Genomic DNA, 47668 nt, shown 5'->3' on the forward strand with positions numbered 1-47668 from the left:
GCGCTCACGACGCCCGAGACGCGGACCGGCGCGGAAGCCGCGGGGGAAAGCGCACGGTCGCGCGTCTAGATGCCCTGGCCGACGCGCTCCAGCACGCGGAGCGAGCCGTGCACCGCCACCTCGGCGAACGCGCCCGACGCCAGCGCCCGCCGGTAGACCCGGTAGGGGCCCTGCCCGCCGTCGGCCGGGTCGGGATGGATGTCATGGAAGGCCAGCGCGCCGCCCTCCATCACGTGCGGCGCCCAGCCCTCGTAGTCGAGGGTCACCGGCTCGTCGGAGTGGCCGCCGTCGATGAACGCCATGCCGAGCGGGGTGTTCCAGAGCCCGGCGACCCGCTCCGACCTCCCGACCACCGCGATCACCTCGTCCTCCAGGCCCGCCGCCGCGATCGTGGCCCTGAACGTCGGCAGGGAGTCCATCTTGCCGAACCGGAGGTCGACCAGAGTGGGGTCGTGGTGGGCCCAGCCCGGCTGGATCTCCTCGGAGCCCCGGTGGTGGTCGACGGTGACGACCACGGACCTCGCCTGCCTGGCCGCCGCGCCGAGGTAGATCGCCGACTTGCCGCAGTAGGTGCCGATCTCGCAGATGGGGCCGAGCGGGCCGTAGCGGAGGGCCGTCTCGAAGAGGGCGATCCCCTCTTCCGGCGGCATGAATCCCTTGGCGTGCTCGGCCGCGCGGAGCAGCTCTTGCGGCATGGTCATGGGTATGCACCCTAGCCGAACCGAATAACATTCCGTCGGGCTCTTGCCCGGTCCTTCTGCAACCTGTTCTACTTGCAACGTGAATCAGCGCGCTCGCATCGCGATGTCCGACGACGACGTCACCGCCTTCCTGGAGGCCGCAAGCAAGCTGCAGCTGGCCACCATCAACAGGGACGGCACGCCGCACCTGGTGACCATGTTCTACGGGCTCTCCGAGGGACGGATCGCCTTCTGGACCTACGCCAAATCGCAGAAGGCCCGCAACCTCGCCCGCGATCCCCGGGTGACCTGCCTCGTCGAGACCGGCGACGCCTACGACGAGCTGCGCGGCGTCCTGGTCTACGGCAGAGCCGAACGCCTCGACGACCGCGACCGCGTCATGGACGTCGGCATGACGGTCGCCCGCAGGACGACACCCGGCGTGCCGGACGAGCTTCTGCGCCCGTACGTCGAGAAGACCGGGCTCAAACGGGTCGCGTACGTCGTCGAGCGCACCAAAGTGGTCTCATGGGATCACAGGAGGCTCACATGAGAATCACCGTCGATGAGCTGGTCTGCGAGGCCAACGCCGTGTGCATGGGCCTCGCGCCCGAGGTGTTCGAGGTGGACGACGACGACCGGCTGCACATCCTGTTGCCCGCACCACCGCCCGAGATGCAGGACCGCGTCCGCCACGCGGTGCGGTCCTGCCCCAAGGCCGCCCTTTCGCTGGAGGAATAGCCCGATGGGGGTTCACCGCCCCCAGCACCCCGCACACGTCCCACCGAGGAGGACTCCACATGCGCGCCGCGATCCTGCACGCCGTAGGCAACGACAAGCTCGACATCCGCGACGACGTCACCCTGGCCCCCGTCGGGCCGTCGGACGTACGCGTGCGCGTCAGGGCCACGGGCGTCTGCCACTCGGACCTGTCGGCCATGAGCGGCGTGCTCCCGCAGCCCGTGCCGCTCGTCCCCGGCCACGAGGGTGCGGGCGAGGTCGTCGAGGTGGGCGAGCACGTCACCTCCGTCAAGCCGGGCGACCACGTCGTCATCAGCTGGCGCCCGGCCTGCCAGGAGTGCGACCTGTGCGTGGGCGGCCAGCCGTACCTGTGCATGAAGTACGTGATCGAGTCCTTCAGCAAGGGCAACTTCCGGCTCGGCGGCGACGAGGCGACGGTGTTCGGGATGGCGGGGTGCGGCACCTGGGCCGAGGAGATCATCGTGCCGTGGCAGGGCGCCATCAAGATCGACGACGACGTGTCGTGGGAGGCGGCGGCCCTGATCGGCTGCGGCATCACGACCGGCGTGGGCGCCGCGATCAACACCGCCAAGGTCCGCCCCGGCTCCACGGTCGCGGTGATCGGCTGCGGCGGCGTCGGCCTGTCCGTCATCCAGGGCGCCCGGCTCTCCGGCGCGCGCACGATCCTCGCGGTCGACCCGCTGGAGTCCAAGCACGAGCTGGCCAGGAAGGTCGGGGCCACGCACGCGGTGACGCCCGAGCAGGTCCCCGAGGCGGTTGGCGAGCTCACCGGCGGCGCGGGCTTCGACTACGGGTTCGAGGTCGTCGGCAAGTCGGCCACCATCCAGAGCGCCTGGCAGGTCACGCGGGCGGGCGGCGACGTCGTCGTGGTCGGCGCGGGCGCGACGGACGACATGGTGTCGATCTCGGCGTTCAGCCTGCTGTTCGAGGGCAAGAACCTGCTGTCCAGCCTGTACGGCGAGGCGGACGTCCGCCACGACTTCCCCTATTTCGCCAAGCTCCACAAGGCCGGCAAGCTCGACCTGGAATCCATGATCAGCTCGCGCATCCGCCTGGCCGACCTGAACGACGCGGTCGCGGCCCTGCGCGGCGGCGAGGTCCTGCGCCAGATCGTCATCATGGACTGACGACCCCATCCGGCCCTGTTGGCGACCAGGGCACTTTCACGCAGCTTCTGGCCGTGGAAGGATAATCCGTATCCTTCCACGTCGGGGTCATTGGACCGACTGTCCGGCACCACCGCTGGAGGGTTCCTGGCTCGGAAGGCGCCGGGAGATGATGGACTCGGCGTCCTCCAGCCACCGGGACTTCCCGTCCGCGAGAGCCGCGAATTGATCGCGGTGCTCTCGCAGGCCGCGTTCCTGCAACTCGCGTTCCACCCCTGACCAGACCGCGACCAGGCTTGAGCGCTTCTTGCACCGTACGTCGGCACCGGCGGTGCGGATCTCGTCGCCGGTCGGAGCGGGAGTCCGCCACCGGGGGTCACCCACCGCCTCGGCCGGATCGGAGTAGGAGAATCCCTGCTCGCGCATGCACGCGCTCCACTTCCGAAACGCGGAGAGCACATCCGGATGCTTCGCGGAGGCGTCGTAGGACTCCTGGTCGAGCCTTCTCAGCGCGCGGCTTTCTCCTTCGGCGGCTCCTTGGTTGACCCGGACGTAACCGTCCCTCATGCAACCGCTCTTGCCGTCCTCGCCGTAGGCGGCGACGTGCTCCTCCGAGGTGAGCCTGTCGTCGCGCGCCTGCCAGGCCTGCTCTTTCCGCAGTTCCCCCGGGTCACGCACGGGATGGTAGCCGAATCGCTTCGCCGCCTCCTCCTCGATGACCCCGTACCGTCTGCGGTGGAGAGCGTCATCGACGTGGAACCGGGGCAACCTGGTCCAGGGCACGCCCTTGCCGCGCATGCAGGTCTCGACCAGCGTGTCCGCGGCATGGTCGAGCATGGCGGACTCATCAGCGCTCACCCTGTACGCGTCCAGCGGCAGGCGCAGCGCCCTGGCCTCGGGACCGGCGGGCAGAGCGGCCACCGCCTCACCCTCGCGGCTCTGGTCACCGCACCCGGCGAGGAACAGCGCACAACAGACAACCGTCACCGAACGCCAACGCATCCGTAGCTCCTTGATGGCGCCGGAGCGGGCCCGTCCGATGGGGAAGGAACGGGCCCGCTTTCACGCACTGGTCCACACGGCCTAGCCGATCTCCAACGATTCGGCGTTGTTGTCGAACGACGGGTTGCCGGAGTTCTTCGTCAGGTCGGCGTCAGAGGAGTACGGCTTCGCCCGGTAGGACGTGCCCGAGTGAAACCGGCCGCTCCACAGGTGGACGTTGTATCCGGTGTTGTTCTTCATAGAACTGGCACCGTTGTAGACGGACCGGTAGGTACCGCCCCATCGGTTGTTCGCCAGGTTACTGTCGCTCTTGCTGAAACAGGCCCGGCCGCCCTTGTAGTTGTCATGCTCGTAAAGACAGATGGACCCCGCAGCCGACGACGACCGGGAATCGGCGTGCACCGCCGCGACCCCAGGCGCCCCCACCACGGCGACCACAGCCAGCAAAGAGCCGGCCACAACCTTCTTCATGAACACCCTTTCCGCTTATTGGCCGTACCTCGTCCGGCCAGTGAAGCGATATTCCTCATCCGTAATTGCGGAAGACGACCTTGCTGGCCTTGTTGTCGAACGACTTCTGTCCGGAGTTCTTCGTCAGGTCCGCGTCCACGGAATACGGCCTGGCGATGTAGTCCGACAGGTTATCGCTCCTGCTGTCGTTCAGGTGAACGTAGTATCTGGTCTGGTTCTTCATCGAGCTCGCACCGTTGTTGACCGACCGACTGGTGCCGTACCATCGATTGTTCCTCAGGTCTCCGTCACCTGTTTTGAAACAGGCCGCGCCGCCCTTGTAGTTGTCATGCTCGTATAGACAGAAGGACCCCGCAGCCGACGACGACCGGGAATCGGCGTGCACCGCCGCCACCCCAGGCGCCCCCACCACGGCAACCGCCGCAAGCAAAGAACCGACTACAACCTTCTTCATGAACGTCCTTTCCACTGTGTACACATGCCAGAGCCCGACTCGAACCTTGACGGACGCCGATACCTATTCTATTCAGAATCGGGTGAAGCGCAGCGAGCTAGTGAGGTTGTCGAATGAGGAATTACCAGAGTTCTTCGTCAGATCAGCGTCATGAGAATACGGCTTGGCGGTATACTCCAAGCTTCTGCCGTCCGGCAAGTCCCCCAAGTGAACCCAGTACCTGGTCTCGTTCTTCATCGAACTCGCACCGTTGTTAACCGACCGGGAAGTACCGATCCATCGGTTGTTCCGCAGGTCAAGGTCACCCGTCCTGAAACGGGCCCAGCCGCCCTTGTAATTGTCATGCTCATAAAGGTAGAACGACCCCGCAGCCGACGACGACCGGGAATCGGCCTGCACTGCCGCAACCCCAGGCACGCCCACCACAGCGACCACAGCCAGCAAAGAACCGACCACAACCTTCCTCATGAACGCCCTTTCCGTTGTGCGCGTATGCCAGAGCCCGACCGAACCACGGCGGACGCCGAGGCTCATTCTCACCACGTGTTGAACACCAGCGCACTGGCCTTGTTGTCGAACGACGGGTTTCCGCCGGAGTTCTTCGTCAGATCGGTGTCCGAGGAGTACGGCCGGGCGCCGTACCACCCGCCTTTCAGGCCCGGCAAACTATACAAGTAGACGAAGTACCTGGTCTCGTTCTTCATCGAGCTCGCACCGTTGTCGGCCGACCGACCGGTGCCACTCCAGCGGTTGTTTCTCAAGTCACGGTCACCCGTCTTGAAACAGGCCCGGCCGCCCTTGTAGTTATCATGCTCGTAAAGACAGAAGGACCCCGCAGCCGACGACGACCGGGAATCGGCGTGCACCGCCGCCACCCCAGGCGCCCCCACCACGGCAACCACAGCCAGCAAAGAGCCGACCACGACCTTCCTCATGAACACCCTTTCCGTTGTGCGCGCACGCCGAAAGGTCGGCCTGGGCATCACCCAGGCGTTTCGTTCGGGAATCGCGGAAAACTCCGCCGGCCTTGATCCCGCTATGCCGACACGGAGATCGCGCCGTCCAGACAAGTGCCATGACCAGCGCGTGACAAGGACCTTACCGATGACCACGGGCCGCTACGGCAGAATGCGAGGCCAGAAATCCCTCAATTTAGGACAGAGCAGGTGTCCCAGCGGGCCTCTTCCGGCCTGGGGTCTCCGGCGCGCCCGTACGGCGTCAGGCCGCCGATGCGGGCTTCCGATCGGGTGAGCGGCACCAGACTGATCGGGGAGACTCGCGGGAGGAGTCAGGCGGCGCAGCGCGTGTTCCATGGCCCGGTGAACAGGTGGACATGTTCCGGGGAAGGCGGGACGGGCTCCGCGTCCAAAGGCAAGCGCGGCGCGCCGGCCGAGACCGGTGGCGCGCCGCGCGGAGGGGCTACTCGGTGGAGAAGGCGGCGTCGAAGGCCGTGGCCGGCGGGGTGATGGAGTTGAGCGTGCGGATGTAGCTCAGCGCCTCCCGGGCCCCGTCCAGCCGGTCCATGCCGGCGTCCTCCCACTCGATCGAGATCGGGCCGTCGTACCCGATGGAGTTCAGTGCTCGGAAGCAGTCCTCCCACGGCACGTCGCCCCGGCCCGTGGAGACGAAGTCCCAGCCGCGCCGCATGTCGGCCCACGGCAGGTGCGAGGACATGCGGCCCTTGCGCCCGTCGCCGACGCGCATGCGGGTGTCCTTGCAGTCGACGTGGTAGATGCGGTCCTTGAAGTCGAGGATGAACGCCACCGGGTCGAGGTCCTGCCAGACCATGTGCGACGGGTCCCAGTTGAGCCCGAACGCCGGCCGGTGGCCGATGGCCTCCAGCGTGCGCTGGGTGGTGTAGTAGTCGTAGGCGATCTCGCTCGGGTGGATCTCGTGCGCGAAACGCACGCCGGCCTCGTCGAAGACGTCGAGGATCGGGTTCCAGCGGTCGGCGAAGTCCTGGTAGCCGGCCTCCACCATCGAGGCCGGCGTCGGCGGGAACATGGCGACGGTGTGCCAGATCGACGAGCCGGTGAAGCCGACCACCGTGTCGACGCCCAGCAGCGCGGCGGCCCGCGCGGTGTCCTTCATCTCCTCGGCGGCGGCCTGGCGCACCGACTCGGGGTCGCCCTCACCCCAGATGCGGGCGGGCAGGATGGCCTTGTGACGCTCGTCGATGAGGTCGCAGACGGCCTGGCCGACGAGGTGGTTGGAGATGGTCCACACCTTGAGGCCGTGCTTGTCCAGCTGGGCGCGCTTCTGCTCGACGTACGACGGGTCGGCCACGGCCTGGGCGACGTCGAAGTGGTCACCGGAGCAGGCGATCTCTAGGCCGTCGTAGCCCCACTCCGCCGCCAGCCGGCACACCTCCTCGAACGGCAGGTCGGCCCACTGTCCGGTGAACAGCGTGACGGGTCGCATGTGTCAGTCCTCCACGTTCGTGTAGCGGCTGCCCTCAGCCGCGCTCTGCTCGACCGCGGCCAGCACCCGCTGCACCCGCAGCCCGTCGGCGAACGACGGCGTGGGATCGGCTCCGGTGGCGATCGCCTCCAGGAAGTCCTTGACCTCGTGGGTGAAGGTGTGCTCGTAGCCGAGCCCGTGCCCTGGCGGCCACCAGGCGCCCACGTAGGGATGGTCGGGCTCGGTGACGAGGATGCGCTCGAAACCGCCTCCGCCCGCGCTGAACCACAGCTCGTTCATGGCCTCGAAGTCGAACGCGAGGCTGCCGAGCGAGCCGTTGATCTCGATGCGCATGGCGTTCTTGCGTCCGGTGGCGAAGCGGGTCGCCTCGAACGAGGCCACCGCCCCGCCCGAGAGCCGGCCGATGAACAGCGCGGCGTCGTCGACGGTGACCTGGCCCGTGGCGGAGGTGCCGGTCGCGCCGAGCCCGGCCGACTCGGCCGCCAGCGGGCGCTCCTTGATGAACGTCTCCGTCAGCGCGGACACGCCCACCACGTTCTGTCCGGTGATGAACTGGGCGGCGTCGACGATGTGGGAGCCGATGTCGCCGAGCGCGCCGGCCCCAGCCTTGTCCTTCTGCAGCCGCCAGACCAGCGGGAACTCCGGGTCGACGATCCAGTCCTGCAGGTACTGCGCCCGCACGTGCCTGATCTCGCCGAGCCTGCCCTCCTCGACGTACCGGCGGGCGAGCGCGACCGCGGGCACCCGCCGGTAGTTGAAGGCCACCATGCTCTTTCCTGGGCTCTTGCCCGGCGCGGCCGCGGCGGCCCGCACCATGGCCTCGGCCTCGGTGACGGTGTTGGCCAGCGGCTTCTCGCAGAGAACGTGCTTGCCGGCCTCCAGCGCGGCCACGGCGATCTCGGCGTGCGAGTCGCCCGGCGTGCAGATGTCGACGATCTGCACGTCGTCGCGCCTGACCAGCTCTCTCCAGTCCGTCTCGACGGCGTCCCAGCCGAGCTGCGCGGCCGCCGCTTCTGTGCGCTCCTTCGACCTGCCCGCGAGCACCGCCATGCGCGGTGCCAGCGGGAGGTCGAAGAAGGCCCCCACGCTCCGCCAGGCCTGCGAGTGGACGCGGCCCATGAAGGCGTAGCCGACCATGCCCACGCCGATGGTGGTTCTGTCTGACATGCAACCCCCGATCAGGATTCGAAGCCGAGCGACAGGTACTTCTCGACGTTCTCCTTGGTGATGGTCTCGGACGCGAGTGTGATGGACTGCGGAACCTGGTTCTCCACCAGGTCACTCATGCCCTTACCCTGTGCTATCAGACGCGCGAGTTTGATCGCCGAGGAGGCCATCGTCGGGCTGTAGGTGACGGTGGCCTGCAACACCGAGGTGCCCGACTGGATCTCCTTCATCGCGTTCAGCGAGCCGGCCCCGCCGACCATGATGAACTCGTTCCTGTTGGCCTCCTTGATGGCGGCCAGCACGCCGACGCCCTGGTCGTCGTCGTGGTTCCACATCGCGTCGATCTTCTTGTGCGCCTGCAGCAACGACGTGGCCACCTCGTTGCCGGTCTCCACCGTGAACTGCGCGTCCTGCTTGGCGGTGACGCTGAACCCGTACGTCTTGAGCGCGTCGGCGAAGCCCTTGGTGCGGTCCTGGGTCAGCGGCAGCGTGGCGATGCCCTGGATCTCGACGATCACCGGGTTCGACACGCCCTTGTCCTTGAGCTGCTTGCCGATGAAGTGCCCGGCCGCCACGCCCATGCCGTAGTTGTCGCCGCCGACCCACGTCCGGTAGGCCAGCTTGTCGGGGAAGACGCGGTCGAGGTTGACGACGGGGATGCCCGCCTCGGTGGCCTGCAGCGCGACCTGGTTGAGCTGCTGGCCGTCGTTCGGCAGGATCACCAGCACGTTCACCTTGGCCGCGATGAGCGACTCGACCGCGGAAATCTGCTGGTTGATGTCGTTCGTCGGCTCGACCGGCTTGAACTCGACGTCGGAATACTGCTTCGCGGTGGCCTCGGCGTTCTTGGCGATGGCCGCGATCCACCCGTGGTCGGCCGCCGGCGCCGAGAAGCCGATCACCACCTTCTGACCCGGCTCGTCGTTGCCGCTGGCCGCGGGGGCGGGCACGGCGGCCGCGCTGGTCGGCGCCGCCTCGGGCTCGTTGCTGGTGCAGCCCGCCGCTAAAAGTACGGCTCCGCCGACGAGGAATCCCCTGCGCGCGACGTTCTCACTCATCGTGGCTCTCCTTCGTGGATACTTCCGGCTTCAGCTGAGGGAGGAAACGGAGCTCCTGCGGAGCAGGGCGGGGACAGGCGATTGGCCGTCAGGGCGGATCGCCGTCCATCAGCGTCTGTCCAGCACGTTCTGCTAACACGGGAGCTGGCAAAATGTGAGGCATGACGCAGCAGGTTAAGCGGGCGTTCAAGTACCGCTTCTACCCCACCGACGAGCAGGCGGCAGAGCTGTCGCGCACGTTCGGCTGCGTCCGTCTGGTGTACAACAAGGCGCTGCAGGAGCGCACCCGCGCGTGGTACGGCGAGCAGCGCCGCGTCTCCTACGTGCAAGCATCGGCCGCGTTGACGGAATGGAAGAAGACCGGGGAACTGGCGTTCCTGGCCGAGGTGTCCAGCGTTCCGCTTCAGCAGGCTCTGCGCCATCTGCAGACCGCGTTCGGCAACTTCTTCGCCAAGCGGGCCCGCTACCCGCGCTTCAAGTCGAAGAAGAAGTCCCGCGCCTGCGCCGAGTACACCCGTTCCGGCTTCACCTGGCGCGACGGAAGGCTTTTCCTCGCCAAGATGACCGAGCCGCTGGATATCCGCTGGTCGCGTCCGCTGCCCGAAGGTGTCGTGCCGACCACGGTGACCGTGTCCCGCGACAGCGCGGGGCGCTGGTTCGTGTCCATGTTGTGCGAGGACCACATGGTTGCGGCCCCAGCCACCACGAACGTCGTCGGCATCGATGCGGGCATCACCTCGCTGGTGACCCTGTCGACCGGCGAGAAGGTGACCAACCCCCAGCACGAGCGCCGTGACCGCGCCAAGCTGGCCAAGGCGCAGCGGGAGCTGTCGCGTAAGGCCAAAGGCTCCAACAACCGGGACAAGGCCCGGCGGAAGGTGGCCCGCGTGCATGCGCGGATCACCGACCGGCGCCGCGACTTCCTGCACAAGCTGTCGACCCGGCTCGTCCGTGAGAACCAAACGGTCGTTGTCGAGGACCTTACCGTCCGCAACATGGTCAAGAGCCGCACGCTCGCCCGCGCCATCTCGGACGCGTCGTGGCGTGAGCTGCGGATGATGCTGGAGTACAAATGCGCCTGGTACGGGCGCGAACTGGTCACGGTCGACCGCTGGTTCCCCTCCAGCAAGCTGTGCGGGGCGTGCGGCACCATCGCGGCGAAACTGCCGCTGAACGTCCGTGAGTGGACGTGCGACTGCGGCACCGTGCACGACCGCGATGTGAACGCGGCCCGCAACATCCTGGCGGCCGGGCTGGCCGTGTCTGCCTGTGGAGCCGGTGTAAGACCTCAACGGGAGTCCTCCCGGACGGGGCGGTCGGCGACGAAGCAGGAATCCCTACAGCGCGAGCCGTAGGAATCCCCCTTGTTTTACGAGGGGGGAGAAGTCAAGGTGCTCTCTCCTTCAGGTTCCGCCGCTGGAGAAGGACGGCGGCGACGATGATCAGGCCCTTCGCGATCAGCTGGTCGCTGGTGTTGAGCCCGTTGAGAATGAACAGGTTCGTGATGAGCGTGAAGATCAGCAGGCCCAGGATCGAGCCCATGATCGTGCCCCGGCCCCCGGTGAGCAGCGTGCCGCCGATGATGACGGCGGCGATGGCGTCGAGTTCGTACAGGTCTCCGTGGGTGGACGAGCCCGTCGTCGTACGGGCCATGATGAGGATGGCGGCGATGCCGCAGCACATCCCCGACAGGGCGTAGAGCAGCATCGTGTGCCTGCGCACGTCGATCCCGGCGAGCCTGGCCGCCTCGGGGTTGCCTCCGACCGCGTACGTCCGCCGCCCGAACGTCGTGCGGTTGAGCACCACCCAGCCGAGCACCACGACCAGCGCGAAGATGTAGACCAGCAGCGGGATGCCCAGCACGCGGGTGGTCGACAGCTCCACGAGGGCGGCGTTGTCGGCGTCGATGAGCTGGGTCTTGCGGTCGGACATGCGCTGGGCCAGGCCGCGGGCGGCGACGAGCATGGCGAGCGTGGCGATGAACGGCACGAGCCGCCCGTAGGCGATGAGCAGCCCGTTGACCAGTCCCGCCCCGGTGCCGACGAGGATCGCGCAGATCGCCATCACCACCGGCCCGTACGACTGCGTGGCCACCGTCGTCGCCCAGACCGACGCCAGAGCCATGACGGCGCCCACCGACAGGTCGATGCCGCCACCGATGATCACGAACGTGGCCCCGACCGTGATCACGCCGATCGTGGCGGCCAGGGACAGGATGCTGACCAGGTTGGAGGCGGTGGCGAAGTTGTCCGGCCGGGTGACCAGGCCGACGACGACCAGCAGCGCCAGCGCGCCGAGCAGGCCGAGATGCCGCATCTCGCCGAGGCCGCCCAGCGATCCCAGCCCGGGTATGCCTCCGCGCGACGGCCCGCCGCCTCCCGCGGCCGACGGCGCCTGCGCTTTCGTGGGCTCGCTCATCACGCCGCCCTCCCATTCATGATCATGTCGAGTACGCGGTGCTCGTCCAGCCCGGCGGCGTCGCCCTCGTGGATGACGCTCCCCTCGCGCAGCACCAGCACGCGGTCGGCCATGCCGAGCACCTCGGGCACCTCGCTGGAGACCAGCAGCACGCCGATGCCCTGCTCGGCCAGGTCGCGGATCACCGCGTACAGCTCGGCCCTGGCGCCCACGTCCACGCCTCTGGTGGGCTCGTCCAGCAGGAGGAGTTTGCGGCTGCCGAGCAGCCAGCGGGCGAGCACGGCCTTCTGCTGGTTGCCGCCCGACAGGGTCCTGATCGGGCGTTCTGGGTCGGGCGGCCGGATGTCCAGCATCTCCGCCAACCGCTTGGCCTCCTCCCGCTCGCGTTTACGGTCGAGCCAGCCGAACCGGGCGAATCCCGGCAGGCTGCCCAGCGTGATGTTCGCGGTGACGCTCTGGTCGAGGAGCAGCGCCTGGGCCTTGCGCTCCTCGGGCGCCAGGCCCATGCCGCGGCGCACCGTGCCGACGACGCTGCGGCGTACCGGCCGGCCGGCGAGCAGCACGCGGCCGGTGGCCGGGCGCGCGCCGTACACCGCTTCGAGGATCTCCGAGCGCCCGGAGCCGACGAGGCCGGCCAGCCCGACGATCTCGCCCGCGCGCACGGAGAACGAGACGTCGGAGAAGACGCCCGGCGAGCTCAGCCCTTCGACCTCCAGCACCTCCTCGCCCGGCGACCTGCCCGCCTTGGCGGGGAAGACGTATTCGACGTTCCTGCCGGTCATGAGGGAGACGATCTGCGTGGTGGGGGTGTCGCGGGCGGACAGGCCGACGGCGACCGTGCGGCCGTCCTTCAGCACGGTGACCCGGTCGCCGATCTCGCGGATCTCCTCCAGGCGGTGCGAGATGTAGACCACGGCCACGCCCTGGGCGGTGAGCTCGCGGATGATGCGGAAGAGGTTGGCGACCTCGTCGTGGGCGAGCGCCGCCGACGGCTCGTCCATGATGATCAGGCGGGCGTCGTGGGAGAGCACGCGGGCCATCGAGACGACCTGCTTGGCCGCCGGCGACAGCCGGCCGACCTCGGCCGACGGGCGGATCTCGCCGTGACCGAGCCGTTCGAGCACCTCGCGGGCGGCGCGCCGGGCGGCCGGCCTGTTCACGAAGCCGAAGCGGGCGTGCTCGTGGCCGAGGAAGATGTTCTCGGCCACGCTGAGCCCGTCGACCAGGTCGAGCTCCTGGTAGATGGTGGCGAAGCCGAGCCTGATGGCGTCGATCGGGCTGCTCGGGCGCACCTCGGCGCCGTTGAACACGATCGTGCCCTCGTCGGGCTGGTGCACTCCGGCCAGCACCTTGATCAACGTGGACTTGCCGGCGCCGTTCTGGCCGAGCAGGCAGTGCACCTCGCCCGCCCGCACGTCCAGGTCGACGCCGTCCAGCGCGCGCACGCCGGGGAACTGCTTGACGATGCCCTTCATGACCAGCATCGGAGATCCCTTCCAGCGTTCTTGCCGGGCGTTCTGCTCAGGCGTTGACGATGCGGTTGATGTTGTCGGGGGACAGGTAGTGCTCGATGGCGAGCATCCCGGCGCCGAGCACGGCGGCGTTGATGCCCGTACGGCTGGGCGTGATCGACAGGTGGTGGGTGGCCAGCGGGAGGGATCTGCGGTAGACCGCCTCCCTGATCCCGGCGAGCAGGTGCTCGTGCACGCGCGACAGCGCCCCGCCGATGACGATGACCTCGGGGTTGAAGAAGTTGACCAGGCTGGCCAGCACCTCGCCGATGAGCCGGCCCGCCTCCCTGACCAGCCGCAGCGCCTGCGTGTTGCCTGCCTGCACCAGCGCGACGACGTCGGCCCCGGTCTCGGCGGGCAGGCCCAGCTCGGTCAGCCGCCTGGCGATCGCGGCGCCGCCGGCCACGGCCTCCAGGCAGGCGCTGTTGCCGCACCGGCAGCCGGCGTCCTCGTGGCCGCTGACCCTGATGTGGCCGATGTCGCCCGCCGAACCCTGCGCGCCCCTGTGCAGCCTGCCCTGGGCCACGATGCCGCAGCCGATGCCGGTGCCGACCTTGATGAACAGCAGGTGGCCGGCGTCGGCGAAGGAGGTGCGGTGCTCGCCGAGCGCCATCACGTTGACGTCGTTGTCGACCAGCACCTCCACCCCGTCGAAGTAGTCGGGAACGGGGTAGTCGTTCCAGCCGGGCATGATCGGCGGGTTGTTCGGCCGCCCGGTGGCGAACTCGACGGGTCCTGGAACTCCGATGCCGACGGCGCGCAGAGCGGACCTGGGCCGTCCCGCCGTGCCGAGCAGCCGGTCGAGCCGCTGGTCGACGTGGGCGAGCACCTTCTCGGGGCCGTCGCTGATCAGCATCGAGTCCTCGCACTCGGCGAGCACGTTGCCGGAGATGTCCATCAGTGCGACGCGGCAGTGGGTGGCGCCCAGGTCGACGCCGGCGAAGGCGTGGTCCTCGGTGTGCAGGCGCAGTTGCCGCGGCGGCCGCCCTCCGGTGGACTCGCCGCTCTCGGTCTCCTCCACCAGGCCGCGTTCGATCAGCGCGTCGACCCGCTGCGAGATCGTCGATCTGGCCAGGCCGGTGAGCCGCGCGAGATCGGAACGGGTCGTCGCCGATCCGGCGCTGATCAGCGTCAGCACGTCGCCGGCTGAGCCCGGCTGGGGGGTCATGTGGCGACAATAAGATCACTCATACGGCGAATCAAGAGTATGGATCGCCCAAACTCCCCCAACTTCCGCCGAAGATCGAACAAAGCCAAGCCAATTCCCGACATTCCCCCCATTGCTTGACATTTAGCCAGTCGTCTGATGACCCCGGAACGACGGAACCGGCCCGCGCCCCAGGCGAGGACCGGCTCGGGAGGCCGCCGCTTTACAACATGGCCTTCATCGAGTCACCCGCCGTGAGCACGTACGGCTGCTCGGCCATGATCGTCTCCCAGTTGCCGGCGATCGTCTCGGGCGTGAGGTCGTCGGTCTTCCAGCCGGGCCCCTCGGCCACGAACACCCGCGCCACCCGGCCGCCGCCGACGCTGAACACCTCGCCGCTGGCCTCGCACGAGTCGTGCACGAGATAAGCCACCAGCGCGCTCACCCGCTCGGGCGTGAACTTGGCCTCGAACTCGGCAGGCAGCAGCGCCTCGGTCATCCGGGTCCACGCGATGGGGGCGATGGCGTTGGCCTTGATGCCGTTGCGCGCGCCCTCGATGCCCAGGGTCTTGGTCAGGCCGACCAGGCCCATCTTCGCGGTCGAGTAGTTGGCCTGGCCGAAGTTGCCGAACAGGCCGGCCGGGCTGGAGGTGTTGACGATGCGGCCGTAGCCCGCCGCCTTCATCAGCGGGTAGGCGGCCTGGGTGACCAGGTAGGAGCCGCGTACGTGCACGGCGAGCACGCCGTCGAAGTCCTCGACCGTCATCTTGCCGAACGACTTGTCGCGCAGGATGCCCGCGTTGTTGACGACGATGTCGACCTTGCCGAACGCGTCGACGGCGGTGCTCACGATGGCCCTGGCGCCCTCGGGCGTGGCGACGTTGTCGGTGCTGGCGACGGCCTGGCCGCCGTTCTTCGTGATGAGCTCGGCCACCTCGGCGGCCGGCCCCGCTGAGGCGCCGGTGCCGTCGAGCGCGCCCCCGAGGTCGTTGACCACGACCTTGGCCCCGCGCTCGGCCAGCAGCAACGCGTGCGACCTGCCGAGGCCGTGCCCCGCCCCCGTGATGATCGCGACCCTGTCATCGAACCGAAGCATCGAACCTCCCAGGCAGGAGAACAACATTCTAGTACGAGTACGATAACCCGCCCTCAGTTCCAGCGCCCGCCCCACGCCCGGGAGCCTCCGTCCCGGCGACCCCGGTCAGGCCGCGAACCGCTCCAGCGCCCCGGGTCAGGCCGGGAACCACAGGTCCTGCTCGCCCGCCACCCGGCGCACCCGTCCCCTGGCCTCCAGCCAGGCCAGGTGCGCGAGCGTCTCGTTGTTGGCCGCGCGCCGCATGAACGGGGGGATCGTCTCCCACGGCCGCGACCAGGTCAGCCGGGTGGCCAGGTCCCAGCAGGCGGCGCCGTCGAGCGAGCCCACCACGCGCTCGATCTCGGCCAGCCGCTCGTCGTGGTGCGCCATCACGGTGTCGACCCGCTCGGCCAGCTCCAGGAAACGGTATTCGTGCGCGGGCAGCACCTCCTCGACGTCCAGCTTGCGCACGGCGGCCAGCGAGTCGAGGTAGTCGGCCAGCGGGTTGGGGCCCGACTGCGGGTGCACGGCCACGATCGGCGTGATCTTGGCCAGCACGTGGTCGCCGGAGAACAGCACCCTGCGCGCGGGCGAGACGAAGCACAGGTGCCCGGGCGAGTGGCCGGGCGTCCAGACGGCCCGCAGGTCCCAGCCCGGCAGCCCGAGCTCGTCGCCGTCCTCCACCAGCCGGTCGGGCCTGGCCATGGTGACCACGTGCCGGATCATCATCGAGGCCCCGGCCAGCTCGTCAAGCGTCAGCTCGGGCACCCCGCAGCGGCGTAGCAGCTCGCGCTCCCGTTCCACCAGGGAGTCGATGGCCGCGTCGTCGTAACGCTCGCGGACCAGCCGCGCGTCGGCCGGGTGCAGCGCGATCCACGCGCCCGACATCTCGCGGACGCGCCCGGCCAGCCCGTAGTGGTCGGGGTGGATGTGGGTGACGAGCACGCCCTTGACGTCGGTGATCGCGTAGCCGGCCACGGCCAGGCCGGCGACGAGCGCGTCGTACGCCTCGTCGGTGTTCCACCCGGCGTCGATGATCGCCACCCCGTCGGGTAGCTCCAGGACGTAGACCAGCACGTACCGCAGGGGATTGACCGGAATCGGCACCGGCACGGACCACAACCCCGGGCGCACCCGTTCGACCTCGGGGATCGCCCCGCCTGCCCACGCGTCCCGCTGTGCCACATTGGCAGGGGTCACCACGAATTTCGTCATGGACCCGATTGTGCCCGAACGGGGTTCGGCATCCGAATCATGTTCTACTAGGACCATGAAGCCGAGCCGCGAGCTTTCCGACACGGGCCGCTTCGTCCGGCAGCCCAACCGTTTCACGGACCGGCTCGGCCCGCCCGAGCCGGGACGGTACCGGCTCTACGCCTCCTACGCCTGCCCGTGGGCGCAGCGCGTGCTGATCGTACGGTCACTCCTCGGGCTGCAGGACCTGCTGGACGTCACGATCGTCGACCCCGTCCGCGACGAGAAGGGCTGGCGCGTTCCCGGCGGCGACCCGGAATATCTGTCGGAGCTCTACCACGCGACGGACCCCGGCTACACGGGCCGTTACACCGTCCCCTGCGTCTGGGACACGAAGGACCAGCGCATCGTCACCAACGACTTCCCCCAGATCACCCTCGATCTGGAGACGTCATGGGGCACCTCGCCGAACCTCTACCCGGAGCGCCTGCGGCCGGACATCGCCATCATGAACGACCGCCTCTACCACGGCCTCAACAACGCGGTGTACGAGGCCGGCTTCGCCCGCGACCAGCAGGTGTACGAGGAGGCGGTCACCCGCGTCTTCACCACCCTCGACCTCCTGGAGGTACGCCTGGCCGAGTCGGAGTTCCTCTTCGACACGCTCACGGACAGTGACGTGCGCCTCTACACGACCCTCGCCAGGTTCGACACCGTCTACCACGCGCACTTCAAGTGCTCCATCAGGCGGCTGACCGACTACCCGGCGCTGTGGGCGTACGCACGCAGGCTGTACGCTCTCCCGGCCTTCCGCGAAACCACCGACTTCGACCAGATCAAGCGTCATTACTACATCACCCAGACCGACATCAACCCGAGCCGGATCGTGCCGGTTGGGCCCGCGCTGGACTGGAGCCTGTAGGCGCGGGCATCCGGACGAACAACAGCGCCGAGGCCAGCGTCACCACGGCCACCACACCCCAGGCGGCGGCGAGGCCGGCCTGGGCGGCCAGGCCGGCGAGCGTGAGGTTGGCCAGGGTCCCGCCGGCCTGCAGGGCGATCGAGCTCGTCGAGGTGACCGTGGTCCGCTCGGAGGCGGTGACGGCCTTGTGGGTCAGCTCCAGGCAGAGCACGCCCGTCAGCGAGAGGCCGACGAACAGCACGACGTAGGCCAGCCCCGCGCTCAGCATTCCCGGCAGGCCGTCCAGGCCCGCCGTCGCGGCCAGCGCGCCCACGGAGAGCGCGGCCGGCACCGTCCCCGCGACCGCTCCCCTGGCCGAGCCACCGGCCAGCCGGGCCACGCGGGGCGCGAGCGCGTTGCCCACCGTGCCGCCCGCGAAGCCGAGCGCCGCGACCACGGCGTAGGCCAGGCTGCCTTCTTCCGCCGTGCCCGCCAGCTCGGCCAGCCGTCCGGGGGTGAGCAGCTCGATGGTCATCAGCACCACGCCCGTCGCCACCGCGACCATCATGAGCCTGCGCAGCAGCGCGTGGCCCGCCGCCAGCCGGATGCCGCCCGCCACCGTCACGGGCACCTCGCGCAGGACGCTCGACAGCGTGCGGCGCCGGTGGGCCGGCTCGGGCAGCGCGAGCATGACCACGAGCAGCAGCGCCGCCGCCGCGACCGCGCCCAGCAGCGACGGCGCGGCCAGGGGGAGGACCAGCGTGGGCGGCACGACGAGTGGCAGGCCGCCGCCCGCCAGGACGCCGACGCACAGGGCCACGGACTCCATCGCGCCGCCTCTGGCCAGGCCGGGCTTGAGGTCGGCGTCGTGGCCCTCGACGCCGTGCAGCGTGTCGACGTACCAGGAGGTCGCGGGGCCGCTGGACAGGGCTCTGGCCACGCCTTTCAGCACGCCGGCCGCCAGGAACATCCCGAGCGTCGTGGACACGCTCATCAGCCCCAGGCCCGCGACGGTGAACGCGGCCGAGGCCGCCAGCACCACGCGCCGCCCCAGGACGTCGGCCAGCCCGCCGGTGGGCAGTTCCAGGCTCACGGTCACGATGGAGAACACCGTCGTCACCAGCCCGATCTGCGCCAGGCCGAGACCGCGCTCGGTCATCAGCAGCACCTGGGCGGCCATCGCGAGCCCGACCGGCAGCCAGGTCAGGAAGCTGACGAGCATGTAGCGGTGTAACGCCGATCGCGCGGTCATCGGTCGTCCCGCCGCTCCTCACGGTTGCGCGGGATCGCGCCGAACCAGACGGTGACCTGCCTGGCGGCCGGTTCGGCGGCGTAGCGGGTGGAGAGCTCGCCCATCAGCTCCTCGATCCTCTTCTTCAACTCCTGGATCGCCGCGGGCGGCAGCGTGAGGAGGTGGTCGCTCATCCCGGCGGCCTCCACCCAGTCGTCGGGCCAGTCGCCGGGGTCGAACGCCTCCATCAGCCGCCCGACCATCTCGGCCTGCCGCAGGTGCACGACCTTGACCGCCTCGCGGCCCTCCTCGGTGCCGGAGAGCTCGACGGCGTCCCACGAGGTGTAGCGGTGGCGGGCCCGCCATCGGCGCTCGCGCCCGTCGCGCCGGTCGGGGTCCTCCTCGATGAAGCCGTACTTGAACAGCTCGCGCAGGTGGTAGCTGGTCGAGCCGGAGCTCTCGTCGACCTTGCGGCCGAGCTCGCTCGCGGTGGCCGGCCCGTCGCTGCGCAGCAGGCCGAGCAGGCGCACCCGCAGCGGGTGGGCGACGACCTTGAGCACCTGCGCGTCACTGATCTGGTACTGCTCCTCCATACCCCCACCGTAGACCGCAAAGACAATTTTGCAAAGTGTGCTTGGCGATTTCCCCGGCTCATAAACTGTGGGGATGCTTGACGACATCCAGGTGGACGACGCGGTCTTCGCGCTGCGCCCCGACTTCGCGGTCCTCGTCATGACCGCCCGCGACCTGCGCAACGGGCCCACCGACGAGCGCTCACGCGCCTGGCTCGCCGAGGCCTCGGCCGTTTCCGTCCAGACCGACAAGATCGACGCCTGGAAGGACGCCTACCGCGCGTTCGGGGCCAAGCCTCAGCGCACCAGGCCCTCGGTCGACGCGCTCACCCGCCGGATGCCGCTGCCGGAGATCAACCAGGCCGTCGACGCCTACAACTCGATCAGCGTGAAGCACGCGCTGCCCATCGGCGGGGAAGACCTCGACCGCTATTCCGGCCCGGCGCGGCTGGTCAGGGCGGTTGGTGACGAGCCGTCCGAGGAGGCGCTCGGCACGCCCGACCCCGGCGAGGTGATCTGGCGCGACGACCTCGGAGTGACCTGCCGCAGGTGGAACTGGCGCCAGGTGGTGCGCACCCGGCTCACCGAGGAGACCACCAACGCGATCTTCCTGCTCGAGCGCCTGGAGCCGATGTCGCTGGAGGAGCTCAAGCAGGCGGGCGAGGAGCTCGCCGACCTACTGTCCGAGTTGTCCCCTCAGGTGCGAATCGCCAGCAGATTGGTGTCTGGAGGGAAGTAAACCTCCGGACAGGGTGTTGATACCAAATAGTGATAATCGCGCAACCCCCCGGGTTGACTAGGGGGTCGTGACCTCATCGCGCCGTCCTGAGAGGATCGTGCGTGGCGGCACGCCCACCTAGGCGCGCGCTGCCAGTCCGGGCGAGTAGCCTTGGAAAGGTTCTCTAACATCAACGCCGATCTGCGGAAGAGGGCGATTTCCGCCGTGTCGTCTGAGTCGTCGCGGACAAACCCGCTGGCAAGCTTTGGTCAGAACGAGTGGCTTGTCGACGAGCTGTACCAGAAATACCTCCAAGACCCCGAGTCGGTCGACAAGGCTTGGTGGAATTTCTTCGCTGACTACAACCCTGACTACGGACCGGGCCGGTCCCCGGCCAAGGAGGCGGGGAACGGCACTGTGACCGCCCCCGCGCCTCCCAAGGCGGCGCCCAAGGCGCCACCTGCGGCCGAGAAGCCGAAGCAACCGGCCACCCCGGTGCCCAAGGGCGCCGAGGAGGTGAAGTTGCGCGGGGCCGCGGCCCGCACGGCCGCCAACATGGAGCAGTCGCTGTCGGTGCCGACCGCGACCAGCGTGCGCGCCATCCCGGCCAAGCTGCTGGTCGACAACCGCATTGTGATCAACAATCACCTCAAGCGGGGCCGCGGCGGCAAGGTGTCCTTCACCCACCTGATCGGCTTCGCGATCGTCAAGGCGCTGCGCGCCATGCCGGAGATGAACTACTCCTACACGGAGATCGACGGCAAGCCCACGCTCGTCAAGCCCGAGCACGTGGGCTTCGGCCTGGCGATCGACGTGCAGAAGAGCAACGGCGAGCGCCAGCTCCTCGTGCCCTCGATCAAGGGCGCGGAGGAGATGGACTTCCGGCAGTTCTGGATGGCCTACGAAGAGGTCGTCCGCAAGGCGCGGGGCGGCAAGCTCGGCGTCGACGACTTCGCCGGCACCACGATCTCGCTGACCAACCCCGGCACCATCGGCACCGTGCACTCCGTGCCGCGCCTGATGCCCGGCCAGGGCACGATCATCGGCGTCGGCGCGATGGAATACCCCGCCGAATACCAGGGCGCCTCGCCCGACACGCTCTCGCGCCTGGCCGTCTCCAAGGTCATGACGCTGACCAGCACCTACGACCACCGGATCATCCAGGGCGCCCAGTCGGGCGACTTCCTGCGCCAGATCCACCGGCTGCTGCTGGGCGAGGACGGCTTCTACGACGAGGTCTTCGAGTCGCTGCGGATCCCGTACGAACCGGTCCGCTGGGTCCAGGACGTGTCGACGTCGCACGACGACGACGTGTCCAAGTCGGCGCGGGTGCTCGAGCTGATCCACGCCTACCGCGTGCGCGGCCACCTGATGGCCGAGACCGACCCGCTGGAGTACAAGCAGCGCAAGCACCCCGACCTCGACATCCAGTCGCACGGCCTGACGCTGTGGGACCTCGAGCGGGAGTTCGCCACCGGCGGGTTCGGCGGCCGGCCGCTGATGAAGCTGCGCGAGATCCTGGGCGTGCTGCGCGACTCCTACTGCCGCACGGTCGGCATCGAGTACATGCACATCCAGAACCCCGAGGAGCGGGCCTGGATCCAGGAGCGGGTGGAGAAGCCGCACAAGTCGCCCGAGCGTGACGAGCAGCTCAACATCCTGTCGCGGCTCAACACCGCCGAGGCGTTCGAGACGTTCCTGCAGACGAAGTTCGTCGGCCAGAAGCGCTTCTCGCTGGAGGGCGGCGAGTCCCTGATCCCGCTGCTCGACTCGGTGATCAGCGACGCCGCCGACGAAGACCTCGACGAGGTCGTCATCGGCATGGCCCACCGCGGCCGGCTCAACGTGCTGGCCAACATCGTCGGCAAGTCCTACGCGCAGATCTTCGGCGAGTTCGAGGGCAACATCGACCCGCGCACCGCGCACGGCTCCGGCGACGTGAAATACCACCTGGGCGCGACGGGCGAGTTCACCGCGCCGAGCGGCAAGACGATCACCGCGTCTGTGGTCGCCAACCCCTCCCACCTGGAGGCGGTCGACCCGGTCCTGGAGGGCGTCGTCCGCGCCAAGCAGGACCTTCTGGAGCGCGGCGAGGAGGGGTTCACCGTCCTGCCCGTCCTCGTCCACGGCGACGCGGCCTTCGCCGGCCAGGGTGTCGTGGCCGAGACGCTCAACCTGTCGCAACTGCGCGGCTACCGCACCGGCGGCACCGTGCACGTCGTGGTCAACAACCAGGTGGGCTTCACCACCTCGCCCGCCTCGTCCCGCTCGTCGGTCTACGCGACCGACGTGGCGCGGATGATCCAGGCGCCGATCTTCCACGTCAACGGCGACGACCCCGAGGCCGTGGTGCGCGTGGGCGAGCTGGCCTACGAATACCGCCAGGCGTTCCGCAAGGACGTCGTCATCGACCTCATCTGCTACCGCCGCCGCGGCCACAACGAGGGCGACAACCCGGCCTTCACCCAGCCGCTGATGTACGACCTGATCGACGCCAAGCGCTCGACCCGCAAGCTCTACACCGAGGCGCTGATCGGCCGGGGCGACATCACGGTCGAGGAGGCCGAGCAGGCGCTGCGCGACTACCAGGCCAAGCTGGAGCAGGCGTTCACCGAGACCCGCGAGGCGGCCAAGAAGCCGCTGGAGGCGGGCGCCATGCGGGTGCCGCCGGCCGAGGTGGTCAAGTGGTCGCACGACGACACGCCGACGGCGATCAGCGACGAGACGCTCAAGCGCATCGTCGACACCCAGCTGAGCCTGCCCGAGGGCTTCACGCCGCACCCGCGCCTTGCGCCGGTGTTGCAGCGTCGCGGCCAGATGGTCGAGCAGGACGCCATCGACTGGGCGATGGGCGAGACGCTGGCGTACGGCTCGCTGCTGATCGACGGCCACCCGGTGCGCCTGGTCGGCCAGGACTCCCGGCGCGGCACGTTCACCCAGCGCCACGCCGTCCTGGTGGACCGGATGACCGGCGCCGACCACACGCCGCTCAAGACGTTCAACCACGGCACGACGAAGTTCTACGTCTACGACTCGCTGCTCAGCGAGTTCGCGGCGCTGGGCTTCGAATATGGTTACAGCGTCGTGCGGCCCGACGCGCTGGTCGCCTGGGAGGCGCAGTTCGGCGACTTCGTCAACGGCGCCCAGACGATCATCGACGAGTTCATCTCGTCGGGCGAGCAGAAGTGGGGCCAGAAGTCCTCGGTCGTGCTGCTGCTGCCGCACGGCTACGAAGGCCAGGGCCCCGACCACTCCTCGGCCCGCATCGAGCGTTTCCTGCAGGTCTGCGCGCTCGACAACATGACGGTGGCGCAGCCGACCACGCCGGCCAACTACTTCCACCTGCTGCGCTGGCAGGTGGAGTCCAAGCGCCACAAGCCGATGGTGGTCTTCACGCCCAAGTGGCTGCTGCGGCACAAGGCGGCCACGTCCAAGGCGTCCGACTTCACCTCGGGCACCTTCCAGCCGGTGCTCGGCGACACGACGGTCGACCCTGGCAAGGTCACCAAGGTCGTGCTCTGCTCCGGCAAGCTCTACTACGAGCTGGCCGCGCAGCGCGACAAGACGGGCCGTGACGACGTCGCCCTGGTCCGGCTGGAGCGCCTCTACCCGTTCCCGTCCGACGAGCTGGCCGCCGAGCTGGCGCGCTACGGCGAGCAGGTGGAGCTGGTCTGGGCCCAGGACGAGCCGGTCAACATGGGGCCGTGGCCCTACCTGACGCTCAAGCTGGCCGAGGACCCGCAGGTCCTGGGCGGGCGGCGGCTGCGACGGGTGTCGCGCACCCCCAACAGCTCGCCGGCCACGGGCTCGCACAACACGCACGACCATGAGCTCGATGCCATTGTCGAGCAGCTCTTCGGCTGAAGCAGGCCCGCACGGTGAGCCCCCGGCCTGTCCGGGGGCTCACTGGCGTTCTGACAGGTTGAGCCGGGCACGTTGCCCGGTGGAAGGAATGGACGACGATGTACTTCACCGATCGGGGGATCGAGGAACTGGTCGAGCGCCGGGGCGAGGAGGAGGTCAGCCTCCTGTGGCTCGGCGAGCGGCTACGCGAGTTCGTCGACCTCAATCCCGAGTTCGAGACGCCCGTCGAGCGGCTGGCCACGTGGCTGGCGCGGCTGGACGACGAGGACGACGAATGACCCGTTCCTGACGCCCACAAACGCGATACATCTTGAGATCTCGCCAGACGCGACATATCGTGTCTATAGGAGACGTGTCGCCAAGAAGGGCAGGGATCATGCAACAGTGGGCGATCGAGGCACCCGAGCAGCTCACGTTCGACCAGGTGGAGACGCTGGACGTACGCATCGTGGCCGGCCGGCTGGCCGTGCTCGCCAGCGAGGGCCCACCCACGCTGGAGGTGGCCGAGGTCGACTCGGCGGCGCCGCTCATCGTGACCTACGACGAGCACACCCGGTCGCTCACCGTCGCCTACAAGGACCTGACGTGGGACGGCATGCTCGGCTGGCTGCGCCGCGACCGCCGCAGGACGGTGTTGTCGATCACCGTGCCGAAGACGTGCAGGGTCAACGCCGGCGTGGTCACCGCACCGGCCGTGGTGGCCGGGTTCGAGACGAGGACCCACGTCAAGAGCGTGTCGGGCGAGATCGTGCTCGACGCCGTGAGCGGCGACGTGCTGGCCAACACCGTGTCGGGCCCTGTCGAGAGCCGTGCGATGTCCGGCGACCTGGCGTTCAAGAGCGTCTCCGGCGACCTGACGGTGGCCGACGGCTCTCCGCGCAGGCTGAAGGCCACCACGATCTCCGGCCGGTTCACGGCCGACCTGGCGCTGCGTCCCACGGGTCACGTGACGCTCAACAGCGTCTCCGGTGACATCCTGGTCAGGCTGCCGGAGAACGTCGAGGCGGACGTCAGCCTCAGATCCACCTCGGGCAGGCTCGTCAGCACGTTCGATGAACTGTCCAACACGGGAGGCCCCGGCTCCAAGGCGCTGTCGGGGCGGCTGGGGGGCGGCATGGCCTCGCTTTCGGCGATCACGGTCTCCGGTGAGGTCACGCTGCTCAAGGGGGAGAAGGAATGAGCCCTGTCTTCGGTCACGGCCGGCTCCGGCTGTACCTGCTCAAGCTGCTGGACGAGAGCCCACGCCACGGCTACGAGGTCATCAGGCTGCTCCAGGACCGTTTCCTCGGCGTCTACTCGCCCTCGCCCGGAACGATCTACCCCCGCCTGGCCCGCCTGGAGGAGGAGGGCCTGGTGACCCACGAGGTGGTCGAGGGCAAGAAGGTCTTCTCGATCACCGACCGGGGTCGTGAGGAGCTGAACGACCGGCTCGACGAGCTCGACGACCTGGAGGAGGAGATCTCCGCTTCCGTGCGCGACATCGCCCGCGAGGTCAAGGAGGACGTCCGCGACACCGTCAAGTCGCTGCGCGACGAGCTGACCCGGATGGCCAAGGACGTGCGGACCAGCGGCCACGACGACGCCAGAGACCTGCTCGACAAGCAGAGGGAGGGCCTCAGGCGGCTCAAGGAGCAGCAGAAACGCCAGTGGATGGAGCACGCCGACCACTGGCAGGGCGAAGGCGAGCGGCTCAGCAAGGAATGGCGCAGGATCTGGTCGGAGGTCTGGGCCACGCTCGGGGGCGCGCCGCCCAACCGGGCCGACCTCGACGCCGAGCTGGGCGAGCTGCTGGCCGACTTCGTCGCCCGGACGCGCGAGGAGGCGTCGGGCACGCGCCTGACGCCGGAGAAGGTGGCGGCACTGCGCGTGACGCTCGACGACGCCGCCCGCAACGTCCGCGACATCCTCGAACGCTGACACGTCCCGCGCCGGACGGGCTCGCGGGCGTCAGGCCGGGCGCAGGAGACGCTCGACACGACGTGCCCTCCGTGCGGCGCGGCGGGCACGGTAGGCGATGGGCATGTAGCGCAGGCGTTCGGGCAGGCGCGGCGTGAGCGTCGCCACCGCGTGCCCGACCTGCCGCAGCCGCCGCTCGTCCCGGGCCGCCCATCGCAGCCCCAGCTTCCCGCGTACGGACGGCGGCAGCGTGCCGACGGTCACGAAGTGGTTGAACTCCCCCGACCCCACCCCGACCGGCGCCCACAGCCCGCGCAGCGGCCGGGGCAGAGCGGGCGGCGCCGGGGTGTCGCGCATGACGGCCAGCACCTCCAGCGCGGTCGGATGCGGCTCGAGCCGGTCGGCCACCATGTCGTCGAAGTACCGCCGGTACGCCGCCAGATCGCCCGGCATCTCCCGCTCGGGCACCCGCAGGATCGCGCCGAGCTGCCGTGACTCGGCGTAGAACCGCTCCTCCTGCTCGTGGGTGAACGGGGTGCCGAACCACCGGTTGAGCGCGATGAAGCGTTCGAACAGGGAGAGGTGCACCCAGGCCCACGCCTCGCCGTTCAGCGCGTGGTAGTGCCTGCCGTGCTCGTCCACGCCGCTGATGTCCCGGTGCAGCCTCCTGAGCCGCTCGCCCTCCGCCGGGCCGCCGGGGCCGCCGTACACCCAGGTCTGGACGGAAGTGAGCGTGCGGGTGAGCCGCCCCCACGGGTCGGACTTGTACGTGGAGTGCTCGGCGACGGCCGCGCCCACGGCCGGGTGCATGGTCTGGAGGACCAGCGCGCTGCCGGCCACGAGCAGGTTGCGATATTCGCCGGCCGTGTCCCAGTGCAGCGAACCTGGGCCGAAGGGTTCGACGTCCATGCTGACGGCCTCCCGGGTGATACGGCTCTCTCTGCTTGTATCACCCAGGAGCACCAGAAGTAACCATTTACTTATTCATCCGGAAAAGACGATCTTCCCGAAGATCTCTCCCGCCGCCATGGCCGCGAACCCGTCCCGCGCCTCGGCCAGCGGCACCGTACGGTCGACGACCGGGCGCACGCCGGTCTGCTCCAGGAACACCGCCAGCCGCTGCAGCTGGTCGCGCGTCCCCATCGTCGAGCCGACCACGGACAGCTGCAGGAAGAACACCCGGTTGAGATCGGCGGGCGGGACCGCGCCGCTGGTGGCTCCGGACACGACGATGCGGCCGCCGGGCTTGAGCGACTTGAGCGAGTGGTCCCAGGTCGCCTGCCCGACGGTCTCCATGACGGCGTCGACCCGCTCGGGCAGCCGCGCTCCCGTCTCGAAGACCTGGTCGGCGCCGAGCTCGCGGGCACGCTCGCGCTTGGCCTCCGTGCGGCTGGTCGCCCAGACGCGGTAGCCGCCCGCCCGGCCGAGCGCGATCAGCGCGGTGGCGACGCCGCCGCCCGCGCCCTGCACCAGCACGGTGGCCCCGGGCTGGAGCCCGGCCTTGTCGAACAACATGCGGTACGCGGTCAGCCAGGCCGTCGGCAGGCAGGCGGCGTGCTCGAAGCTGAGCGCGGCCGGCTTGGGCACGAGGTTGCGGCGCGGCACGGCGACCCGCTCGGCGAACGTGCCGTCGTACGTCTCCGACAGCAGGCTGCGCCTGGGGTCCAGCGTCTCGTCGGGGCCCGAGCCGATCACCGCGTGCACGATGACCTCGTTGCCGTCCTCGTCCACGCCGGCGGCGTCGCAGCCCAGCACGATCGGCAACCGGTCCTGCCGGATGCCGACGCCCTTGAGCGTCCACAGGTCGTGGTGGTTGAGCGCGGCGGCGCGCACGGAGACGGTCGTCCAGCCGTCCGGCGTCTTGGGCTCGGGGTGCTCTCCGAGCGTCAGCCCGGCGAGCGGATTGTCGGGATCGGTCTGTGTGGCGGTTACGGCGAACATGGCCGCACCCTACTAACAAGATTTCGCTCGACGGCCCGCCACCCTGCCGCCGCGCGTCGCACGTCCTACTCGAACGCGATCCGGATGCCCTTGATGGCCTGGTCGCGAAACGTGGAAGGGCCGGTGACGGTGACCTGCACCCCGCCGCGGCACGCCGAGTCGACGGGCCGCCCGCGCCCGTCGATGACGTCGGGGATCGCGGTGGTGCTCCTGCAGCCGGGCGCCGGCGCCAGCACCACCATCGTCCCCGCCCCGCCGCCGAACCACAGTTGCGGCCCCACCGGCTCTCCCCGCACGGTGTCTCCCGGTTCGGCGAGCCGCACGCCGTCTGCCGAGCGGGCGGCCGACAACACCAGGTAGCCGCCCTTCGTCACCTTGCCGCGGAGTCCTTCGGCGAGCGCCGTGCGCTGCTCGAACGACAGCCCCCTCCCCCGGTCGTACATCGCCAGCCGCCACGGCCCGAACGCGAACATCAGCACCTGCCCGTAGCCGCCGCTGCCCGCCTGGCGCGGCCAGAGCGTGACGTTGGGGGCGTAGTTCCTGATCGGCTCGCCGCCCTGGGTGATCTGCGTCTCGCCGCCGTACGGGGCGACGAACTGGCGGTAGTTTCCCTCCACCCAGGCGCCCTGGAACGGTCGCACGCCCATCTCGGCGAGGCCGAGGTCGGCCGGATAGCGCACCTCGGCGCGCGCCCCGTGCGGGAACACCACGTCGATGACCTCGTCGCCGCCCTTCTCCGTCGCCTGGGCGTGCAGGACGTTGGGCGGGTTGTCGATCGTCCGTAAGGACCTGATGGGCTCGGGGACCGGCTGCGGCAGCACGGCCTCACCTTCGGGACCGCGCTCGGGCTCCCGGCTGACGAGCAGGCTGACAGCAGGGACCAGCAGGAGCGCCAGCACCACCGCCAGCCCGATCCAGCGGCGGCGTCCGCGCTCGCCGCCTGACTCGATGACGTCGAACCGGTCAGCCACGACGTTCCTCGCCGAGTAGCCTGGCTTACGCCCTTTCCTCCAGTTCAGTTGAGGGGGGACCGCCAGCGCAAGCCCTCGAACCTGGCGAAATCCTTGTCGCAGGTCACGAATTCACAACCGTGCTCGATGGCGAGCGCCGCGAGGTAGGCGTCGGGGATCAAGTTGCCCGACGCCCCCGCCTCCCGGCACAGCCTGACGAAGATCTCCCAGTGCCTGTCCGCGCCGCTGACCACCAGGGCATGCGGCTGGTTGCGGTAGGACGAGGCGAAGGTCAGGGCACGATCGAGGTCGTCGGGGTTTTTGAAGATGCGCCGGTTGGTGACCGTGCGGACGAAGCCGTTGACGACAAAATCGCTCACGGCGTAGCTGGAGTCGCCGTTCACCATCTGTTCCACGATCACATGGCATCGATCGTGATCGGGAGACTCGTGGCGGAAGGCGTTGACCAGGATGTTGATGTCAGCGAGGAGCATGGAACAGCTCCGGGTAGCGCTCCTCGTCATCGAGGTCGTAGACGATGTGTTCCAACTTCTCGCCGGCGTCCAGCCGCCTCTGGACCCATGTCTGGTAGCCGGGCTCGGCGGTTGATGTGATCAGCTCCACGCGGGGGCGTTCCGCCACTTCCGTGGAGCGGTTGATGAGTTGCCGCAAGGCGTCCTCCATCACTGAGTTGAGGCTGCGTCCGTTTCTCGCCGCGTATGCCTTCGCCTCGTTGAGGAGCGTCTCGTCGATGCGCACCGTGGTCCTCCGCATGACTCCAGCGTGGGCGAGTGACATAAAAATGTCAACACCGGATAGTAGTCGAGCGGTCACAGATTTTGCATCCACTTCAGAGGATCACCAGGTCGCCACGTTCACCTCGCCGTCGTGCGCGACCCGCACCACCTGCCCGACCAGCTCGCGCGACTCGGCGTCGGCCAGCAGCTCGTCCCGCGTCACGACCGCGTACGCCCGCCCGCCGGAGGGCACGTCCACCACGAGCACCCCCCGTTCGGGCGCGCCGTCCCGCCCGTGCGCCACCGTGTACCCGGCGACGACCGCCTCCCCCGAGAAGGCCGGCACGATCGGCGCCTCCTCGGCCACGAACACGGGCGCGGCCGCATCGAGCAGCCCGCCCCGCAGCCCGCCGGGCTCGGTGGACCAGACGGCGTAGGCGTGCTTGGTCAGGTGCATCCCCACCCCGGTCACCAGCCCGTGCCCGGGCTGCGCGCGCAGCAGCCCCGCCATCGTGGCCGTCGAGTGCAGCACGTAGCCGCTGGCCGGCCCGCCCGCGTACGGCAGCCCGCCGGTCACCGTGAGCCCGCGCCGGTCCAGCGGGTCGAGCCCGACGGCGTCACACGCCTGCCGCAGCGCGATCGCGAAGCAGCTGTAGAGGTCGAGGGCGTGCACGTCGTCCGGCCCGAGCCCCGCCCGCTTGAAGGCGGCCTCCGCGGCCCTGCCGATGGCCTCCGAGCGGCCGAGCGCGGGCCGCGCCGCCACCTCCCAGGTGTCCTCCGCGTACGCCCACCCGCGCAGGTACACGCGCCGGCCGGCGGGCACCCCGAGCCGGTCGGCCAGCCGCGAGCTGGCCAGGACGACGGCGGCCGCCTGGTCCACCTCCATGACGGCGACCGTGTTCCTGGTGTAGGGCCAGCCGACGAAGCGGTTGCCGTGCACCAGCTCGCCTGGGGTGCGCGCGGTCCTGCGCCAGGCGTACGGGTTGGCGGCGGCCACCTCGGTCATCGGCGCCATCATGCGCCCTCGCTCGCGCATCTCCTCCTCGATCGTGAGGCCGAGCGCCGCCCGCCGCGCCGTCTCCATGATCGCGTACGTGTGCACCGGCATGAACAGCCCGTGGGCCAGCGCCGCCGGATGCGGCGGCCGCTCCCATCCGTACGGGGGTTTGGGCACGGCCGGATGGCTCCAGGGCACGCTCTCGCCCGCCTGCCGGTACGCCCGGCGCGTCGCCAGCGCCTCAGCCCCGGCGACCAGCGCCGAGTCGATCTCCCCTGCCGCGATCCTCGCGGCGGCCTCGCCGATGAGCAGGTGCGGAGCCGTACCGCTGACCTTGGAGTAGGCACGGTGGCGCGGCACGGCGCCGAGGCGCTCGGCGAGGCGGCCCACCGGGGAGTCGTACTGCCAGGAGTCGGTGTGGACGAGCTGGATCGAGTCGAGCCGCCCGGCGGGGAGGCGGGCGTCGGCGGTGGCCGCGCGCGCCACCTCCTCCCACAGGTCGAGCGGCTCCGGGCCGGGCTGCTCGCGAACGGTGCGTTGTGCGATGCCAATGAGGCAGGGCGTGCGAGGATCCATGAAACCATCTAACCAGAATAATATTCGGTTGATAAGCAGTGGTGTCTGATAGAGCGAGTTACCACTGTTGCCGGAGAAGAAATACCAGCACCCTCCACCTGCGGAAATGCCGATCAGGAATACATGCGATCTCGCTATTTCTATAACGGAACGGAACCGGGCCATGCTTTTTCCCGTCGTTTCCTGGCCGCCGGTCCGGCCATTCATTAACGTTCCGAACGTTTTCCTGGCCCACCCGGGGCGCAGCACCCCGCTCTGGGCCGCCGAAAGCCGAAAGGAGCTCCATGAATTCCCGAGCAAGGCGCGTCGCGATCCCGCTGGCCGGCCTGGTGGCCGTCGGACTGGCCGCGGGAACGGTCAGCGGCGCCGCGGCCGGCGCGACGGCACCCTCAGACGTCGTGTCCAAGAACGCGGCCACCCCCGCCGAGCAGGCGATCCAGTTCTGGACGCCGGACCGCGTGAAGCGGGCGACCGACCACGACGACACCATCGACCTGACCACCAAGGGCATCAGGGGCGGCAACAGCACCCCCGACGGCCCCGCCGGATCCGTTCCGCCGATCGGCGGGGAGAAGAAGACGAAGACCAAGAAGAGCAAGCAGGTCAACCTGCCGAACACCGTCGGACGCGTGTTCTTCACGCTGCCCAAGGCCGACCCGCGCAACCCGAAGAACTGGCGTTACTGCTCGGCCAGTTCGGTGCAGGGCAAGTACCGCAACCTCGTGGCGACCTCCGCCCACTGCGTGTACGACACGAAGAAGAACACCTTCTACGACAACTGGGTCTTCATTCCGTCGTACTGGGACGGCAAGAGCGTCTGGGACGGCAAAGCGCCCTACGGCATCTACGCCGCCAAGACGTTCAACGCGCACGACGATTTCCTGGTGAAGGAGGACTTCGACTACGACTACGCGTTCGTCAACGTCTACAACGGCATCAAGGTCGACTGGGCGAAGGACAGGGGCCGCTGGAGGTGGACGGTCAAGAACGTCGGCCGCCTCGGCGACAACGTCGGCGGTCAGGGCTTCACCTGGAACCGGAGCACGAAGGCGACCGTGTTCTCCTTCGGCTACCCGGCCGGCGAGCACCCTGACGGCGACAAGCCGTTCAGCGGGCGCACGATGAAGTGGTGCTACGGCAAGACCAAGCCGATGCCCGAGGCCAAGAAGTACAACCTGCAGGAGCACGTCGGCCTCAAGTGCTCCTTCACCGCCGGAGCGAGCGGCGGGCCGCTCCTCTACTCCTACAAGAGCGCGTCGCGCACCGGCTACCTGATCGGCGTCAACAGCGTCGCGTGGGACACCGACGGCAACGACCGCTACGACCACATCTCGTCGCCGTACTTCAACACCGACACCTACAAGGTCTACAAGGCCGCCGCCAACCGCTGGACCGGCAACATGCCGTGATCGAGCCCGCACCTCAGGCCCCGGTTCCCGGGTGGGATCCGGGGCCTTCCCCTGGCGGCGGAATGGGGCGGGCGGCGACGTGGCGTGCGCCACTCGATCGACCCCGAAAGCCACCTGAATGACGACATTTCCCGACACATCATCAAGTCCGCACACCCATGCTGACCTGGGGAAACGCTGCGACTAATGATCATTTAGAGGTATCCAGAGTGGATGCCTGACACGTTCCTTATAGTGCGAAGTGCACCCTTGATCAGGTAACGAATCTCTATCCTCGCTGCAATACCGTCTGTACATCTGGAAAAATCCCACCTTACGACCCTAAGAAAGGCAAAAGATGATCCCCCGGGCCAGGCACGTCGCGCTCGCTGCACTGAGCAGCGCGCTGCTCGTGCTGTCCGCCCTCACGGGGATCGCCGACGCCGCGGCCAACAGCGCCGCCAACAGCAAGGTGTACGCCGTCCCCCTGGCCACGACCCAGGCGGACGTGAAGAGGGTCGCCGAGCACTGGAAGCCCGACCGGCTCAAGGTGGCCGACAACTACAGCCCGGCCACGCCCGGCGCCAAGGCCGCCCCGACCTCCGAGCCCCAGACCGCCACGGATCAGAGCAACCCCGTCGCCGCCATCAGGCGCACCCTCGCCGCGCAGAGCGTGGCGTCCGCGATGCCGCGCAAGGGCAAGACGGCCACCACCATGGGCAAGGTCTATTTCCGCTTCGGCGACAAGGAGTACTGGTGCTCGGCCAGCGCCGTCGCCGCCCGCAACCGCAGCGTCGTCGCCACGGCCGCCCACTGCGCGTACGACTCGCGCCAGGCCAGGGCCGCCGACTCCTGGATCTTCGTCCCCAACCCCGGCCCCAACGGCGAGGCATCCCAGGGCATCTACGTCGGCGCCGCCATCAGCATGCACGAAGACTGGTCGGGCAAGGGCGACTACGACTACGACTACGCCTTCGTGACCGTGCACCGCGGCTTCACCTGGACGAAGAAGAACAACTCCTACGCCATGAAGGACATCGGCCGGCTCCAGGACAACGTCGGCGGACAGGGACTCGACCTCAACAAGAAGCCGTCCACCTACTCGGCGTTCTCGTTCGGCTACCCGGCGGGCCCCCAACCCGACAGGAGCAACCCGTTCAACGGCAAGAAGCTGCGTAGCTGCGAGAGAGGCACCACCCTGTGGGCAGCCGTGGCCCCCGCCTTCGACCTGCAGAAGGGCGTACAGCTCCAGCCGTGCGACTTCAGCCACGGCGCGAGCGGCGGACCCTGGCTGATCGGCTGGAACGAGAACCGCGGGCTCGGCACCCTGGTCGGGGTCAACAGCCTCACCTGGAACCGGGACGCCCAGGGCTGGTACGACGCCGTGTCGTCACCGTACTTCGACACCACCACGGGCGAGGTCTACCGGCACGCCGCCTCCGTACGCACGATCTCCAAAGTCGCCTGATCCCAGGCACCCGCTCCATCCACCCCTTGCCCGCCTACCGGCGGATGCGCTCTGCGACTTGCGCTCACCCTCGCGGATGGCGCTAGATGTTCGTTTCGTTCGTTTCTTGGTAGGGTGGAGATGAGTGTGAGGAGGCCCCATGACGACTGAGCTTGCCGAGCGGACGGTCCTACCGCCGGGAGTCCCTCTCGATCAATTGGCCGACGCGATCAGGCATTCGTCCAGCGGCCATGCGGAGTTGGTAGGAGCGGGGGGAGAGCGAATCGTCCTACCTGACGAGGTGCTCGAGGTGCTCCAGTTGGTGGTGCTGGCGATGGCCGCTGGGCAGGCGGTGACGATCGCCCCTCACCACCAGACGATGACCACCCAGGAAGCAGCTGACCTGCTAGGCGTGAGCCGCCCTACGGTGGTCCGGCTACTGGAACGCGGTGAGATTCCCTTCGAGCAGCCCGGGCGTCATCGTAGGCTTCTGCTCCGCGATGTGCTGGCCTACCAGGAGCGCCGCCGTCATCAACGCCAGGCATCCCTGGACCGGATGGTAGAGATCTCCGAAGAAGCCGATCTGTACGAGGTTACGGCCGATCCACGTAAGACCAGATGACCGGAGGGCAGGATGACCTTCAGTGTCATACTCGACACGTGCGTTTTGTATCCGGCCTATCTGCGAGACACGCTGCTCCGCCTGGCAGAGACAGGTCTGTTCCGACCTCTGTGGTCAAGCGGCATTCTTGACGAACTAGACCTTCAACCTCATCGAGGCCGGCATACCAGCCCAGACCGTCAGTCGACTCGTGGCCGAGATGAGGTTCGCATTCGACGACGCCGAAGTAATCGGCTACAAGCCACTTATCGCCACGATGACCTGTGACGACAAGGACCGCCACGTGCTGGCCGCCGCAGTCTCCGCGCAGGCGAACGCTGTGGTGACTTTCAATGTCAAGGATTTCCCTGCACACGCCCGCGAGCCATACGACATCGAACTACTCACTCCCGACACTTTCCTGCTCGGCCTGTTGGACGCGATGCCTCGGATCGTCCTGCGAACGCTGCGCGAGCAGGCCGATAGTTACAAGCGCGACCCCAGGACCGTACTTGGCCTCATGACCGCGCTGGAGCGGACAGGCCTGTCGGGGTTCGCTGGTGAAGTGAGAAGACAAGTCGGGTGACTGTCCCGCCGCCTCCCTGACACCGCCCCGAGCGGTTCCGCTTCGCATATGGGCACGCGAAACGGGCTCAGCCCTTCCCTCCCCCCGTCACCGCGGAGCCCCAGGCTTTCATCATCTTCCCGAATTCCTTGCGGAAATGCTCCCGGTCGATCGTCTCATTGGCGTGCTGGAAATACCAGTTGTCCAGCCTCCCTCGTAGCTGGTTGAACTGCGGGGAAGCTGCCTCATAGCCGAAGTATTCCTTGTAGTACCCGAAGTGGCTCCACATCCCCGGAGTGACCGCCCTTTTGCCGGTCGTCCACGTGTGGTTGACCTCCGGACTCAGATCGCGCGCCATTTCTCGATGTGTCGCGTCCACCAGGCCGCGGGGGTCGATGAACGACATCCTCCCCATGGCGACCTGCGGCAACTGCAGGAGTTCGTCCCAACCGGCCTCTCGCATGGTTTTGCCGAAGTCTGTGATCCGGGTATCTGCGGATCCCAGGCTGGAATCCATGCCATCGGCGCTCTTCATCGAGCGGAATTTCCACATGTTGAAAAGTTCGCCATTTTTGCCGAGCCGTTGCTGCGTCATGAAGGGACTCTTGCCATCCTCGAGGAATTTCACCAACGCCGTGAAGCCGGCCACGGGCGCGGCGAGCGGCATGAACGCCATGGACCATTTGAACTCCATCCACCTCTTCTCGGGGCTGCGCAGCCACGGAATCCCCTTCTTGGGGAAGGGCTCCCGTGGCAGGCGCAGCGCCAGCTCGGGAGACACACGCTGCCGGCCGGCCATGAATGTCTTGCCGGCCAGTTCCGCGCCGGTGCCGAGGAGGGCCATGCCGAAGCCGGCCTGTGCGGCGTGCTTCCAGTCCCAGCCGTACCCGCTCGCCCATCCGGCCGTCGCCAGGGCGCCGGTGCTCACCGTTCCCCCGACGAGGAGGCGGGAGAGGACCCGTTCCCAACCCGGCTTCTCCATCGCCGCGGCCAGGCCGGTCAGCAGCGGACCGCCCCTGCGCAGAAGCGAGGGCAGGGCGCCGTGCGCGCCGCCCATGAGGCCGCCGGCGACCGCCCCGTGCCATGTCGTCTGGAGCAGCTGCTTCAGGTCGACGTCACCGGTGGTGAACAGCTGGTCGATCACGTTCAGCCCGCCGGCGAAGGCCATGCCCAGCACCGCCTCGCGAATGATCCGCAAGGTGATCTGCAGGGCCATCCCCTCCAGCCGGATGGCCCTCGCCGCCGCGGCGTTGAGGTAGGGGTTGATGACGATCGCCACGTACACCAAGGTCACCACGTAGGCGGCGGCCACCCAGTAGTGCCACTGCGCCTTGGAGATCGCGTCCATCCCCATCCGGCAGTACTCGGCGAGCTCATCCGACTGCCGTTTCAGCTCCTCCAGCAGCCCCTTCTCGCCGGTGAGCATCTTCACGGCCTTCTTGAACTCGTCCGTGTTCGGCCCGTCCCCGGACGTGATCACCCGCCCCGCGTGCTCATCGACCTCCTCCGCCACCCGGTCGACGACGCGGCCGATCTTCAGCGCGGCCTCGCGCAGCACGTTCACCTTGCCGATGTCGCCGTCAGGGTAGGCGCACCCGAAACCCATGGCCTGCAAGAACCATGCCGCCTGCTGCACGAAACCGGGCGGCGGGACCGTCGAGGGCAGCCTGCCGCCCTCGATCGCCGGCCGGTACTCCTCGATCTCCTCCAACGCCGCGGATGGCGGGGACTGCGAGGACCTCCGTCCGGTCAGGACATCCATGGTCGCGCTGTTCGCGCTGCGGTAGACGATGCCGGCGTTGACCATTCCGGCTCCCATGCCCTGCAGCAGGTTCACCGTACCGACCAGGTTCTCCAGCAGGGCGTCGCGCAGTCCCACGAAACCCGGCGCCTTCCGCGCCCGATCGCCCTCGTACAGGGCCCGGCCCAGATCGTCACTCCCGAACGGCCGCTCACCCATCGCGTCGCAGAACTCGTCCACACCGATCCGCAGGTCGCGCACCGCGTCCTGGACGCCACCCCCCGCTCCCATCCAGAGTTTGGCGGAGAATGCGGTTTCCAGCATGATTGCGACCCCAGCGAGCGTTAACGACGATCGGTTGATCTTGTCGCGAAGACTGTCAAGAGTGTACAAGGATCACCGAACGGTGCAATTCGGATACAGAACTCCTCGCATGGGGCAACGTGTCACCACGCTCGACCGCTCAGAATACGCAGCCACAGCACCTGCGCCTCGCGGACCGACGTCCAAGGACTCTCGACGATCACTGATGCGCCGTCATCTCCGGACGCTCGGCGAATGAACGACAGGCCCCCTGCCGCACACAGTTCATACGAGGGCCGCCGGCAGTTGCAGGTGTAGTGATTGACCCGGATCCGGCAACCGCGTGGATGGCCTTGTCGCCAGTCCACCCGTTCAGCTCCAGGCTGAGGAGCCGGCACGTGTACGCCATGGTAGTCGCCCCAGGCGAACGGCTCCGGGACCGTCATGGCGTCGTACGCCTGCCGGTCTGGTCGCGCAGACGCTCCACGAAAGTCGCTACGTCATCGGCGCTCACAGTCTGCTGGAGCCCTCGTTCGATTGCCGTGCTGCTGAGCCTGATGCCGCGCCGCGTCGCGTAGAAGATGCCCGCGTCGCTGCGGAAGCACGACCAGTCAGGGAACGTTTTCCGGATGAGGTCGAGCTCGTGGGGAGGTTGTGTCATGCCGACAGGGTAGGAGTGCAGTACGCGGTTGTCTATAGGGCACCATAGAGCCATCCGGAGATCGATGGAAATGCACAGGTTTCTACAGTGGCCTGGTGATGGAGTTCCGCGAAGACCAGCCCCGATGGCAGCAGGTTGCCCAGGTGATTCGCGAGCGCATCGCCGAAGGGACATACCGTCCCGGCTCCCGGGTGCCGAGCGAGAACGACCTCATGCAGGAGTTCGGCATCGCTCGCATGACGGCGCACAAGACCATGAGAGCCCTCCGCGAGGAGGGCTCCATCTACACCGTGCGAGGCATGGGCAGCTTCGCCAGCATTCCCGAGGGCACATGAGTGGCGGCCCTCTGGCCCGAGCTCGTCACGTACCGACCCGGCTGAAGGGCGGGCGGCGGGCCCAGGTGGCCCAGCGCCAGAGCCATTCGAGCGGGCCCTGACGGTAGCGGCGCAGCCACAGGGCGGACAGCAGCCACTGGGCCGCGAGGATGGCCCCCGCGGTCACGAACGCCACCTGCAAGGACTGGCCGACCGGTAGACCGAGGATGCGACTGGCCGCCAGGACGAGCAGCGTGGCGGTCAAGTAGTTGGTCAGGGCCATCCGGCCCAGCGGCGCGAAGACGACCCGCAACACCGGCCGCAGCGGCGTTCTGAGCAGGACCAGCAGGGCGCACACCACCACGCCGGCGATCAGCAGGTCGGCCAGGCTGGACGGGAACGACGGCTGCATCGGGTCCGCCCCGGTCTCCACCTGAGCGTGCACCCACAGGGCAGAGGCCGCCCCAGCCGCGAAGACCAGCCCCAGCAGGAGCGGCCCTCGGGTGGATCGCTCGATCCGCTCGATCACCCCGTACCGGACCAGTGCCGAGCCGAGGAGGAACAGCCCGGCGATCAGCAGAGGCCCTCCCCCGCCGAACAACGCCACCGGAACGAGCACGGCGGCGAGGCCGGCCACGGCCCATCGCGGCAGCCAGGACGAGGGCAGCAGCATTAGCACGCCGACCACCGCGTACTTGGTCAGGATCTCCCCGGGCCACAACACCATGTGGACGAGCCCGATCGCGAGCAGCGCCACCAGCCGTCGCAGCAGGACCAGCCACGGGCGGGAGACGCGGTCGGCGGCGGAGTCCAGCAGCAGCGTGAACCCGATGCCGAACAGCAGGGAGAAGATCGGTAACCCGAGCCACGGATCCCAGTCACCCATGGGCTGCGTCACAACGGCGGTGCCGTGATTGGCGATCAGCTGGATGTTGGCGAACAGGATCTCGCACAACGTGAACCCACGCAGTACGTCGAGCGCGATGATCCGCGGCCGGCCGGAGGAGAGCGCACCGGTCTGCGGCCGGCCGGACGCGGGCGGAGCGGTCGAGGCGGTGGCGTCGTGCGGGAGACGGTGACCGGGATGGCTGGTCGGTTCTCGGGGAAACTCTTCGCGAGGCATAGGGCCGAATCCTGCAGGGCCGCCCGCGGGGACGGTATCGGCCGAAAGCAGGGTCAGCAGCAGCCAAGATCATACTTTCGGGCAAAATTGCAGGCGGTGGCGACGTCCTATGGTCGGCCGGTTGCTGATCGTGCCCGATGCTGGATGTCATGTTCCAGATTCCGCCGCGCACGGCCACCGACGCCTACCTCTCCAGGATGGGCGGATCGATACGTCTCGACATCGTCTTCGACGTCGATCTCGGAGAGCTGGTGGAAGGCCACCACGTCGTCGCCCGCGGGCTGGAGTTGACGGACGCCGGCGGCGTGCTGCACTACGAGTTCGTGCCCGGACTGCGGCAGCAGGAGGAGGAAACCAAGGGCCCCTTCTTCTGGTACTGGATGTTGTCCACGGAGGACGACCTCGGCACCCCCTACAACGACTACAACAACGGTGCATTCGACCCTGACGGCGAGGCGGCCGCGCATGGAACTCGCCACCTGGGCGGGCCGGTGCCCAGCACAGCCTGCCTGCTGCATCTGAACTTCACGCCGGCCGAGGGATGGACACCACCCCGATCCTGGTGTCGGCAACTGGACAGTTCCTTGCCCGACGGCCACGTAACAGAGTCGCGGACTCCCCCACAGCACGACGCCGAATGAGAACGGCACAGAGCACTCGTCGACTGATCCCCAGCCAACAACACGAACCAGCGCTGTCCACCGCCCTCAAACACGGCCTGGACGTCATGACCGTCCTGCGCGACGCGCTCGTGTGCCACCTCTGGATGCCACCAGACCCGGTCACCGCCTGACACTTCGGCAGCAGTCGCACTCCTGCACGCCGCTGGGCGATCACGCAGCGCGATCACCAGAACTCGAAATGCGCACGACGTGAATGCTTACCTCCTCCACCTGGATCGCGTTGTCGTAGACAGGATCGGCCATGCATCAGATTCAAATCTGTGAATCCACGCTGAGTAACGCGACACCCGTCGATCACACAAGAGCAATCTGGGCCCGCGGTCATCAATGGCGATGATTTACCGGCGTTGGACCAACCATTATTCTGCGAGACCTCTTCTGCGGCTGTCACATCTATCATCGCTTTGCGGAGCGCCCTGCTTCTATTCAGACGCGCTCCCCGACTCCCCTTGAGTGAGGTATCGGTGGATACGTGGTAGCCGCCACCGCGCCTCCTCAGGATCGTCCCAGTAATCCCCGGTTGAATTAAACGGTTCTCGGACTTCAATGCCTCTGGCCCCTAGCGTCTCCCAAAGGGACAGCACACCTTTACCAGTCACCTGCTCATAAGGCTGGATCGCAAGTGAGCACAGTGACTCGAACTCGGGATACAGCTCTTCCGGCAATCTGCCCACCGACCGACGATATTGGACACGCTCTCGCGCCTCAGGCAGGTCGATCAGACTGTCGGGATTCGCTATGGTAGTTTCAAATGCTTCTCTTCCAAGACCGATGAGCCAGCCCACAAAATACTGGAAACCGTCGTCAGAGGAAATGCCGAAAAGATGTCCAGCCGCGCCAAATAGCTCCCAAGTCTCGGCGCGTTTCTGATTCAGAAACATCCACATATGGAAATCAGCGATTTCTTCTGGCGATCTTGCAACCAATATGTTTTTCAGCCAACGCACTCGCTCAACCTTTGTCCAACCGTCACCTTTCGACGACTCAATCAAAGCCCAGAAGTCATCTTCACTCATACCGTGGTACCGCTGCACGTTTCCTCCTAGTGTTTTGAGTCGTTGCTTCGCTGGCAGTACCGGCGACGGGATCGAGGATCTAGTCGGCGGTCTAGGTCCAGATGTAGGGCGGGTGTTGGCGTTCCATTCTCGTGTTAGGCGGTGCGGTCGCGTTCGAGCCCGCCGCTTGATCTCCGGCTTCTGGCGTGCGGAGAGGCTGTAAAGCAGGTGCACGTCCAGGTCGTCCATACGTGCCGCTTGATGCTGTTGAGAAAGCACGGAGGTCGCCGACATGATGCGGCTTAGTGATTACCTTGCCGTGGCAACAATCAGGAGGGCGAACAGATCAGTGGTGCCGACCCGGATGTAATGGTGGGTGACCAGCAGGAGCGGTGCAGGGCATCATCGGCTAGCTGCGATCCGGTCGGCGCTGGGCTTGTGGTCCCGGCCGGACCTGCCGCTGCATCCGGCCTGGATCACCACGCTTCCCGCAGGCATGCGGAGACCGGTCTCAAGCACTCAGGAACGATCTTTGCACACTGAAGTGACAACCTCCCTGAGGCTGGTTGCAAAGGGCTGAATGAGGTCGAAGAGCGGATTGAGGTCGGGAATCGCGGTACCTGGTGGGACGGTCCAGCCCCACTCCCTGTTGTCGCTGTCCCACGACTCTTCCAGTTGCGGAAACGGGCTGGTGAGACCGATTTCGCTCGGCACACCTGGGACCTTGGCCGCGAGGCGAGGCACCCGCTTGTTCCAGAGGTCGATGACCAGAACGTTGTAGCTACCGGCGCGTTGGAACGCGATGTAACCCTTTTCATCACCTTTTGCCAGGCGAGTCCGCGCTCTTCGACCGCTTCCGCTATGGACTCGGCGAGGAGTCGGCCGACCTCAATCATCTCCGGAGGAATGCGCAGACCACATAACCCAATATTCGAGCGGCATACGCCCTACGCGAGCACGAACACATCTACAAGCAGCACCAAGCCCATTGAGCCCTGGACCAAGCAGCGCCGCTGCGTACCGTCCCCAATTCGATCACGGATCCAGAGCGAATCACCGACCTGAATGTACGCCGGCGAGACCAGCTCGGCGACGTTCTCCACGAGTACTCACATGCGGCTTGAACTCCATGGATGGAATTTTCAGCAAGCGCACTGTCGACGTGCAGACACCCTCACCAACCTACGTACGCGTAAACGCTCACGAGCGCCGTGGGCTTGATGCCCCGACTTTCGATGGCCTTCATCGCTTCGGGTCGATCGTGCTCCTCGGAAACGCTCCACGCATAAGCAGCAACGGTGGCACCTTTCCACCGGGATGATTTCAGCCACACATTTAGCGGCCGGCTGTCCACCTTGGTGGTCCAGTTTCGGCTGTGGAGATAGGCTACCGCCTTCCCGAGCGATTCCTCCTCAGTATCGCCACCGACATCGACCAAGAAAGCATGGGTTACTAGGATTTCTGACCCCGTTGAGACTTCTTGGCGTTCTTTCCAGATAACTGTGCCAATCTTGTTAACTTCTTCCAGTACGCCAGGGTCGACCTCTTCGGGCTGCTGCGCACATCCTCCAACAAGAAGAGAAATCGCAAGAGCAATTGCAGTCAACTTTCGTCCCCGCGTAACCCTCATCCTTTTATCTCTTCTCGCTCGCGGTATCGATTGAGGACGAAATCGTATCTTACATGTAGGTCCAGCATGCAGCTCTTCCGCATGCGAAGAGCTCAGGGGCGGCCTTCACGTATCCTAGTAGAGCGTTACGGCGCTCCTCTGCGATTCGCCCGTTCTCTGGATTCTGCTTGGTGGCCTCGGGCCTGCCGATGTAGCCACTATTTGCCCAAGCCACGTATCGCTTGGCGCTGACCACTCCGGTTTTCGGGTCCACGACCGCTCCGGAGCAGGTGCAGTAAGCGATGGCCGCGTCCATGTCGGTCATAGGACGATTAAGACCTGTTATGCGCTCTTTCAGATAGCGCATATAAGCCGCTGCCGCATGTATTGCAACGGAGGGATTTTTCATCATATCCGCGATCTCACCGTTGCTATAATTTCTAGCCGCAAATCCCTTCACGTATGCGTTAAGTGCATGCCTTATTTTATAGATTTCCAATTGGCCAATGCCAATCGATGCCCCTTCTCCTTGCGTCAAAAAGCTAAGGTTATCGCCACCCTTGGCCCCAAGTGTCTGATTGGCCTGCCAGTGGCTTTCATACATGAGACCTGCAGCCAGGGCATTTACGTCTTTGATTCCGTGATTCGCGGCCGCCTTCTCGATATCCCTCCAGTATCTAACGATGTACTTATAGCTTTCATAAGAAGCATATCTAGAGGCGCTGGTTCCGTCCTTTGGCTTTGTAGCATACATGCCCGTGCCACCTACTTGCTGCATCTTTCGCCACTCGCCGAGTCTTACATCGTTGGCGTTCTTCTTCGCCGCCTTCTCCATGGTGGCGAAGCTTTCCAGCCCGCCGGCCGCCACCCAGCTGAAGGCAAGCTGCTTGTCGGTCATAGTAGGCGACCAGTTAGACATGTATTTGTTTTGCACTTTTTCGCTAGCGAACCAGAAGTTGGGCTGGTCGACGGGCCGCCCGTTGGGCATAACCTTCATGCCCAACCTCTCGACCTCGTCTTGGCCGAGCCAGAATTTCTTTTCCTTCTCCAGTTCGATCATCCGGAGCCAGGTCGGGTCGACAACGACGGCGCCACAATTGGGGACGAATCCAGGCGCGCCGCCGACTGCGAGACATCCGATGGCTCCGCCTCCTCCAGTGTCGTCGATGGACTGACAGCTCCCGATATACAGTCCGGTCCCGCCACATCCTCCAGTCACGATGCCGTGCTGGGCGTAGATGCTGCTGGCTTCCTGGGCGCTGATGCTGGGGGTGTAAGCCGCGCTCCCGATGCTGGCGGTGGCGTGGCCGGTGGGGTCGGTGCCGGTGAGGGGGGAGGCGTTGGCGTAGGTGTAGCGGTTGGCCTGGACCGAGGGGTTCGGGTTGAGGGTCATGGTGTCGCGGCTGGTGAAGGTGCCGGTTCCGGGTTGGTACCAGCGGGCGTGCATGTTGACCTTGCCGGTGTCGGGGTCGGTGTATTCGCCCTGGTAGCCGAGGTTGGTTGTGGTTCCGGTCTGGGCGGTGACGGCGCCGAAGGGGTCGTAGGCGGTGGAGGTCTGCAGGGTGGTGGTGTAGGTGGCCACGAGGTCGCCGTGCAGGTCGGTGAACGCCGCGGCCGCCGCGCCGGTGCCTTCCTTGAGTCCGAGCAGGCCGCCGCCAGCGTCGCGGGCGTAGCGTGCCTGGACGGCGCCGCCGCTGTCGGTGATGGCGGCCAGGTCGTTGCCGAGCCCGGTGTAGGCGAAGGTCTGCTTGGTGGTGCCGCGGATCCGGCTGGTGAGGCGGTCGAGGGCGTCGTAGGCGTAGACGCTGTCGCCGTCGGCGATGAGCCGGTCGAAGGCGTCGAAGGTGTAGTCGGTGGTGGTGCCGGCTTTGGTCTCGGTGGCCAGGGTGCCGCGCGGGGTGTAGGTGTAGGTGCTGCCGTCGCCGGTCAGCAGCCGGTTGCGTTCGTCGTAGGTGAAGGTCTTGTCGCCGGCCTTGGTGCGGTTGCCGGCGGCGTCCCACTCATAAGCGGTGGTGGCGCCGTCGGGGGCGGTCCAGGAGGTGAGGCGTCCGGCGTGGTCGTAGGCGTAGGTGTTGGTGCCTGCCCCTGCCGTGCCCGCGGTGGTCTTGGTGGTGAGGTTGTCGTCGGCGTCCCACCCGTAGGTGATCTTCACGAGCTGGGTGCCGGAGCCGCTCTGCAGCGTCTGACCGGTGAGGCGGTCCATGGCGTCGTAGTCGAAACTCTGGGTGCTCGCCTGGCCGCTGGTGGCGGTGACGGTCTTCAGCCGGCTGGCCTGGTCGTAGCCGTAGGTGAGGGTGCGGCCGGTCACCGGGTCGGTGGCGGTCTTCAGGCGGCTGGCGTTGTCCCAGGTGAAGGTGGCGGTGCCGGCGGCGTCGATGCGCTGGGTGGGGTTGCCCAGCGCGTCGTAGGCGTAGGCGGTTTCCTGGGTGCTGCCGCGCGTCACCGTCAACGGCAGGTCGCGGTCGTTGTAGTCGACGGTCACATTGCCGGCGGTGGTCATGCGGTTGGCCAGGTCGTAGCCGAAGCTGCGCTCAGCGGTGGCCGCGCCGCCGCCCGCGCCGTTCTCGCTGGTGAGGCGGCCGAGGTGGTCGAAGGTGCGGTCGATGCGGACGCCGCCGGGCTGGAGGGTGGCGACCGGGTTGCCGGCCGCGTCGTAGAGGTGGGTCCAGGTGCGCTCGGCCGCGTCCGGATGCGCGGCGGTGGCCGGTTCGGTCACCGATTCGGCCAAACCGAGGCTGTTGTAGGTGGTCCAGGTGGCGTTGCCGCGGCCGTCGGTGAGCCGGGTGCGGGCGCCGGTCGCGTCGTAGCCGAGGCTCGTGGTGATCGACTCGCCGTCCGAGACCGGCTCGACGAGCGTAGTGGGGCGGCCCAGGGCGTCGAACCTCTGCTGGGTGAGGTGTCCCTCGGGGGAGGTGACGCTGGTCTGGTTGCCCGCGGCGTCGTAGCCGAAACGGTAGGTGCGCAGCACATCGCCGCTGCGGTCGAGGTCTTTTGCGGCGATCTGCCGGCCGGCCAGGTCATAGTCGGCGGTAGTCGCGTTGCCGTTGGGGTCGGTGGTCTTGATCAGCCGTCCGGCCAGGTCGTAGGCCATGCCGGTCGTGTTGTTGTTCGGGTCGGTCACGGAGGTGACCTCACCGGCCGCGTTCACCCCGTAAGAGGTGACCTTGCCGCCCGGGGCGCTCTGCTTGACCAGCCGGCCCGCGTCGTCGTACTCCATGGTGGTGGTGTAGGACGCCGTGGACGGCTTGCGCTCGATCTGCGTGGCGGTGATCTGCCGGCCGAGGTCATCGTAGGTCGCCCCGGTACGCGCCCCGGTCGGGTCGACCACAGCGAGCTTCTCCCCGGCCATGTCGTACTCCGTCACCCACGTCCCACCCTGCTGCCCCACAGGGGCGGGATCGGTGACACGCACCTGCCGGCCGAGCCTGTCGTACTCGAAAGTGGTGGTGTGGCCGCGCGGGTCGGTGGTGGAGGTGAGCTGGCCGGCCGCGTCGTAGTTGAGCGAGGTGGCCGGGGTGAGCGCAGTGCCGCCGGGCGGGGTGTAGCTGGGCGTCTTCTGGCTGGTCAGCCGGCCGGCCTTGTCGAAGACCGAGACCACGGTACGGCCCTCGGCGTCCGTTTCGTGCGTCTTTGCGCCGAGCGTGTCGTAGCCGAACCGCACGGTGGGGCGCGCGTCGCCGGCCGTGCCGGCTTTTTCGACCTTGACCTGGGGTCCGGTGGTTTCGGTGAGGCGGCCGAGCGCGTCGTAGCGCATCTCGGTCGTGTACGCCTGCTTGTCGGCGCCGGCCACGTTGCCGCGCGGGTCGGTCGTGGCGACGGCCAGACCGCGGTCGTCATAGTCGACGGTGGTGACGAGGTCCTCCTCGCCGTTCTCGACGGTCGTCCTGGTGGGCAGGTTCGTCGTGGTGTAGGCCTGTTCGGTGACCTCGGCGCGGTCGCTGCCGGCGCTGGTGCGGGTGGTCTTGATGATGTTGCCGTTGGCGTCGTAGGCGAACGCGGTCCTGCGGTCCAGCCTGCCCGGGTCGAACGTCTGCGAGGTCAGGAACCCGGCCGCGTCGTAGACGTTCTCGGTCGTCGCCTCCTCCTCGCCGCCGGTCACCAGCTTGATCTGGTTGCCCGCCGCATCGTAGGTGTGCTCCTCCAGTACGACGTCCCGCGCGGTGTCGGAGCCGTTCAGCTTCACGTTGTCGGCGATCTTCTTGGCGAGCAGGTTGTCGCCGAAGTACTCGAAGGAGGTCCTGCGGCCCATCGCGTCCGACTGGGCCACCAGGCGGCCGGCCGCGTCGTAGCCGAACGACGCCAGGACCTTGTCCGTGGCGGGTTGCGGGTCGACCGGGCTGCCGGTCCAGCCCTTCAACGTCTGGGTGACCAGCTCGCCGCGCTCGCTGTAGGCGTGCTCGACCACCGCGCCCCTGGCGTCCGTCACCGTGGCCAACCTGCCGATGGTGTTCCAGCTCTGGCGCACCACACCGCCCTCAGGGTCGGTGATCGTCTCGACCCTGCCGGTCGTCGTAGGTGTAGACGGTCGCGCGCTCGGCGTCGCCGCCGGTCAGGTCGCTGACGGTCTCGCGCAGCTTCGCGCCGTCCGGGTCGTAGGCGTACGTGGTGCGCTTGGTGTGCGTGACTCCGGACACCTCGTTCTTCACACCCGGCTCGGTTCGCGTCGCCACACGGCCGAGCACGTCGTAGGTCAGGACGGTCTTCACCCCGTCGGGGTGGGCTCCGGACACTTCCGAGCTCTCGCGGAGCCGGCCTAACGCGTCGTAGTCGAGTTCGACCTTCAGTCCTTCGGGGTCCCGTTGCTCGGCCAGGTCACCGGCCGCTGTATAGCGGTAGGTCCACGTGTTGCCTCTGGGGTCGGTCTGGGAGGCGACCAGACCGGCCGGGGTGGTGCCGCCGCCGACGGCTGCTTCCGTGCCGTCGGTGTAGGAGGTCGTGACGGAGCGGCCGTCGGGGAAGTCGGAGGTGGCGGGGGTGGTCTGCTTGGTCTGCTCGCCGTACTGGTTGTACTCCCACGTGGTGGCGTAGGTGTCGCTCTCGAGGTCGGACGAGCGGGCATCCCGATGGACGACCATCTTGCCGTTACGCGGGTCGAACTCGTCGTCTTCGTTGAAGTGATAGTCGGCGTAGCCGTATTGGCAACTGGAGTCCGTACGACATGACTTGCCGCGGATTGGGTTGCCGCGTTTGTCGTTCCACCAGCGGACAACGCTGCCGTTGCGGTCGATCCTCTTGGCCGGGTAACCGCCGGTGTCGTACTCGTACAGAGGCTGAAAGTCTGAGGTGTCACCTCGCGGTTGCATGCGTACGGCGGGATTCGGGAGTATGCCGGTGGGATGCGTTATCCGGATGGTGGTGGTCTGACCCCGGCGGCGCGAGCCAAGCGTGA

General features: G+C 67.7%; 46 protein-coding genes (1 of these 46 only partly in view). 17 read left to right on the forward strand and 29 right to left on the reverse strand.

Going from position 1 to position 47668, the window contains the following annotated elements; genetic code table 11:
* A protein-coding gene (locus ABGB14_RS21040) for an MFS transporter (RefSeq protein ID WP_347645499.1) crosses the window boundary here: on the forward strand, positions 1 to 69 show its final stretch. The gene continues 1254 nt to the left of window position 1, outside the view; only the last 69 of its 1323 coding nucleotides appear in the window; its start codon lies beyond the left edge, outside the window; the stop codon is at positions 67 to 69.
* Here ABGB14_RS21040 and ABGB14_RS21045 read toward each other — a convergent pair.
* Complete coding sequence (locus ABGB14_RS21045; RefSeq protein ID WP_347645549.1) at positions 66 to 695, reverse strand: class I SAM-dependent methyltransferase; 630 nt, start codon at positions 693 to 695, stop codon at positions 66 to 68. The genes ABGB14_RS21040 and ABGB14_RS21045 overlap by 4 nt on opposite strands.
* 85 nt (positions 696 to 780) lie before the next feature.
* Between ABGB14_RS21045 and ABGB14_RS21050 the strand changes: the two genes are divergently transcribed.
* The 3 genes from ABGB14_RS21050 to ABGB14_RS21060 are packed head-to-tail and all read left to right on the forward strand — an operon-like array spanning position 781 to position 2569.
* Entirely contained in the window at positions 781 to 1233 is a 453-nt protein-coding gene (locus ABGB14_RS21050; RefSeq protein ID WP_347645500.1) for a pyridoxamine 5'-phosphate oxidase family protein, read from the forward strand.
* Positions 1230 to 1421, forward strand: coding sequence for a ferredoxin (locus tag ABGB14_RS21055; protein ID WP_347645501.1), 192 nt, complete (start codon positions 1230 to 1232; stop codon positions 1419 to 1421). The genes ABGB14_RS21050 and ABGB14_RS21055 overlap by 4 nt, the downstream gene beginning before the upstream one ends.
* A 59-nt stretch (positions 1422 to 1480) precedes the next feature.
* Complete coding sequence (locus ABGB14_RS21060) at positions 1481 to 2569, forward strand: Zn-dependent alcohol dehydrogenase (RefSeq protein ID WP_347645502.1); 1089 nt, start codon at positions 1481 to 1483, stop codon at positions 2567 to 2569.
* Between the two features lie 87 nt (positions 2570 to 2656).
* Here the strand turns inward: ABGB14_RS21060 and ABGB14_RS21065 are convergent, their stop codons facing one another.
* From ABGB14_RS21065 to ABGB14_RS21100, 8 genes are all read right to left on the reverse strand, one after another.
* Positions 2657 to 3550, reverse strand: a complete 894-nt coding sequence (locus ABGB14_RS21065; RefSeq protein WP_347645503.1) for a hypothetical protein — start codon at positions 3548 to 3550, stop codon at positions 2657 to 2659.
* An 81-nt stretch (positions 3551 to 3631) separates the two neighbouring features.
* Positions 3632 to 4021 carry a peptidase inhibitor family I36 protein gene (locus tag ABGB14_RS21070; RefSeq protein WP_347645504.1) on the reverse strand — a complete coding sequence of 130 codons (390 nt, stop codon included), beginning with the start codon at positions 4019 to 4021 and terminating at the stop codon, positions 3632 to 3634.
* A gap of 55 nt (positions 4022 to 4076) precedes the next feature.
* Positions 4077 to 4475, reverse strand: coding sequence for a peptidase inhibitor family I36 protein (locus ABGB14_RS21075; protein WP_347645505.1), 399 nt, complete (start codon positions 4473 to 4475; stop codon positions 4077 to 4079).
* 72 nt (positions 4476 to 4547) lie between these two features.
* The gene (locus ABGB14_RS21080; protein WP_347645506.1) at positions 4548 to 4943 is read right to left on the reverse strand and encodes a peptidase inhibitor family I36 protein; all 396 of its coding nucleotides are present in this window, start codon (positions 4941 to 4943) and stop codon (positions 4548 to 4550) included.
* A gap of 68 nt (positions 4944 to 5011) precedes the next feature.
* Positions 5012 to 5410: a peptidase inhibitor family I36 protein gene (locus tag ABGB14_RS21085; RefSeq protein WP_347645507.1), complete on the reverse strand. Its 399-nt coding sequence runs from the start codon at positions 5408 to 5410 to the stop codon at positions 5012 to 5014.
* Between the two features lie 484 nt (positions 5411 to 5894).
* A complete protein-coding gene (locus tag ABGB14_RS21090) occupies positions 5895 to 6896 on the reverse strand; it encodes a sugar phosphate isomerase/epimerase family protein (RefSeq protein WP_347645508.1) in 1002 nt (333 codons plus the stop codon).
* 3 nt (positions 6897 to 6899) lie between these two features.
* Entirely contained in the window at positions 6900 to 8063 is a 1164-nt protein-coding gene (locus tag ABGB14_RS21095) for a Gfo/Idh/MocA family oxidoreductase (RefSeq protein WP_347645509.1), read from the reverse strand.
* Between the two features lie 11 nt (positions 8064 to 8074).
* Positions 8075 to 9121 (reverse strand): ABC transporter substrate-binding protein, encoded by a 1047-nt coding sequence (locus tag ABGB14_RS21100; RefSeq protein WP_347645510.1) that lies wholly within the window; start codon positions 9119 to 9121, stop codon positions 8075 to 8077.
* A gap of 161 nt (positions 9122 to 9282) precedes the next feature.
* Here ABGB14_RS21100 and ABGB14_RS21105 point away from each other — a divergent pair, with 161 nt between their 5' ends.
* Positions 9283 to 10476 (forward strand): RNA-guided endonuclease TnpB family protein, encoded by a 1194-nt coding sequence (locus ABGB14_RS21105; protein ID WP_347645511.1) that lies wholly within the window; start codon positions 9283 to 9285, stop codon positions 10474 to 10476.
* Between the two features lie 31 nt (positions 10477 to 10507).
* On the opposite strand, the gene ABGB14_RS21110 is transcribed toward ABGB14_RS21105, so the two are convergent.
* The 5 genes from ABGB14_RS21110 to ABGB14_RS21130 all read right to left on the reverse strand — a co-directional run bounded on the left by ABGB14_RS21110 (position 10508) and on the right by ABGB14_RS21130 (position 16487).
* Entirely contained in the window at positions 10508 to 11539 is a 1032-nt protein-coding gene (locus ABGB14_RS21110; protein WP_347645512.1) for an ABC transporter permease, read from the reverse strand.
* On the reverse strand, positions 11539 to 13023 hold the full coding sequence (locus ABGB14_RS21115) for a sugar ABC transporter ATP-binding protein (protein WP_347645513.1): 1485 nt from the start codon (positions 13021 to 13023) through the stop codon (positions 11539 to 11541). Before ABGB14_RS21115 ends, ABGB14_RS21110 begins: the two co-directional genes overlap by 1 nt.
* Before the next feature lie 37 nt (positions 13024 to 13060).
* The gene (locus ABGB14_RS21120; protein ID WP_347645514.1) at positions 13061 to 14218 is read right to left on the reverse strand and encodes an ROK family transcriptional regulator; all 1158 of its coding nucleotides are present in this window, start codon (positions 14216 to 14218) and stop codon (positions 13061 to 13063) included.
* A gap of 202 nt (positions 14219 to 14420) precedes the next feature.
* The gene (locus ABGB14_RS21125) at positions 14421 to 15293 is read right to left on the reverse strand and encodes an SDR family oxidoreductase (RefSeq protein WP_347645515.1); all 873 of its coding nucleotides are present in this window, start codon (positions 15291 to 15293) and stop codon (positions 14421 to 14423) included.
* Between the two features lie 135 nt (positions 15294 to 15428).
* Complete coding sequence (locus ABGB14_RS21130) at positions 15429 to 16487, reverse strand: MBL fold metallo-hydrolase (RefSeq protein ID WP_347645516.1); 1059 nt, start codon at positions 16485 to 16487, stop codon at positions 15429 to 15431.
* A gap of 55 nt (positions 16488 to 16542) precedes the next feature.
* Between ABGB14_RS21130 and ABGB14_RS21135 the strand changes: the two genes are divergently transcribed.
* The gene (locus tag ABGB14_RS21135; protein ID WP_347645517.1) at positions 16543 to 17388 is read left to right on the forward strand and encodes a glutathione S-transferase C-terminal domain-containing protein; all 846 of its coding nucleotides are present in this window, start codon (positions 16543 to 16545) and stop codon (positions 17386 to 17388) included.
* On the opposite strand, the gene ABGB14_RS21140 is transcribed toward ABGB14_RS21135, so the two are convergent.
* Together ABGB14_RS21140 and ABGB14_RS21145 are read right to left on the reverse strand one after the other, a co-directional pair.
* Positions 17336 to 18619 carry an MFS transporter gene (locus ABGB14_RS21140; RefSeq protein WP_347645518.1) on the reverse strand — a complete coding sequence of 428 codons (1284 nt, stop codon included), beginning with the start codon at positions 18617 to 18619 and terminating at the stop codon, positions 17336 to 17338. The genes ABGB14_RS21135 and ABGB14_RS21140 overlap by 53 nt on opposite strands.
* Positions 18616 to 19191: a helix-turn-helix domain-containing protein gene (locus ABGB14_RS21145; RefSeq protein ID WP_347645519.1), complete on the reverse strand. Its 576-nt coding sequence runs from the start codon at positions 19189 to 19191 to the stop codon at positions 18616 to 18618. Before ABGB14_RS21145 ends, ABGB14_RS21140 begins: the two co-directional genes overlap by 4 nt.
* A 73-nt stretch (positions 19192 to 19264) precedes the next feature.
* On the opposite strand from ABGB14_RS21145, the gene ABGB14_RS21150 reads away from it, so the two are divergent.
* From ABGB14_RS21150 to ABGB14_RS21170, 5 genes are all read left to right on the forward strand, one after another.
* The gene (locus ABGB14_RS21150) at positions 19265 to 19909 is read left to right on the forward strand and encodes a phenylalanine--tRNA ligase beta subunit-related protein (RefSeq protein WP_347645520.1); all 645 of its coding nucleotides are present in this window, start codon (positions 19265 to 19267) and stop codon (positions 19907 to 19909) included.
* A 204-nt stretch (positions 19910 to 20113) separates the two neighbouring features.
* Positions 20114 to 23752 (forward strand): multifunctional oxoglutarate decarboxylase/oxoglutarate dehydrogenase thiamine pyrophosphate-binding subunit/dihydrolipoyllysine-residue succinyltransferase subunit, encoded by a 3639-nt coding sequence (locus ABGB14_RS21155; RefSeq protein ID WP_347645521.1) that lies wholly within the window; start codon positions 20114 to 20116, stop codon positions 23750 to 23752.
* Between the two features lie 98 nt (positions 23753 to 23850).
* Positions 23851 to 24030, forward strand: a complete 180-nt coding sequence (locus tag ABGB14_RS21160; RefSeq protein WP_020544136.1) for a DUF6104 family protein — start codon at positions 23851 to 23853, stop codon at positions 24028 to 24030.
* 98 nt (positions 24031 to 24128) lie between these two features.
* A complete protein-coding gene (locus ABGB14_RS21165; RefSeq protein WP_347645522.1) occupies positions 24129 to 24932 on the forward strand; it encodes a DUF4097 family beta strand repeat-containing protein in 804 nt (267 codons plus the stop codon).
* The gene (locus ABGB14_RS21170) at positions 24929 to 25669 is read left to right on the forward strand and encodes a PadR family transcriptional regulator (RefSeq protein ID WP_347645523.1); all 741 of its coding nucleotides are present in this window, start codon (positions 24929 to 24931) and stop codon (positions 25667 to 25669) included. Before ABGB14_RS21165 ends, ABGB14_RS21170 begins: the two co-directional genes overlap by 4 nt.
* A gap of 30 nt (positions 25670 to 25699) precedes the next feature.
* On the opposite strand, the gene ABGB14_RS21175 is transcribed toward ABGB14_RS21170, so the two are convergent.
* The 6 genes from ABGB14_RS21175 to ABGB14_RS21200 all read right to left on the reverse strand — a co-directional run bounded on the left by ABGB14_RS21175 (position 25700) and on the right by ABGB14_RS21200 (position 30849).
* Positions 25700 to 26557 (reverse strand): oxygenase MpaB family protein, encoded by an 858-nt coding sequence (locus ABGB14_RS21175; protein ID WP_347645524.1) that lies wholly within the window; start codon positions 26555 to 26557, stop codon positions 25700 to 25702.
* Positions 26558 to 26632: 75 nt separating this feature from the next.
* Positions 26633 to 27589 carry a zinc-binding dehydrogenase gene (locus ABGB14_RS21180; RefSeq protein WP_347645525.1) on the reverse strand — a complete coding sequence of 319 codons (957 nt, stop codon included), beginning with the start codon at positions 27587 to 27589 and terminating at the stop codon, positions 26633 to 26635.
* A gap of 65 nt (positions 27590 to 27654) precedes the next feature.
* Positions 27655 to 28560, reverse strand: coding sequence for a hypothetical protein (locus tag ABGB14_RS21185; RefSeq protein ID WP_347645526.1), 906 nt, complete (start codon positions 28558 to 28560; stop codon positions 27655 to 27657).
* Positions 28561 to 28604: 44 nt separating this feature from the next.
* Positions 28605 to 29033 carry a type II toxin-antitoxin system VapC family toxin gene (locus ABGB14_RS21190; RefSeq protein ID WP_347645527.1) on the reverse strand — a complete coding sequence of 143 codons (429 nt, stop codon included), beginning with the start codon at positions 29031 to 29033 and terminating at the stop codon, positions 28605 to 28607.
* Positions 29020 to 29298, reverse strand: coding sequence for a hypothetical protein (locus ABGB14_RS21195; protein WP_132513837.1), 279 nt, complete (start codon positions 29296 to 29298; stop codon positions 29020 to 29022). The genes ABGB14_RS21190 and ABGB14_RS21195 overlap by 14 nt, the downstream gene beginning before the upstream one ends.
* Positions 29299 to 29397: 99 nt before the next feature.
* Entirely contained in the window at positions 29398 to 30849 is a 1452-nt protein-coding gene (locus ABGB14_RS21200; protein WP_347645528.1) for an acetyl-CoA synthetase, read from the reverse strand.
* A 284-nt stretch (positions 30850 to 31133) separates the two neighbouring features.
* Between ABGB14_RS21200 and ABGB14_RS21205 the strand changes: the two genes are divergently transcribed.
* The 4 genes from ABGB14_RS21205 (at position 31134) to ABGB14_RS21220 (ending at position 34871) form a co-directional block, all read left to right on the forward strand.
* Complete coding sequence (locus ABGB14_RS21205) at positions 31134 to 32258, forward strand: trypsin-like peptidase domain-containing protein (RefSeq protein WP_347645529.1); 1125 nt, start codon at positions 31134 to 31136, stop codon at positions 32256 to 32258.
* A gap of 337 nt (positions 32259 to 32595) precedes the next feature.
* Positions 32596 to 33705, forward strand: a complete 1110-nt coding sequence (locus tag ABGB14_RS21210; RefSeq protein ID WP_347645530.1) for a trypsin-like serine protease — start codon at positions 32596 to 32598, stop codon at positions 33703 to 33705.
* A 139-nt stretch (positions 33706 to 33844) separates the two neighbouring features.
* On the forward strand, positions 33845 to 34306 hold the full coding sequence (locus ABGB14_RS21215; protein WP_347645531.1) for a helix-turn-helix domain-containing protein: 462 nt from the start codon (positions 33845 to 33847) through the stop codon (positions 34304 to 34306).
* 199 nt (positions 34307 to 34505) lie between these two features.
* Positions 34506 to 34871, forward strand: coding sequence for a hypothetical protein (locus tag ABGB14_RS21220; protein WP_347645532.1), 366 nt, complete (start codon positions 34506 to 34508; stop codon positions 34869 to 34871).
* 67 nt (positions 34872 to 34938) lie between these two features.
* Here ABGB14_RS21220 and ABGB14_RS21225 read toward each other — a convergent pair whose 3' ends face one another.
* Positions 34939 to 36984, reverse strand: a complete 2046-nt coding sequence (locus ABGB14_RS21225; protein WP_347645533.1) for a sugar transferase — start codon at positions 36982 to 36984, stop codon at positions 34939 to 34941.
* Between the two features lie 352 nt (positions 36985 to 37336).
* Positions 37337 to 37555, reverse strand: coding sequence for a hypothetical protein (locus ABGB14_RS21230; protein ID WP_347645534.1), 219 nt, complete (start codon positions 37553 to 37555; stop codon positions 37337 to 37339).
* Positions 37556 to 37653: 98 nt separating this feature from the next.
* Between ABGB14_RS21230 and ABGB14_RS21235 the strand changes: the two genes are divergently transcribed.
* On the forward strand, positions 37654 to 37890 hold the full coding sequence (locus tag ABGB14_RS21235; RefSeq protein ID WP_347645550.1) for a GntR family transcriptional regulator: 237 nt from the start codon (positions 37654 to 37656) through the stop codon (positions 37888 to 37890).
* 25 nt (positions 37891 to 37915) lie between these two features.
* Here the strand turns inward: ABGB14_RS21235 and ABGB14_RS21240 are convergent, their stop codons facing one another.
* Positions 37916 to 38992, reverse strand: coding sequence for a DUF418 domain-containing protein (locus tag ABGB14_RS21240; RefSeq protein ID WP_347645535.1), 1077 nt, complete (start codon positions 38990 to 38992; stop codon positions 37916 to 37918).
* Positions 38993 to 39141: 149 nt separating this feature from the next.
* On the opposite strand from ABGB14_RS21240, the gene ABGB14_RS21245 reads away from it, so the two are divergent.
* Positions 39142 to 39633 carry a hypothetical protein gene (locus ABGB14_RS21245; RefSeq protein ID WP_347645536.1) on the forward strand — a complete coding sequence of 164 codons (492 nt, stop codon included), beginning with the start codon at positions 39142 to 39144 and terminating at the stop codon, positions 39631 to 39633.
* Between the two features lie 464 nt (positions 39634 to 40097).
* Here ABGB14_RS21245 and ABGB14_RS21250 read toward each other — a convergent pair whose 3' ends face one another.
* The 4 genes from ABGB14_RS21250 to ABGB14_RS21265 form a co-directional block, all read right to left on the reverse strand.
* A complete protein-coding gene (locus ABGB14_RS21250; protein ID WP_347645537.1) occupies positions 40098 to 40709 on the reverse strand; it encodes a DUF4240 domain-containing protein in 612 nt (203 codons plus the stop codon).
* Between the two features lie 1135 nt (positions 40710 to 41844).
* A complete protein-coding gene (locus ABGB14_RS21255; RefSeq protein WP_347645538.1) occupies positions 41845 to 42276 on the reverse strand; it encodes a hypothetical protein in 432 nt (143 codons plus the stop codon).
* Positions 42277 to 42349: 73 nt separating this feature from the next.
* Complete coding sequence (locus ABGB14_RS21260; RefSeq protein WP_347645551.1) at positions 42350 to 46705, reverse strand: RHS repeat-associated core domain-containing protein; 4356 nt, start codon at positions 46703 to 46705, stop codon at positions 42350 to 42352.
* Positions 46706 to 46754: 49 nt separating this feature from the next.
* Positions 46755 to 47668 (reverse strand): RHS repeat domain-containing protein (locus ABGB14_RS21265; protein WP_347645539.1); only part of this gene is annotated, 914 nt, incomplete at its 5' end.

Source organism: Nonomuraea sp. B10E15 (genome assembly GCF_039871615.1).
In the GTDB taxonomy this organism is placed as follows: Bacteria; Actinomycetota; Actinomycetes; order Streptosporangiales; family Streptosporangiaceae; genus Nonomuraea.

Bases quoted from the DNA above. Each gene is read 5' to 3' on its own strand.
- ABGB14_RS21230 (WP_347645534.1), bottom strand. From the start codon at position 37,555: ATGACACAACCTCCCCACGAGCTCGACCTCATCCGGAAAACGTTCCCT.
- ABGB14_RS21095 (WP_347645509.1), bottom strand. From the start codon at position 8,063: ATGTCAGACAGAACCACCATCGGCGTGGGCATGGTCGGCTACGCCTTC.
- ABGB14_RS21060 (WP_347645502.1), top strand. From the start codon at position 1,481: ATGCGCGCCGCGATCCTGCACGCCGTAGGCAACGACAAGCTCGACATC.
- ABGB14_RS21080 (WP_347645506.1), bottom strand. From the start codon at position 4,943: ATGAGGAAGGTTGTGGTCGGTTCTTTGCTGGCTGTGGTCGCTGTGGTG.
- ABGB14_RS21045 (WP_347645549.1), bottom strand. From the start codon at position 695: ATGCCGCAAGAGCTGCTCCGCGCGGCCGAGCACGCCAAGGGATTCATG.
- ABGB14_RS21180 (WP_347645525.1), bottom strand. From the start codon at position 27,589: ATGTTCGCCGTAACCGCCACACAGACCGATCCCGACAATCCGCTCGCC.
- ABGB14_RS21190 (WP_347645527.1), bottom strand. From the start codon at position 29,033: ATGCTCCTCGCTGACATCAACATCCTGGTCAACGCCTTCCGCCACGAG.
- ABGB14_RS21220 (WP_347645532.1), top strand. From the start codon at position 34,506: ATGAGGTTCGCATTCGACGACGCCGAAGTAATCGGCTACAAGCCACTT.
- ABGB14_RS21160 (WP_020544136.1), top strand. From the start codon at position 23,851: ATGTACTTCACCGATCGGGGGATCGAGGAACTGGTCGAGCGCCGGGGC.
- ABGB14_RS21125 (WP_347645515.1), bottom strand. From the start codon at position 15,293: ATGCTTCGGTTCGATGACAGGGTCGCGATCATCACGGGGGCGGGGCAC.
- ABGB14_RS21240 (WP_347645535.1), bottom strand. From the start codon at position 38,992: ATGCCTCGCGAAGAGTTTCCCCGAGAACCGACCAGCCATCCCGGTCAC.
- ABGB14_RS21075 (WP_347645505.1), bottom strand. From the start codon at position 4,475: ATGAAGAAGGTTGTAGTCGGTTCTTTGCTTGCGGCGGTTGCCGTGGTG.
- ABGB14_RS21165 (WP_347645522.1), top strand. From the start codon at position 24,129: ATGCAACAGTGGGCGATCGAGGCACCCGAGCAGCTCACGTTCGACCAG.
- ABGB14_RS21085 (WP_347645507.1), bottom strand. From the start codon at position 5,410: ATGAGGAAGGTCGTGGTCGGCTCTTTGCTGGCTGTGGTTGCCGTGGTG.
- ABGB14_RS21105 (WP_347645511.1), top strand. From the start codon at position 9,283: ATGACGCAGCAGGTTAAGCGGGCGTTCAAGTACCGCTTCTACCCCACC.
- ABGB14_RS21120 (WP_347645514.1), bottom strand. From the start codon at position 14,218: ATGACCCCCCAGCCGGGCTCAGCCGGCGACGTGCTGACGCTGATCAGC.
- ABGB14_RS21115 (WP_347645513.1), bottom strand. From the start codon at position 13,023: ATGCTGGTCATGAAGGGCATCGTCAAGCAGTTCCCCGGCGTGCGCGCG.
- ABGB14_RS21090 (WP_347645508.1), bottom strand. From the start codon at position 6,896: ATGCGACCCGTCACGCTGTTCACCGGACAGTGGGCCGACCTGCCGTTC.
- ABGB14_RS21245 (WP_347645536.1), top strand. From the start codon at position 39,142: ATGTTCCAGATTCCGCCGCGCACGGCCACCGACGCCTACCTCTCCAGG.
- ABGB14_RS21110 (WP_347645512.1), bottom strand. From the start codon at position 11,539: ATGAGCGAGCCCACGAAAGCGCAGGCGCCGTCGGCCGCGGGAGGCGGC.
- ABGB14_RS21140 (WP_347645518.1), bottom strand. From the start codon at position 18,619: ATGACCGCGCGATCGGCGTTACACCGCTACATGCTCGTCAGCTTCCTG.
- ABGB14_RS21100 (WP_347645510.1), bottom strand. From the start codon at position 9,121: ATGAGTGAGAACGTCGCGCGCAGGGGATTCCTCGTCGGCGGAGCCGTA.
- ABGB14_RS21210 (WP_347645530.1), top strand. From the start codon at position 32,596: ATGATCCCCCGGGCCAGGCACGTCGCGCTCGCTGCACTGAGCAGCGCG.
- ABGB14_RS21070 (WP_347645504.1), bottom strand. From the start codon at position 4,021: ATGAAGAAGGTTGTGGCCGGCTCTTTGCTGGCTGTGGTCGCCGTGGTG.
- ABGB14_RS21215 (WP_347645531.1), top strand. From the start codon at position 33,845: ATGACGACTGAGCTTGCCGAGCGGACGGTCCTACCGCCGGGAGTCCCT.
- ABGB14_RS21150 (WP_347645520.1), top strand. From the start codon at position 19,265: ATGCTTGACGACATCCAGGTGGACGACGCGGTCTTCGCGCTGCGCCCC.
- ABGB14_RS21200 (WP_347645528.1), bottom strand. From the start codon at position 30,849: ATGGATCCTCGCACGCCCTGCCTCATTGGCATCGCACAACGCACCGTT.
- ABGB14_RS21055 (WP_347645501.1), top strand. From the start codon at position 1,230: ATGAGAATCACCGTCGATGAGCTGGTCTGCGAGGCCAACGCCGTGTGC.
- ABGB14_RS21130 (WP_347645516.1), bottom strand. From the start codon at position 16,487: ATGACGAAATTCGTGGTGACCCCTGCCAATGTGGCACAGCGGGACGCG.
- ABGB14_RS21145 (WP_347645519.1), bottom strand. From the start codon at position 19,191: ATGGAGGAGCAGTACCAGATCAGTGACGCGCAGGTGCTCAAGGTCGTC.
- ABGB14_RS21205 (WP_347645529.1), top strand. From the start codon at position 31,134: ATGAATTCCCGAGCAAGGCGCGTCGCGATCCCGCTGGCCGGCCTGGTG.
- ABGB14_RS21175 (WP_347645524.1), bottom strand. From the start codon at position 26,557: ATGGACGTCGAACCCTTCGGCCCAGGTTCGCTGCACTGGGACACGGCC.
- ABGB14_RS21135 (WP_347645517.1), top strand. From the start codon at position 16,543: ATGAAGCCGAGCCGCGAGCTTTCCGACACGGGCCGCTTCGTCCGGCAG.
- ABGB14_RS21065 (WP_347645503.1), bottom strand. From the start codon at position 3,550: ATGCGTTGGCGTTCGGTGACGGTTGTCTGTTGTGCGCTGTTCCTCGCC.
- ABGB14_RS21170 (WP_347645523.1), top strand. From the start codon at position 24,929: ATGAGCCCTGTCTTCGGTCACGGCCGGCTCCGGCTGTACCTGCTCAAG.
- ABGB14_RS21235 (WP_347645550.1), top strand. From the start codon at position 37,654: ATGGAGTTCCGCGAAGACCAGCCCCGATGGCAGCAGGTTGCCCAGGTG.